Raw genomic sequence first — 57,671 nt, 5'->3', positions numbered from 1 at the left:
TTGCCATCATTACAGCCTCCTCCATGTGCATTCGTTCTAAATCATTTCAGAGCCCATAATCCGATATGCTGTTGTGTGGACACTTTTGTCATGATTAGGAGCATGCTGTACAGACTATGTTGCTCGGAAATTCCAGCCAAACGTTATTCTTTGTAATGTCTGAAAGTAGATGATACATGCAGAATTGCCTGTACTTGTTGTGTAGAGGTGATAGGTGGATGTAAAAATCAAGGTGTACCCCGTGTAAAATGCAATACACTACTCCTATATAACATTAAACACGAAACGGGCTGAGGAATCTTGCTGGAAAACTTCGACAAAAGTTTAAGTGGATATCACTCCTTCCTTTATGCCGCTGTTATTAAATATTGTATTCGCTGATGGGTCTGCAAAATCCTTTTGGAAAACTTTTGGGGATTTAATTATCGCTTAACATTCGCCCGACAACCTGCTCCTTTGAAGCAACATAGCGCTCATTGCACTCACATGTAAAGAAAAAAACGCAGAAACCAAGTTATGGTTTCTGCGCTCCAATAATTACGGATACGATGCTCTCCTGCAGCTGATCTGCATTTTCCGTTTGATACGGATCGGCATTGAAAATAATAGCATCGGCAATATAGCCTTCTGCAATCTGTCCCAATTCGTTGCCACGACCCAGAATATCAGCAGCGTTTGACGTCGCAGATTGCCACGCCTCTGCCCGGGTCAGGCCATAATCGATCAGCGTATCCAGTTCTTGCAGATTATAGCCATGCAGTGAAGGTGTTGCGTAATCGGTACCGAAACCGAAACGGACTCCTGCTCTTTTGGCATATCCGATGGCTGTAGAATGAGCTTCAGCAGCGCGCGCTGCACGATCACTGATGACAGTAGGCAACGCCAGCACGCCTTTTGGATCTGCGGCAATACGATATATCGATGTGGTCGGCACAAAGGCCGTTCGGGACTGCGCAAGCCTGCCCGCCTGATCCTCTGATAAGAACATTCCATGTTCCACGGATTCCACCCCGGCCTGAATAGACCAGTCTATCGTCACTCCACCCCAGGTATGAACCAGCACCTTTTTATGGTGAGCATGGGCATGGCGAACGATGAACGCAAACTCTTCCTCCGAGAATACAGGATCGAGCACTTGTTCCGTAGGGGCTCCCAGCCCACCTGTAGCCATAATTTTAACCCATCCCGCGCCTGTATCAAAAATTCCGTTCAGCCGTTGTTCCAGATGCTTCACACCACGGGCATCTGCCGCTCCCAGCATTTCGCTGCTGGTTTCAACTCTTAAGGGGTGTTGATAGTGCTGAGCGAGATGTCGAGCGGTGCTTGGTAACAATCCGCCTGCATCTCGCGCCGTGGTTACTCCCGTCCGGAGGGTGGCTGCAAAAGCTTGCGCCTGCATCACCTCAACCTCGTGGCTGTCACGTTTCAATTGATCCGCATGGTCAAAGTCTGTCCAGGCCAGATGTGTATGAAGATCAATAACTCCGGGACTTATCCATATATCTGTACCCGGAAGCAATGCGTTATCATTCTGCGGCACGGATTCTGTAACAGATGCAAACCGGCCATTCTGAATCGAGATATCGAACCGTTTGCCTTCAATGCCTGCTATAAAGATATGTTTGAAGCTTTGCTCTTTCGATTTTACCTGGGTCATATTCATTTCCCCCAAACGAGGCGAACAGCCTGGACTGCTTGCTCATGGTCCTCATTTAATAATGCCGCAATGGTCGCAACAGCTTCCTCCACTCCTGCCAAGGACGCATTAACTCCAAAATGATTAATTCTCAGAAGCTGACCAAAAAGTTCTCCATCCCCCGGAGCAACGATGCCAATCGGCTGATCGATATGCAACTTCTTCTCCCCGGAAATTCGAACCGTCGTAGTCAGTGTCGAATATGTTCTGTTATCTTTTTGCCAAGGCTCCAGACCCAGGACCTGAATTCCCGCTATAGCAGATAACGCAGCCTGTTCATGACGCTTGATCACCTGCTCCAAGCCTTCAGACTCAATAGCTGTCAAAGCCAAAATCAGTGCTCTGGCTTCCAGCGTTGGAATGTTGGGAGGAACGCGGACGGGTGCAGCCCCATCGCCTGGTGGCTTCAGATCAAGCAAAGACAGGATGGAGTTGCGCGGTGCATGTGCATTGGATTCGAGAAATTCCCATCCACGCGGCGAAATGCTTACTGCGCTGATGCCGTTAGGCCCGGCCAGGGCTTTTTGTGCACCCACAGCTACAAAATCAACGCCCCATTCATCGACCAGCAGAGGCTCTCCCCCAATCGCTGATACAGAGTCACTCACCGTAATCAGGTTATGGGCACGCGCAATCTTTATAATTTTTTCTGCGGGATTCGACCCGCCTGTAACCACCTCTGCTTGAACAAAGGATAGTGCGGACGGTTGATACTTTTCAATCGCAGCAGCTACCTTCTCCACAGGTACAACTTCATCAAAAGGAACTTTGACTTCAATAACCGTTGCCCCTCCACGTTCAAGCCACTGACCAAACAAACTGCCATAAGGCCCTGTTACGACATTAACTATCGTACGACCCGGTGCAGATATTCCAGCTGCCACGGCCTCTATGCCCAAGATGGCCTCACCCGGGATGATCACCGGAGGATACTTTGTATTCAAAAGGTTGGAGAGCAATTGCGTAAGTGTATCGTATTCCGACAGGGTAAGGGGTATGTTTCCTTTATATTGTTGGCTCATATAAACCTCCTATAGAACTTGATTTCGGCATCTTTGGAACTGCGGACAGCAGCTCTCGGCTGTATGCCGTTTCAGGTCGTGTGAAGAATTGATCTTTGGGACTAATCTCCACCAGCTGACCCTGCCGCATGACTGCTACCGTATCGCTAATGGCATGGATAACTCCAAGATCATGAGAAATGAACAGAAACGTAAGATTAAGTTCCCTCTTAAGTGAATTGAACAAATCGAGCACACTCCGCTGCACAGAAACATCCAGTGCACTTGTCGGCTCATCCGCAATTAGCAGACTCGGCTCTACGCTTAAAGCGCGTGCAATGGCGATCCGTTGGCGCTGACCGCCGGAGAATTCATGCGGATACTTGTCCAGTGCCCTGCTTTCCAACTGAACACGGGCCAAGAGATCTCTCGATCTTTTCTCCACCTGTGAACGGTCTACAATGCGATGAAACAACAGCGCTTCAGCAAGAATCTGCCGAATGGAATGTTTGGGATTCAGTGAAGCATCCGGATTTTGGAAAATCATCTGTATGCTTTTATACTGCTCACGACTTCTCTTCTTCTTTAATTGCTGATCTCCCAGCAAAATCTGCCCCTCATCTGGCGTAATTAACCCGGCAATGACTCTCGCAAGGGTAGATTTGCCCGAACCGGACTCACCAACAAGACCAAGCGTGGTATGCCTCTGAAGATTTAGTGTGATGTTATCCAGCGCAGTAAAGTCACCATATTGAACCGTAACATTCTGAACCTGCAAAGCTAGTTCCATAGTTATTCGCTCCCTTCTAGCTTCGGTAAAGGAAGCACCGAGTTAATAAGCATCTCGGTGTAAGGATCTTGCGGGTTTTGCAAAAGGCCAAGCGAATCCCCGTGCTCCACGATCCGCCCTTGCTTCATCACGCACAGCTTCGAGCACAGCGTCGCTGCAATCGCCAGATTATGTGTTACAAACACCATGGCGAATCCCAGTTCACGCTGCAAACGTTGGATCGTTTCTATAATTTGACGCTGCACAGTAACGTCCAGTGCCGTTGTTGGCTCATCACAGAGCAGAATGCCTGGCTTGCACGCCAGAGCCAATGCAATGACTACCCGCTGACACTGCCCACCTGACAGCTGGCTAGGGTATCGATCCTCACGCTTCAATGAGTCGGGAAGCCCCAACAGTTCAAGTAATTCCAGCGCTGCTACCCTGGAGGCCTTCCTGCTTACCTTTTGCCTGTAATAGACAACTTCCGCCAGCTGTTTAACAACGGGACAGAGCGGATCGAGCGCACCTCTCGGGTCTTGAAACACCATGGCGCTGTTCACATCACTCCGAATGGTTCCACCCGTCTGCTCCACACCGCTTGGTAACAGTCCCAGAATGGAACGAAGAGTTAGTGATTTACCGGAGCCGGATTCACCTACTAATCCCAGGCTCTCCCCTCGCCCAAGCGAGAAATGTACATCTTGAACTAATTTTTGATTTGACTTGGTTGACAGAGATAGTGCCTTGACTTCAAGAATCGGTTCAGTGGACATTATTTTTTCCTCCATACATCGGCCAATCCATCACCGACAAGCGACAAAGCAATTCCCGTGTAAACGACTGCAAATCCCGGAACTGCCGAGAGCCACCAGGCTGTCGTGATAAAGGATTGTCCATCCGAGATCATCGTGCCCCAATCCGGGGTCGGTGGTGCGATGCCAATGCCCAGGTATCCAAGTGTAACAATCGCCACCAGCAGCCCCACCATATCCGTCATGAGGACAACGATCGCCTGAGGTAATACATTGGGCAGGAGATGACGAAGGATAATCCGTATTCCCGGCAAGCCCAACGTCTGTGCGGATGCGATCCATTCCTGCTTGCGGTACGATGCACTCAGCCCCCTGACGACACGTGCAAAGACAATCCAGCCAACGAGCATAAACGTAATATAAATCCCCCGCTCACCTGCTCCACTGGCAAAAGCCACGATAATGACGATGAGATAAAAAGGGAAAGCGATAAATGTATCGGTGACCAACGATATGATCTTATCAGTCCATTTTCCGTAATACCCTGCGAGCATCCCTAGAAATACGCCCATGCAAAAAGGTACAATTTCCGCCAGCACCATAATGCTCAAATCGGTTCGCGCGGCATAAATCAGTCTAGTGAACAAATCGCGTCCCAGTTGGTCTGTGCCCAACCAATGTTCAGCAGATGGAGGTTGCAAAAAGGCACTCAAATTTTGCTCCGAAGGGTCATAAGGACTAATCCACGGTATGATTACAGTCAAGATGATCAGCACGGCAAACATCACACTTCCCACAAGAAGGGAAGGAGTTTTCAATATACGATTCATGAGACTGGTGTTTTGGCTGTCTTCATATAACTGGGGTTCTATTTGTATCGTTTTCATGGTTTTCCTTTCGTTCTGGGATCAAGCCACCTGGAAAGAAGCTCTATCAGGAGACTGATGATCACGACAGATACAGCACAGTAAAGGGCTATGCCTTGAATGACCGGGAAATCCCGTTTGGAAATGGAACTAAACAAAAGACTGCCAATTCCTTTGATACCAAATACCTGTTCAACGACCAATGTGCCGCCAATGAGATAAGAGATATTAACGCCAAGAAGAATCAGCGTCGGAAGCGCCGCATTGCGCAGGACATGTTTGAATAGAATGACCCGGCTCGGTAATCTCGCAGCCTTCAATGTAACTACAAAATCAGATTCCAGTACTTCAAGCATCTGGGCTCTCAATGAACGGACCAATGTCGGAATCTGTGAAAAAGCCACGGTTATGGCGGGAAGTGTCAAACTGTATAAGGTGCCCCACCACCCTTCCCCAACTCCACCAACGGGAAACCAGTGAAGATGAACACTCAGCAGCAGAATCAAAAGGATGCCAACCCAGAAGATTGGCATACCTAGAGTTACCGTAGGAAAAATACGTATCAAATGATCCAGCAGCTTATCCTTGTGTGTAGCGGCCAATGTAGCAAGCACGAGTGCAATGACAATTGACAATGCACATGCCATGCCAATGAGCAGCAAGGTAACGGGTGCCCGATCAGCAATCAACTCTCTAGTCGAGGTTCCGTTAATAATGGAATTGCCGGTATCCCCCTGAGTGAACAGTGTCTTCACAAACCGTATAAATTGTTCCCCCAGCGGCAGATCCAACCCGAGAGCATGGTGCATGCTCTCCACGGCCTCGGGGGTGCTGTACTCGCCAAGAATCATTTTAGCAGGATCTCCTGGTACCATTCTGATGAGAAAAAAGACTGCTGTCATCACACAAAGGATCACTGCCAACGCTCTTCCCACAGTGCTGATCAACCAGAACTTATTCATTTCTGAATACGAACGTCTTCAAAACGCACACTTCCATTAGGCAAAACAACAATGCCATCTACTGAAGAACGAACGCCAATCAGAATATCCGGATAATAAAGCGGAATGTAAGGCACTTCATCGGCAAGCGTTTGAAGCAATTGGGAGTATATTTCGGCACGGCCATCGCCGTCCGGTGTTTGTTGACCTTTATACAGAAGCTTGGTTACTTCATCATTGGTGTAATGCGTCCAGTAAGATTTGCTGAAGCCATCAGGGTCAGTCTGGAACGCAACGATTGAGTTCGCTTCCGGAGAATCGGCTTGCCCACTGTTCAGCATCGCTGCGAAATCATAAGCAAAGAATCGTTCACGGAAGGTAGCCAGTTCAATCGATTCAATCTCGATATTAATGCCAATTTGTTTTCCCGCTGCCTGAATGATTTGCGCTTCTTGCGCTCTGGTGCTGTTGCCGGAAGCTACAAGCAGTTTTGTAGTGAATCCATCAGGGAAGGCCGATTTGGCCAGTTCCGCTTTGGCTGCATTTACATCAAAATTTAATGCCTTGAGAGTATCATTCGAATTGTAAGGAATCGTTGTAGGCAGCAATGAATTAGCAGTCTGTGCGTAACCAAAGGTAAGCGCCTTAGTCAGACCGTCACGATCAAGTGCCAGAGCCAATGCCCGGCGAACATGCACATCGGAAAAATGCTTATCCAACGTATTAAAGAACAATTGCTCTGTCACCCAGCTGCCGTTGGTTACAACGGTTGTATCCGCGCCATTTTTGATTTCATCAGCATTTTGCAGAGCCAGCGACTCAATCGCATCTACTTCTCCCGCCTTCAACTGGTTGATTGCTTGGCTATCATCTTCTATCAGCTTGTAAACCAGCTTATCAACCGATGGCTTTCCTTCTTGCCAGTAGTGAGTGTTCTTCGTAAAGGTTACATCGCCTGCAGGGTCCCACTGTTCAACCACGAACGGTCCTGTACCTATCGGCTTCTTGAAAAATTCTTCCTCGGTAACTCCGCCAAAATTGTTCGGAATAATACCGTTCGAGAAGTTGGAAAGCTCAGAGATAAATGGCGTATACGGCCCTTTAAGCGTAATCACCAATGTATGGCTATCCGTTACTTTGACAGTGTCTACCTTGGCCGATATTGCCAATGGGCCACCCACCTTCAAATGCCGCTCCAGCGAGAATACGGCATCCTCAGCCGTAACATCTGTGCCGTTGGAGAACTTCAAGCCATCACGCAACACAAACGTATACGTCAAACCGTCATCACTGATGTTATGCGACTTGGCAAGCCAGTCCACAATCTCGCCCTTGTTGTCAAAAGCAACCAAAGGTTCAAATACTTTATCAATGGCAAAAGCATTGTTCGATGTAATCTGATTATGCAAATCAAACGAGGTTACGGAAGCCGGCCGACCATATACAAAAGTCCCCCCCGTTGCAGTCTCGTCCGTCTTTGAATTTTCATCCGTACCTTGGCTCGTGCCTGGCTGGGCTGCTGCATTGGGAGCAGGATCATTGGTCGATCCGGAGCAACCGCTAACGATTACCAATAATAGAACGGCTAACGCTCCTACCCATAATGACTTTCTCGTTGATGATTTAAACTGTGACATGACTGACTCTCCCCTTCCAATAAAGCTTATGTGTTTAGTATGGATTGATTATGGATTAAAGCACCCCCTCTGTCAAACAAAAAATAATGACTATTGCGAGATAAAACTATTTTATCCAATGAAGGAAATGAATCCGTATTTATAAGGCTCAGAAGCACGTGACACACCAAAAAAGCCAGAATATATTCTGGCTCTCTCTTTGTTCTTAACTTTATATGATTTTGCGGAATAGCTCCATCACTTCATCCCTGGAAGGTTGATACGGATTGCCCGGTGCACAGGCATCTTTCATGGCATTATCCGCCAGCAATTCAACATCAGGGTCTTTCACACCCAATTCTGACAGTTTCTCAGGAATGCCTACCTCCTTGGAAAGCTGACGAATGGCTTCGATCACGTACTCCGAGCACTCCTCATCCCGTTTTCCTTTTACATCCATACCGATTGCTTTGGCAATATGACGGAATTTACCTGGCACATGCTTTGCATTCAATTCCTCTACATAAGGGAGCAACATCGCGTTACATACCCCATGCGGAAGGTCATAGACTCCACCAAGTTGATGGGCCATCGCATGTACATAGCCCAAGCCTGCATTGTTAAAAGCAATCCCGCCAAGAAAACACGCATACGTCATATGCTCTCTTGCTTCCAGATCACTACCATCCCTGACCGCTCTGGGCAAATATTCAAAGATCAGCTCAACGGCAGCAGCCGCTGTAGCACTCGTCACCGTGAACCCGCCAGGCGTCACCATGGCTTCCACCGCATGGGTCAATGCATCCATGCCCGTGGCCGCTGTAAGACTGGCTGGCTTGCTCAGCATCAGTTCCGGGTCATTCACCGACAAGTCAACGAGACTGTTTCGATCCACCATCACCATTTTCACCTTACGTTCCTCATCTGTAATCACGTAGTTCATGGTCACCTCACTCGACGTGCCAGCCGTTGTGTTAATGGCAACAAGCGGCACGGACTTGTGTTTCGATTGATGCAAACCTTCATAATCACGGATATGTCCACCGTTGGTTGCTACAATGCCAATTCCTTTGGCAGCATCCTGAGGTGAACCTCCGCCTATCGATATAATGGCGTCACAGCCATGATCCTGAAATACCTGAAGTCCGTCATGTACATTCTGACAGGTGGGATTGGGCTGAACCTCATCATATACCACATAGTCTAACCCTGATTTTCTTAGTATAGACAGCACTTGTTCAGCAACGCCGGAAGAAATCAATCGACGATCAGTTACGACAAGCGCTTTGCGAATACCCATATTCTCAATCATCTTGCCTGCTTCGTGTAAACATCCTCTGCCCATCAAGTTCACGGGCGGAACATAATAAGCGTGTGTTGCCATCTGAACCAGCCTCCTGTTACCCCTGATTTACTATCTTTATTGTAACTGAATCCGTTTTCAGATATAGTGAAATAAATCACAACCGAGTTGATAAATGTTTCATTTGCACGGAATTATCTAAGAATTATCCAATAATCATGAATGCTCTTCAGTAACTTGCTTATCTGTGCTTGAATTAAAAAGGGTAACTTGATCTTGGATTCACAAGTTTCACCGCTCGAATCAAAAAACAGGGGCTATCCCTGGTCATTTTCATGACTTCGGGACAGCCCCTACAGATATTCAGTAATTTAGAAGCTCCTGAATCGGCATGTAATAGACGGGATAAGCTCTGCCTTGATCAAAACCAAGCTTACCCGCTATCGCGATGGAATCATGACGGAATTCCTCTGTCGTCCAGTGTGGAACACAATTCCGTTCCAGAACGGATTGCACATAAGCGCTTGCCATGGCCGTAGCCAGGCCCTTGCCACGGTGTATCGAATCGTAGGTGTTGATGCCTGTTTCATGGTGAATGTCACTGACAAACACTGAGATACATGTACCTACAACCTGCCCTTCATATACCGTGCATGTGCCTGCTCCGTATCGGAAGAAGTCCTCCACCGAATGCCAGAATTTCAAAATTTCCTGTTCAATGATACAGCTTTTGTCCTCCAGCATTACAGCTCGATCGATAATTTGAAGCTTATATCCCGGAGGAACGAACAAGGAGCTGGAACTGCGTTCCATCCACTGTTCATACTTCGCAAGATTGAATTGAAAAGGAACTCGCAATCCTTCTCGCAAACGCCCATTGAACATGTGATCCAGGACGGGAGACCAATCCGAGCCGGGCTCGGGGTAAACTTCAAGATTCAGCATGTCTTCGCCAGAACCTAATGCTTCACGCAATAGCTCCTGAACGAGTACCTCCCTGACAAGACTGTTGAACTGTTCATTATCCGATCTTCCGATCAGATAAAACATTTCGTTTTCGGCCCAAATCAGGGCGCTTTTCGGCGCATGAAGCTGGTCTGCATAGACACGGCCGCGTTGAAGTCCCGCAAGCACTCCACCCATAACCACATGCCCGTACGTTCCCGAGATGAAGGGCGCTAATTGCTTCCTTTGGGACGGTTGATCCAGTAAAACCAACATGGTATAACCTCGCATTCTTTGTATAGTTAGGGAAATGAATACATTCAAATCCGCCCTGCCTCAGAATGCTGTAACGTCAGGTTTTTTCCTCGTTCCCTTTCACCTCTTCGACCTTTATTTTTATTTTTCGCTTACAGTGCTTTATCGTCTACTGCGTCCAACCAGGCTTCGATATCGCCGATGACGGAGGATACGCAGCCGTCTTCAAACGGAGAATTCAAACCTGCCAGTTCTACCAATCCTGTGAAGGACAGGCTTCCTCCGGCTTTACATAATGTCAGATAGTCAGCCCATGCGGACTTCATATCCTGGTTACTGCGTTTCCAGAACTGGAATGCACAGATTTGTGCCAGTGTGTAGTCAATGTAATAGAACGGCGACGAGAAGATATGACCCTGTTTGTGCCAGAATCCGCCTTGTTCCAAATAGGCGTTATCTTTGTAATTGATGTGCGGCAGATAAGTCTTCTCAATATTGCGCCATGCCTGTTTGCGCTCCGCTGGTGTTGCATCCGGGTTTGCATAGACAAAATGCTGGAATTCATCGACTGCTACGCCATAAGGAATAAAGAGCAATCCGGAAGACAGGTGATCAAATTTGTATTTGTCCGTATCTTCCTTGAAGAACAATTCCATCCACGGCCATGTAAAGAATTCCATGCTCATGGAATGGATCTCTGCGGATTCATACGTCGGCCAGTTGTACTCAGGTACTTCGAAGTGACGACTCTCATATACCTGGAACGCGTGACCTGCTTCGTGTGTCAATACGTCGATATCGCCTGATGTACCGTTAAAGTTTGAGAAAATAAACGGCACTTTGTAATCGTTCAGGAAGGTGCAATAGCCCCCGCCCTGCTTGCCTTTTTTGCTCACCAAATCCATCAATTCATTGTCGGTCATCATCTGGAAAAACGTATCCGTTTCCGGTGACAATTCAGCGTACATTTTCTTACCATTGTCAATGATCCAGTCTGCATCCCCTTTAGGTGTCGGGTTCCCTGTCTTAAAGCTGAAGCCCTGATCATAAAAATAGAGGGTATCCACATCAATCCGGCTGCGCTGACGCTCTCTGAGCTTCGTCGCTACAGGCACGATATAATCACGGACTTGTGCTCTGAAATTGGACACCATCTCCGCGTTGTAATCCGTACGGTTCATACGGTCATAACCGAGTTCCACATATGTTGGATATCCCAGCTTCTTCGCGATCTGCGTACGCACTTTCACCAAATCGTCGTAAATGCGATCGAATTCAGCCTCATGTTCAGCCATGAACGTATATCTTGCTTCCGATGCACGTTCCCGCATGGAGCGATCCGTGGACAACTCAAAAGGATGCAACTGCGGCAATGTGCGTTCTTCACCTTCAAACGGAATTTTGGCCGAAGCAATCAGCTGGTTGTATTCCGTGGAAAGTTTGTTCTCTTTTTGAAGGTCCTCGATAATTTCAGGGCTGAATGTTTTCAGGGACAGATCCGCCAGCTGGAACAGCTGTGAACCCCATTTTTGTTCCAGTTCAGCACGAAATTTGGAGTTTACCAATGCCCGATAATAATCGGTGATGTATTCTTGAATGATTGGAGAGCTTTCATCCAGAAATTCATTTTCTTCTTTGTAAAATGTATCATTGGTATCAATCGAATGACGGATGTAGACCAATTGTGCCTGAGTCTCAAAGTCACTTCGCAAAGCGTTAATCTTGTCCATATATCCACTCTGCTCTTCAACCGTAGTCGCGGCTTCAAAACCACTCAGAAGCTCACGGAATGACGTTTTGATTTGTTCCAGATCGGGACGTGTATACGTATACTCACTAAATTTCATTTATGTACACCCTTTCCTGTTAGGCATATTTCGGGATTCCCCGAGTTGAACTAAACCCTATTATACAAAAGAGCAGCCTAAAAATCCCAACTTTACGAAAAATATTTGTCCATCGGTCAAATGCAGCTACATCACTCGTTACATATGTTACGCATGAATGTTAGGTCCAATACACAAGTAAAAGATGCTGCGTCAGCAGGAAATGGGTTTTCCTCCGAGCAGCATCTCATTAAATCAGGAATAAGCGTATAAACAGAGCCGTTACTGCACGTTCACATACCAGTTAGAGTAATTGATCTGGCCGCTGCCTTTCGTAATTTCGGTTCCATATTCAACACTGCTTACATATTTGCTGTTAGTAAAATAACTTTTGGAGATCAGATAATCAGTGAAGTTTTTGACGTTGATGCTAAAGTTGTTAGGGGATTTTGACTTTTTCAGGAACGAGTATACCCACCATTGATGCACTCCGTTGTCGGTAATCTCGCCGCGATACAGATCATAGGTTTGTCCACCAATGGATACATCCGAGAACACTTTGGAACCAATAGGACCTACACCGGAAGTCCAATCGTTCCAGATCATAATCTCCTCGGTGGGTGTGCTTGACCAGGTCGCATTGCCGATGTCATGCAGCCAGATATCATACGCATTATTATATTCCCCTGTAGTGTTGGACGCCTTAGAATAACTTACTCCGGTATTGATACTTTTGTTCGCAGACAATCGCGTTGGCAGCCCACTGCCTGGCGTGAAACCCTCAGTCCAGTGCCAGCCGCTGACAAGAGAAGGATAAGCTTTGACTCCACCGGCAGTCGTTGGCCAGTTCCAAACGTAACCCAGATCAGTATTACTGTTCACATACACGGACTGGGACCAGCCACTGACACTTGAGCTACCCCAGCTATTGTTGAATATATAATACTTGTTGTTGCTGAAATTAAGTTTGGCATACGCTGTGGAATCCGATGCTGCGCTGGCTGTAATTGGAACGGCCGCAATCAGTAATGACATGACCAGCAGCATCCATGCTTTCTTGCCTGATCTTTTTTTCATCTTCAAACCCATAATGTTAGCCTCCCGTAAATTTTATGTAAACGCTTACAGATGTAAGTGTAAAACATTTCCATGTACAAGCATACCACTTAAATCAGACATTATTTCATGCTATATTTAGACTTTTTGGCATTATATACAAATAAGCCCGCCTCGCATCCATTGCGAAGCCAGCTTATAGGCTTGTCTTTTCACATTTCTTTTCAATATACCCTAGTGTTGATCGTTGTCCATAATCTTGTAGAACCAGCCCATTCCGACCATTCCCACAACCATAATGATACCCATAATAATGATATATGTCATGAATGTAACCCCCCTGCTCCGTATTTCTTCACACTACTATCAGTTTACACGGTGAAACCCATTTTGAATTGACTGAACATTGACAAAAATACGAAATCTTCATTTCCACTCCATATATCGTGTCCTTTTTCATTGTAATTCCAACCGGTATGTCATTCATTCGATTATTCCACATCACCGGATCTGCATCCAAATGTTCACTTGCTGTCATTATCCAATCTCTCCTTTAATGCTTCGGAGCCTACTTTTTCACTCTAATTTTATAGATATATCATATCATAGCGTACGATCTACCTTGCTCTTATAGTGAACAAAGTTTCATCCGCCATCCTTACGGTGTATACTATACTTCTATGAATTGGAATTGGATTATACGCAGAAAGGTTTGAACTGAATGTCGACTCGCATACCCTATTATCGTCAGCTATTACTCGCTTTTTTACTAACTCTTATGCTGTTTATACTATCCGCCTGCGCTGATGGTGAAGCTCATGTCACGGTTAATATGGACGGTTCATCCGATCTGGCCCTGAATCTCAGCGTAACCGACTCAGCCCTGGGAATGATGGGACAAGACAATCTCATGACAATGCTCGCAAATACGTTGAAGCAGAATAATTTCCAGGCCGAAGTTTCGGACCAGGGAGATCGGACACAACTCAAAGCGACGAACCATTATGAGAAAAGTAATACCGTCTCTACCTTCAGCACGTCGGATCTGCCTGATGGAATCAAAATGGAGCAATCCACTACACCTGGATTTTTCACTTCCAAATTGCATATTGCTGCGGAAGCAGACCTGATGCAGACCATACCCGATGGTGAGGTCAAAGACCAAATTAATAAGGTCCCCGGATTTCTCAAAAACCTGCTGCTGAAAGATGTCAATTTTGATTTCAAGCTAACGCTGCCAATCAAAGCGCAGGATTCCAATGCAGATCTGGTTGAAGATCACGGAAAAACCCTAATTTGGCACGTCTCACCACTGAATACGAATAAGCTAGATTTGACCGTACAGGTCCCGAATATTCGGAACATTATAATTACGGGGGGCATTGCCTTGGTGCTGATCATTGCATTACTTATCTGGTTCATGGTCCGTCGCAGACGAACCCGACAGAGTCGGAATGTATAACTAACCACAGCGCAATAAGCTTGGAGGAGATGACTACTATTTCATTTCTGACTTGCCAAATGATGTTATGGATAGTAGAATACATCCGTACTGTGTGAACGGTTAACTTAACTATGGAAAAGCTAAAGAGGTGACAGGTTTCATGAATATCCGGGAATGCCCATTGCCTGGTATCGGGGTGAAGTACCAGTTTGATACAAAAAGCGGTAATAAGTTGGTCATTATTGTCCACGAAGACGGACGCCGTGAATTATTCTCGGTGGACCCCAATGACAACGAAGAACTTACCCTAATTGCAGAACTGGAAGATGACGAGTGCGTAACCCTTTCGGGATTAATTGGAGGATGGTCCTGACATCTGTCAGGCTACTACCAACATCCACGGAAGACCAAAATAACCTGCCCTTGAATTTCAGAGGCAGGTTATTTTTTTCGATAACTTGACACAAGCAGCCCATCAGCGCTCGTGCTGGGAGCGTATGTACGGAACCCATGTGTTTAGCACACGACTTATTTCCGTAGAGCTGAACGGTTTGCTGATAAAGTCCTGCATACCACATTTCAGACAAGCTTCACGGTCGTTCGCTCCTGCAAATGCCGTGATGGCAGCAATGACCGGAATTTCAGGGTGGGTTTGCCTAATCCGGCAGGTCGCTTCAATCCCATCCATAACAGGCATTTGGATATCCATAAAGAGAAGGTCGTATGTCTCCCTTTCCAATGCTTTCACCGCTTCTGCACCATTCTCCACGATATCACATAGACCTCCGTGCTTACGAAGCATTTCCTCCAGCAAATGGCTGTTCAATGACTGATCCTCAGCTATAAGAATTTTGATCCCCGCTGCCAGACTTGTTCGATCCAGCTGCAGGTTGTGATCAGCCACCTCTTCAATCTGATCCGTAGACTCATCTTGCCATCGTTCAAGTAACAGGGTGAAGTGGAAATCCGCCCCCTCACCTGTCTCACTCTGTACACCAATGGCGCCGCCCATCAGTTCCACCAGCTTCTTGCTGATGGCCAGCCCCAGACCTGTGCCTCCATATTTGCGATTGATAGCCGGATCGAGCTGTGAGAAAGACTGGAACAGTTGATGTTGCTTATTGAACGGAATGCCAATCCCCGTATCTTTGACCGAAACGGACAAGATCAGATGATTCTCATTGTAAAATTCCGCTGGCTTAACGTTCACGTGAACCTGAATGCTTCCCTTCTCCGTGAATTTGATGGCATTGCCTACTAGATTAATCAGAATCTGACGAATGCGTGTTTCATCGCCTCGTACGCGTTCGGGAATCTGCTCTGACATTTCACAGTATAGTTCAATATTCTTTTCGGAAGCTCTAAGCGCAAATAGTTCCATGACCCCGCCAAGAACAGATTTAATATCCACTGGCTGGCGTTCAAGATCCATTTTTCCTGCTTCAATCTTACTGAAATCCAAGATCTCATTCAGAATGTGCAGCAGTGATTCACCACTGTCGATGATGATATCGGCGAAGCCGTTCTGCTCCTCATCCAACTCTGTTTCTTTTAACAGATGGGCCATGCCCATAATTCCATTCAGAGGTGTACGAAGCTCATGACTCATAATCGCCAGGAACTCGGACTTGGCTCGGTCCGCATGTTCTGCCACTTCCTTGGCACGAATGATGTCCTTCACCGATGTCATATCGCGGAAAACCAGTACAGCTCCACGATTCTCCCCCTGCTCCATTATCGGTTTCAGTTGGAACTCCGCCAGGAAGCTGGAGCCATCCTGCTTCCAAAATACAGACTCAGATCGCGGCAGGCATCGCCCTTCACGTACAGCTTGAAGAATAGGAGTGCTATTGGACGGATAAGGTATACCCTCACTTTGCATTTGTAACATGATCTCTTCAAGTGGCTTGCCATTCATCTCAGACGGACAGAAATCCATCATCTCCGTTGCAATCGGATTGGCAAATATCAGGTTACCATTCTGATCGAGGCCAATGACTCCCTCAGACATGGCATTGAGAATCAATGCTCTTTCGTAACTGAGATTTTCAATTTCCTCTACATACCTTTTAGACTCCGTAATATCACTAGTTATTCCATAGACGCCCACGACACGATCCTCGAGCAAAATCGGAACATTAATCACACTTGTTTCAATGCGCTGTCCGTCTTTGTGAATCAACCCCACTTCATAGCTCTGTGCGATTCCTTTTACAGTCTCTTCAAAATGATACCTCGTCTTATCCAGGTCCACCGGGTCAATGAGATGATCAAAGGATGAACTAAGAAGTTCCTCCTTGGTATGGCCTGTCAATTGCTCTTGACCTGCATTGGCCTTAAGCAGGTTTCCGTCCAAATCCAATGAAGCTACTCCAAGAGGGTTACTGTCGAACAATGATTGGTACTCCTGAAGACTTAATTGCTGCTGCTTGCTCGCTGTAATATCACGGGTCACTCCGATCATTTCCTGCAGATTTCCCTGTATGTCATATACATAATGAGTGATGGTATCCGCCCATATAACAGAACCATCCTTATGCTGGAGCCGATAGCTAATTCGATCAGGTGCAAGGCCCTGGATTTGACCAGCCACGAAAGCTTCAACTAGACGCACATCGTCGGGGTGTATGCAGAACAGGCCAGGTTGACCAACAACTTCTTCTGGATCATATCCCAACATACTTTTGCTGGCTGGAGATACGTACTTGAACGTCCGCTCCGGATCGGCATGGTGTATGGCAATCAGGTCAAGCGAGGATTCGGCCAGCAATCTTGAGATTCGACTGCTCTCCTCCAACTGCTTGCGCTGTATAATCAGTCGATTCTCCGCGTCCTTCTGCTTCGAAATATCCGCTGCCTGAACAAGCAAATAAAGCGGCTCGCCGCTCACTTCATCCCTGACGATGCAGGCTCTTACCGTCGCCCAGAGAAGGGAATCATCCTTACGCTTAAGCCGTAATTCAGTTTCATACATCAGACTTAATCCATTGGTCATATCCCAGAAATGGGATCTGAACTCCTCCATCTCTAAGTCTTCCTCATAGATCATATGTACAATTGGTGAGTCAATCAATTCATCTTCACTGCATCCCAGCATTTCACAAAATGCCGGATTAAGCTGAAGCCAACGTCCGTTCACATGCGAAGCAACAGCAATGCCGATCGGTGCATGTGTATATAACTGCTCGAACAGAGAGCGATTCTCTGCAATTGGATTCGACACCACATATCCTCCTTTATGGGGAATCTGAATATATTCCGTATGAACAGATCGACCTGAACATAACTTCATCTATAAGAGTAGTACCCCAAATATCATGATTTATAAACGAGATCAACAAAAATTCCAGGCAATAATCGACATTCTTATCGTGTGTTCATGCTGTCTGTACTTGTAGACATACAAAACCGCATAAGTGTCGTCATATACTACAGAATACGCGTGCATACCCGTTTGTACAAGGCTGAACATCCAAATGATACTGGAGGTTATGATTATGATCATTGTTGCGAATCAACCGATTGAGCTGGTACGTTCGGATTGGTCTGCTTTTGCATGGCATTGGTTACAGCAACTACAGAACAGTCCAACAGTATACACATATCAATCCATGGATCATCTTCACTTTGAATGGACGTTGCGCAAGTCTCTGGTGGATGCAGCAGAAGCGCTCGATCGAAGCGGGGTCAGCTTTGCCTCGTTCGAGAAATCCAGATGTAATCCTGCCTATTGGAACCGAAATGCTGAAGGTGGCTTTGAGCTAAGATCTGAGGTAACGCCTGCGGAAGGAATCCGGGACATATGGAAGAATGGTCATTTGTATGCCTTTGAATGTGCAACAGCGACTGTAATTGTCCTTTATGGCGGAGTATTGAACAGTATTCGGGAAGATGATTTCAATTCACTGTTCCGCAACCTGCTGCTCTACGACTGGCACTATGACAGCGATCTGCGATTAACGGAGAAGAACGGCAGCGACTCTGCGCTTCCTGGAGACGTATTGTACTTCAAAAATCCGGACGTTTCCCCTGAAACACCAGAGTGGCAGGGAGAGAATACCATTATGCTTCGTGAAGACGTATATTATGGTCATGGAATCGGGATTGCAAGCGGGGAAGAAATCATTCGTTCACTGAATCAAAACCGCATTCCTGGAAGTACAGTGTCAGCCTATTTGATGGATACAGTAATTTATCCGGACTTTCTATATCTATCCCGCTACGCCAAGAACAGTAACTCGAATTCACAAACAGCCTCATCTACTCCGGTCTTGCCGGGACAGTTGTATGTACGCATCGGCGGCAGCCGTTACTTGCGAGTCTAAACAGCTTGAAGCGTGATTATCATTAGGAGTACAGAATTGCTATACCGATATTTCATGCTGAAAACCCCGTAGAGCAGCAGGTCAACTGTTGCTTCACGGGGTTATTAGAACATTAGGGAAAGCCAGCCCAATAACGACCGTATTGTCCCACTGTTCCTTGTTATTCAGCTGAATTCGTTCATCTTTGTTATCCAATGGGGTCTAACTGTACAACGACCTGTTTGCCGCTCACCTGAATACCTGTCGTTTTACTGCCATACTCAGCCAGAGATTTGCACAGCTGTTCTGCCCATTCCTTGCCTGCTGTTCCTTCCTTGGCTCCATGCACCTGGATGACGAGCTTCACCGAGTCCCCCTTCGTCAGGATACGCTCTGCCTGAGATTGCTTGGTCTCCCGATCGTGGTCTTCCATCTGCAGGTTCAGTCGGATCTCCTTCACTTTACGTTTATCCGGGGATTTTACCGCCTTCTTCTTCTCTTGCTGCTTTTCCTGTCTCGCTGCTCCAGCGCCCATCAGTTTGCATGGCGGCGGGCTGGTCATTAGAGACATACAAATCAGATCCACCTTATGCTGCTTCGCAAGTGCAAGTGCGTCACGAGTAGACATGATGCCGAGATCTTCACCGTTCAGGCCGGTCAGTTGGACTTCAGTCGCTTTAATTTTTTCATTTTTGATCATGGTACATCCTCCTCTACAACAAAAGCCTGTCCTGACCTATGACAGATCAAGAGCAGGCTTGGATGTTGTAACTGAATATTCATCATATATCTGGACGTACTGGTTATACGTCGGTTTTGTGCATCTTACAACGAGTTGAACGCTTCGGTCAGAACTGGAACAATTTGCGATTTGCGGGATACTACGCCTTTGAGCAGCGCTCTGCTATCCGACAATGTTACATTGTAAGCTTTTTCTACAGCTTTGGTGGAAGCACCATAAGCCAATGCAACGGAATCGTTGTTCAGGATGTCGGTTACGACAAATACGAACAGGTCGAGACCTTTGCTGGAAATAATTGCTTCAATCGCTGCTTCAAGCTCAGGTTGTTTCACAAGCACATCATTCACGTCAATCGCGTTCACTTGTGCAATTTCCACTTTTGCTTGGCCCATAGCGAATTCTTTCGCATCCAGGGAAATCAGTTCAGCAATCGTTTTCTGACTCAGGTCCGCGCCCGCTTTCAGCATCTCCAGACCATAGCTATCTGCATCCACACCAGCAATGGCAGCCAGTTCACGGGCTGCTGCTACATCTTGCTCTGTGCATGTTGGGGATTTGAACAACAGGGAGTCGGAAATGATTGCGGACAGCATCAGACCAGCAATCGGTGCGCTGATTTCCACACCGTTTTCTTTGTACAATTTATTCAAAATGGTTGCTGTACAACCTACAGGTTCTGCACGGAAATACAGAGGCTGGCTTGTCTCAAAGTTTGCGATCCGGTGATGATCGATAACTTCAACAACAGTCACTTCCTCAATATCGCTGACACTTTGTTGACGCTCATTGTGGTCGACCAGGATGACCTTGTTCACTTCGTTAGCTGCTGTTTTGATCAGACGTGGCGCAGCCACTTTGAATTGGTCCAGTGCAAATTGAGTTTCGCCGTTTACTTCGCCGAGACGAACAGCTTCAACGTCCTGACCCAATTTTGTTTTCAAGTCTGCATAGGCAATGGCCGAGCAGATCGTATCCGTATCGGGATTTTTGTGACCGAAGATTAATGCTTTTTCCATATTAATAGCCCTCCGTCAATTCTGATTTAGATTAATAAAATGTAATAATTCAAGCATACCCTTACTGATTATAGCGTTAATAAGGCTTAATTCCAATCCCTTTACAGCGAATTAATTACAAAATCATGTCAGGGTCTTGCCTTTATACTCCGTAAACGAATGCACAACTCTGCCGTTCCGCCAGCTTCGATCCATTGTCGGTATGTATACCAATCCACATTCTCAAGAAAGTAAAAGGTTAGAGCTTCAACGGGATTTAATTTATACTTTTGTTTAAAGAGATTTATTTGAAATTCGCCGCGTGGATTAAACCTCGGGACCCTCACGGGTCTCTCCTCTTTTCACAAAAAGAGTCTGTAGACTCCCGTCTTCGCTGATCTCCAGCAAGTTCAATCGAGCACCATAAGCACATCCGCCATCAATGCCAATCTTGTCTCCACTGGGGTCAAACCAGACACCTGGCTCGTTATGCAAATTTTTGACTGGAGTATGACCGAATACCACGGTCTCCTTGAGCGATGTTGGTCTTGAATAGAACGGCTCCCGAATCCAAATGAAGTCACGCTCTGACTGAGTCCGCCAATCCTCCACATCCGGATTAATCCCGGCATGTACAAAGATATAACCAGGAATTTCGTATACAAGGGGAAGCTGTTCCAAAAAACGAAGATGATGCTCATAGTGTGTACGGAGCCGCTGTTTGGCTTCAGTATAAACATCCCAGTCCAACTGCTCATCATCCAAAGAAACCTCAACATAGCTGGCCAGCGTCTGTAAGCCCCCATTACGAATCCAGTGTTTGTCATAGTCCTCGACATCATGGTTCAGCGCCTTGACCATCATCGCATCATGATTTCCTTTGATCACAATAATATTGTACTGCTCGTGCATCTGCATAATCTGTTCCACGACCTCTTTGCTCTTCGGTCCGCGGTCGACATAATCACCTAACAAAATCAGCTCGTCCTGCTCCGGATCGTATGCTGCCTGCTCAAGCAGAGCATTGAATTCGTCGTAACAGCCATGAATATCACTAATGACACATCTGCGAATGTGAATCTCTCCTCTCCCTGATCACGCAAGAGTATAACCGGAACCTTGCTAAGCAAGGCTCCAGCCATTTCAGAATACTAATTCCCGTTCAGTACCGATTAATCCTGCTTTATACCAAAGGCTTCCGCTATCAGGCTGAATGAACGCAAACGATCCTCGAATGAGTGAATCGCTGATGCAATAATAACTTCATCCGCTTCATAACGTTCAGCCATTGCCGTAATTTTGTCTTTTACCTGATCCGGTGTACCTACAATGGAAAAAGAACGGCGTTGACGGATCTGTTCCATCTCCATGGCCGTAAATGGATAGTTGTTCACCGTTTCCAGGGATGGGAATGAGTTCTGCTCCAGACCCCGGCCAAGCCGCAGGAAGAATAATTCATTGCTGCGAGCCAGTTCAGCGGCTGCTTCTTCAGTCTCTGCACAGAATGCCGACACCGCAATCATGGAGTGTGGTTTGTCATTCAGGATAGAAGGCTTGAAATGTCTGCGATAATGCTTCATCGCTTCCTCTCCACCCGGCGTTCCGAAAAATTGGGCAAACGCGTAAGCGGTCCCTTGTGCTGCAGCAATTCGTGCACCTTCGGAACTGGAGCCGAGAAGCCATACTTCGGGAACAGTTGGTACGGATGGTCCGGCTACTAAGGATGCAAAACGATGATCTTCCGGCAGCTGTTCATGAAAGTATCCACCCAGATCGGCAATCTGCTGCGGGAAGAATTGCACATTCGATGACTTTCCTTCATTCAGAGCCCTGCTGGCAATCGGCATGCCGCCCGGTGCTCTACCAATGCCAAGATCGATTCGGCCAGGGTGTAGTGCTTCCAGCAAACGAAAGTTCTCGGCAACTTTATATGCACTGTAATGGGGCAGCATAATGCCTCCTGAACCTACGCGAATTCGATCGGTATGTGCTGCAACGTGTGCAATCATAACTTCCGGACTGGAAAATGACAGTGCCCCGCTGCCATGATGCTCCGACATCCAGAAGCGGGAGAAGCCCAGTTCATCCGCATGTTTGGCAAGAGTTACCGTCTCCCGAAGGGTATCCTGTGCCGTCCGTCCTTCATTAATATGTCCATGTTCAAGTACACTAAGTTTCATCTATATTCATTCCTTTCGTCATCTGCGTTAGTGGCTGCATCTTCCATTGTAACATTATTGATTACAGTTTCAAAGGTTATCTCCTTTTCATTACACGTTTCGATTTACGATGAATAAACAAATAACGCCACCAGCTCGTGAGCCAGTGACGTTATAGTATTTCATACATTTAAAAATTCAATTACGGTGCACGTTTGGGTAACAGCTTCACATACTCGTCAGACAGCTTCATCAAGCTGAGCACGTGCTCATAGTCAGAACGATACGGTTCAAGATCCGTGACGGGTTCATACGTTTTTAACGAGTAGGCTGTTCCATCATCAAAGCCCGCACCCGGAATAAACATAATGTCATTGTTCACAAATGAACCTGTCGGCAAGTAATACCGGATACCGAACGCATTATGGTCCATGTTAAGCAAATCGTGTCCAAAGGCTGTGAATTTCTCTTCCTTCAAAGAGACACCCATCAAGTTCATCACCGTTGGCAAAATATCCAACTGACCACCAGGCTGTTCTATGACTTGACCTTTCGCCTGTTTCGGTGTGTGGATCAAGAGCGGGATGTTGAAACGACTAACTTTACCGTCATAGGGCACGCCCAGATTGGTCTGAATCTGCTGAGTAATCTCATCGTTTGCCGGCAGACCAAAATGGTCACCATATATAACGAGTGTTGTGTTATCCCACAACCCATTTGCCTTGAGTTCATCGATCAACTGACCTACTGCATAATCCGTATAATTGATCGCCTGCAGGTAATCACACAGTAACGTATTGGTGATAGTGGCCGGGATGGTAATTCTCGCCCGGTCCGCCGGAACCGTAAACGGCGAGTGGCTGGATGCTGTAATGAATTGAGCATAGAACGGCTGATTAGCAGCCTGATGCGCAGCCATTTTTTCCACACCTACACGATATAGCTCCTCATCCGATGGTCCAAAATCATTAAACTTATCATTCTTGAAGCTGGGTTTGTCGAAGTACCGATTGAATCCAAGCGCCGGATACATTTTGTTCCGGTTCCAGAAGGTGACGTCATTAACGTGGAACGTTTCAGATTCATATCCTTCTTTCCCAAGCAGTTTCGGAAGACTTGGCAGATCACGGTCACTATACCCTGCTGACATAGGTACAACTCCGGTTGGATAGATGGATGTGTTCGACATAAACTCAGCATCCGATGTATTTCCCTGTCCGATCTGTTGGAAAAAATGAGAGAAATAATAGCTTTCTTTGGCCAGATCATTCAGAACCGGGGTTAGTACCTGACCATTGAGAGAAGCATTAATCGGGAAGTTTTGAAATGACTCCAGTTGGAGGACAATCAAGTTGCTTCCTTTGGCCTGACCAAAATATTTGGTTTTAATAGCCGTGTCTTGACTAGACTTATCCTGATACGGATACTTGCTAACCAGTTGATTAATCTTGTCGATGGTTTCGTTAATGTTGCCATTCGCAATGGCTTCATTCTCTTTGCTCGTCAGAATCGCCGATGACACCTGGTAATTCAGAAAGCCCAGATTTTCGGCACGAACCAATTCATTATCAATGGTTTCCCCTTTGACAATGAAGCTGCCGGACAGCACGATGCAAAAAGCAGCCGTAAGGGCTACACCCAACTTGCCCCAATACCGTCTCCGGCTTCTGCCGAAATGGAGTCCACTGTCACGATAGCTGCTGTTACGAGCTGAGGCACGTCGACTGCGCAAGATAAACCATACGGGCAGAGCGAGTACGATATCCACAAAAAACAGGAAGTGCTCAGGTCGCACCAAAGGCCCGATACTGCCCCTCACTTGGGCGACTTGGCCCAGTTCGCTGAGTGCCGTATATGTGGGAACCGAACTGAAATGTACGTTATAAAGTGTCGCCGCGAACAATACCAGCGAGAACAACACATTAAAACCTGCGTACACTGAACGCTTCCACCCTTTGGGCACGATCAGATCGAGGATGCATACCACTGTCAGGGCCCCCAATGCGTCAGTAACGAAACCGATGCCAGACAGACCCTGGAAAAAGAAATACCGCAAAAGCGACAGCTTCAGCAGCATAAGAATAAATAACACGGCAAATAAAGTCCGTGATGAGGTCCGCTCATTTTTGGAATTAAACATGGTCGCTTTCAACCCTTATCTGAAATTTTTACGTTCCTTTTACAAAACGCATATTTCAGTATAACAGTTTTAGGGTTGGTATTCCATGAGGGGATATGGAAACATTACGCAATCGTCGATATATCGCCATCCTGCCTGTTTTCGTTTGGGTCCTGCTTCTGAGCAAGGAGTGCCGCCTGTGCGGCAGCGATACGGGCAAGCGGTACCTGTTCTGGCAGACAGCTCACATAATCCAGACCAATCCGGTGGCAAAAAGCAATGGAAGCCGGATCGGCTGCATTCTCGCCACAGATGCCTGCTTTTAGATGAGGTTTCCGAATTCGGCCCTGAACGAGAGCCATCTCCACCAACTGCCCCACTCCGTCGATATCCAGTACCTGAAATGGATTGCTGGGCAGTGAGCGTTGTGACTCAATAAAATGAAGGAATGGCTTCTCCGTATTATGACGACTGTAACCAAACGTCATCTGTGTCAGCTCATCGGTGCCAAACGAGAAGAAGTCCGCATGACGCGCGATGGGAGCTGCAGTCAATGCCGCTCGAGGAACTTCAATTCGTGCTCCCACTCTGTAAAGACAGTGACGCTTCTCCTCTCCAAGCACCTGGTCCGCTACATGATCCACCAGATCTCTCATGACTTGAAGTTCATTGGCATGGCCCACCAAAGGAATCATAATCTCAGGCCGCACCCATAACCCTTGGCGGATGCCCTTCACCGCTGCACGAAAAATAGCTTCAAGCTGCATATCGTAGATTTCCGGGAACACAGTTCCCAGTCGACAGTCCTGCTGTCCTAGCAACGGATATTGTTCATGCAATTCCAGCACCCTGCGAATGACACGCTCAAGCTCCTGCACTTCGGTGTTATTTTCCTCTAATTTCCTGAGAGCCAACTGCTCACGTCGTTCTTTTAACCTTTCAATATCAGGCAGCAGCTCATGCAGCGGCGGATCAAGCAATCGAATGGTTACCGGATAACCATCCATTGCTTCGAAGAGTTGTTCAAAATCAGCCTGTTGCATCGGCAACAGACGTTCCAGTCCACGTTTGCGCTCTGCTTCGCTGTCTGCCAGAATCATTTTCTGAACAAAAGGAAATCTCGAAGCAGACAACAACAGTTGTTCTGTCCGACACAATCCAATGCCCTCAGCCCCTAACGAGCGGGCCTTCACGGCGTCCTTTGGATGATCCACATTCGAAAGTATTGTAAGCCCCTTCATTTCATCTGCCCATTCAAGTAGGAGCTGTAACTCGGATGATAAATTTGAAGATGCTTTCAGCAATTCCGTCACATGCCAAGGCTGGATACGTAATATGGCATCCTCTTTGGTGATTACCTCGTCATCCACAAGATCTACAGTACTCCTCAGCGTCGCCTGTGAGGTTAACCTTGCTTCACTAATTTCCACAAGATACAAGGTCCCAGAATCCACAACAAATTGAATCTCCTGTACTTCTCTCGTGTGGGACTCCAGATAACCGCAAGCATCCTGCAAAAGACCATACAGTTCAGACTCTTCATTCCGCAGTTGATCCAGTCCTTCATTTGAACGCCGAGAAGCATCAGTTGAAATGTAATCCCCTGTCATACCTCGTTCCCCGGTACCTGGATGACGAGAATATACCGTTCCGAACCCGCTGCGGTCACCACGCTCGCCATTGACCATCACCTGTATAAGAACAGCTGCTCCTTGAGTTTCATCGGAGAAATGAGAAGGATTACGAAGAAGTTCTTGTTGGGAGTTGGGCCTTATAACACGTTGTGAATCAGAAACTGCACGCATCACTTGTTTTAACTGTAACTGCACATCCTGAGGGAACGGATGACGTCCTCTCTCTTCTATTAAACGTTTATATTCCGCGATGGTGAATTCTAGATTCGCTTCATCGAGTATCGAGATGTCTTCCAATTTTTCTTCAAATAGATCATACGGAATGTCGTACACCAGTTGACCATAATCTTGTAATAAAATTCGATAACAATTAAGGGCATACTGACGATCATTCGTTTGCTTAGCGAGCCCCTCCACCGTCACATCATTCAGTCCTACATGAAGCAAAGCATGGGATGCCGTATTACGGGAACTCGATTCACTTGACCGGACGGAAAGCAGCAGCGGTGTTAAGGAATCGCCGAAGAATTTGCCGGATTGCTGCTCAAGATGCTGAATTGCGCTGCCAATCTCTTGGGTTCCTTCAGCTGAAAGATGTGCAAGACGGGTACAGAATGCGCGACAGCCTTCCTTTGTTACAATGAATCCGGCCGGAACGGGCCAACCTGCCTGGAGCAACGCCGCAAGTTCAGCCCCTTTAATACCCATTAGCCCTTTCATCTCTGCCGTACCTTCTTCCAATAGAACTACCCGTTTCGTCATTACAGCGCTCCCATCTGCCATTACATGGCTGTGCTTAAAAGGCAATTCGTTGGCTCGAATTGTCCTTTATCTAATGGTATGTCGCAATGCGGCAGTCAAGGACATATGCTTCCTCTTTTTGTGCTTGAATTGAAGTTGTATGACAGGTGCTCATATATGGTAATATAAAGCTTGACTCAAACTAAAAAGCTACATCCAAAGGCATACCTGCTTCAACCATGATCAACTACGTATATAAGGAGTGTAAATCAATGTTTACTCAAGTCGGACAAATTATGTTGTATGTAAATGATCAGGATAAGGCTCTTCAATTTTGGACAGAAAAAGCAGGTTTCCATATCGTTAACGAAGTCAATGGGAATGGAATGCGCTGGATCGAGATTGCTCCTGTGAAGGATGCTCAAACCACCATTATCCTGCACGACAAAGAATTCGTTGCCAAAATGTCCCCTGAATTAAACCTTGGCACACCATCTCTTATGCTTTTCACAGATAACCTGGATCAACTTTACACTCACTTATCCAATAAACAAGTTACGGTTGGCGAGATTGTAACGATGCCTGGTGGAAGAGTATTCAACTTTGCAGATGATGAAAACAATTACTTTGCTGTTATGGAGAAAAACTAAATCTCCTGGATCACCTGAGTAATACCACACCAAAAAGCCCGTTCAGTAGTGAACAGGCTTTTTTCTATATATTTTGCTCATATGCAAACCTGCCTGCATACGTTGCTGTTTTCCCATGTTGTTTCGCAGTAAATTCCACGTGATTTATTGCATAATTAATTTTAATTGGTTATGCAACTCCACATATTACCCGTTTCTAACGTTAAAGATTTGAGTTAAATTACATACTATAGCGTTTTAAAGGAGGCTTCGATATGTGCGGAAGATTCACGATTACAAATCCAATCGAAGAAATTATGGACAGGTACTATGCTTCTATTGCTGAAGGATTTGAGTACAAACCTAATTACAACGCTGCGCCTATGCAATTCATCCCGACAATTATCGGTAGCAAAGACGGTAATCGATTGGGGGCGCTCCGATGGGGTCTAGTTCCTAATTGGGCCAAGGATGAAAAAATAGGCAATAAGATGATTAACGCCCGTGCAGAGACACTCACAGAGAAACCAGCCTTTAAACGCCTGATCAGTTCCAAGCGGTGTATTATCCCATGCTCGGGATTTTATGAATGGAAAAAGGATGGATCCGTAAAGCAACCAATGCGGATTTTAATGAAAGATGACTCCATCTTCTCGCTTGCTGGCCTATACGATACTTGGATTGATCCAGAAGATAACAAGCTTTCAACTTGCACTATCATTACTACGGAACCTAACAGTCTTATGGCGGACATCCACGATCGTATGCCAGTCATTCTCCGGCCGCAAGATGAAGCGGATTGGCTAAACAAGGAATCAGACAAGGAAAGCGTTCTGAGGCTTCTCAGCCCGCATGATGCCGATGAAATGATAGCATACAAGGTGGATTCTGCAGTAGGTAATGTGAGAAATAATAACGAGGAATTGATCAATGAGGTCAGTTAAGAATAAAAAGAAGCAGCGAGATTATCCCTCTGCTCCTTTTCATAATGAATTAATTGAGATATATCATTAAGCTCTAATGCTTCCATAATCTTATTCTGGTTGTCAGGCGACCACGCCTTTGATTTATTCTCAGCCATGTCAGCGATTATGTGCGATCGAAAACAAGACAACTGCCTTCGTCAATTCGCTAAATGCTGTTAAGAGCAAGAAAAAGAAAAAAATGAAATAAAAGGATTGGGAATGCAACTACCTTGGAAGTATAGTGGTTCAGGAGATTTTACATTACTCAAGTCTAATTCAGGCCATAAATCGCAATATATCATCGATCTTCTTCCCATGGGATATAACACCATAATTCATCCAGGTCATAAAATCCACCTCATATACGTGACCACTTTTTACGGCAGGCAGCCGTTTCCACTCCTCTCTCTCCAGGAGCTTCCGTTCCTCTCCGGGGTAGGCAGAATCCATATTATCAAATGTGATAAAGAGATGATCTGCCTCAAGCTGACATAGCTGCTCAAGCCCAATACCGATTCTTCTACTTTGACTCGCCCATTGCTGAACACGAACATGCGGGGTTAATCCGAGATCATGATACAGCACAGGTCCTACATAACCGTATTGATTTCCATAGAGTGTAATTTCCGATGCAGAAATACGCAAAAAAGCGACGGTTTGGCCACGCATATGACGTGTCAAACGTTTCTTGGCTTCCTGCGCCTTTTCCTCATAATCACCTATTACATCCTGCACCCGACTTACCTTTCCCAGCACATCCGCTGTGGATTTCAAAATGGAACGCCAGTCCTCACCCTCGTGCTCCATATAAAACGTCGGTGCTACTTGCTCAAACCGATCCAGATTCCAGCGTTTATACCCGTCGTTCAACATAATAAATTCAGGCACATTCGTTTCATTAAAACCTGCATCTATCCGAGTAACATCGAATTCAGGGATATCTTCCATTCCCAAATAATGCTGCCTGCCCCATGAGCGATGGGAGCACTGCAACACGGGTTTTATTCCAAGAGCCAGTACAAAATCCTCTAGATACGGTGCAAACACACGTACTTCTTGACGGTAATGGCGCCGATATACCCCTGGTGAAACACCTGCATATTGCTTGAATCGGCGGCCGAAATAATACTCGTTATTAAATCCCACATTCTGTGCAATATCATGCAAGCGATCATCGGTCATCTGTAACAGCAGTTTGGAATGCTCCAATCGTACAGCATTTACATAATCAAGCGGAAGCTTGCCTGTGATCTCCTTGAATTGTCGGGTATAACTGGATCTGGTAAGCCGGATCTCTGCTGCCAGATCGTCAACTGTTATGGGCTGATCATAGTGTTCGCGAATATAACGAATCGAGCTTTGAAGCCGAGCACGGTCATCCGGCGATTCAATCTCGGGATCATTTTGCCGAAGCAGCACTCGGAACCACTCCTGGAAACGCAGTTGCATCTCCCATTGATCCAGCCAATCATGAGCAGTCTGCCCACGCGATATCTGTTCTACCGATTTCAGACAGGAACTCCATGGACTATAATTCAGCTCAATAAGAGGCAACCGATCTGGATCTGAAATCAAGACTGGAAGCCCTTGTTGCGCCGTTTCGTCTCTTATACTCAACCTACTGGACGTATCTTCTTTTACCTCAGCTACCATCAGTTCAAGTCTGTAATATTGCAACTCACTGGAGCCTACAATCACAATGGTACGTCCTGCCGGAACAAACAGAATCATCCCTTTTTCCAGGCGAGTGTCCCTATTATCCAAAGAATCTATTGAGCCATGCCCACCCGTCACTACGAAAAGGGCGTGTGATGATGTCATGTTATATGTCTGCCTATTGGCGATATCGACTTGGCTATAATCCATGTATTTCATATGTTGAAGCATGCATAACCAGGGCTTGGGAATCAGTTGTACAATCGTGGGACACATATTCATCTTCCTTAATTGAGAATTGTTATCATTTACAACAGTGTAAACGAAAAAAGAAAGCTCTTCAACCCTGAGGGAAGAACTTTCTTATGGAAAAGGCTTATGGCGTCATTTTTTGCAAGAGATCATCAATCTTCAATGTGTTTGCCGTAATCGCACCTGATTGCCAATACGATCTTTCCATCATGTACACATGGTTGTTTTTGACTGCCGGGAGAGATTTCCACAACTTGCTATCCAGCACCTTCAAAGCTTCCTTGTTCTCTGGAGATGACCACTCTCCATTGGATGGAAATACAATAATGTGATCCGCATCAAGCTCTGGAAAAGCCTCTTCGGACAGGATTTCCTGATATTCTTCCATGTTGCCGACCAATGGATGAGGTGTTAGACCAAGCTCCGAATAAATAAATCCGGTAAATCGATTTTTCACACCGAACAATGCCAATGTATTATTGCTGATATTCAATCGGACAACCGCTACGGTCTCATCCCCAACGGCTTCCTGAAGTTTCACCTTAGCATCTGCAATCTTGGCCTCAAATGCCGCAACAACTTCTTTACCCTTGTCCGGTTTACCGACAACATCGGCAATAGTCGTCAAGATTTGATTGGAATCCTGCAAAATATCTTCAGGCAGACGATACGTCGGTGCCACCTTTGAATACATCTCGTATTTCTCCATGTCCGCTCCACCATCCACAATGATGAGATCCGGATCATACTCCAACAAAGCCTCAATGCTACCTGTAGTATCGAATTGAGGCACATCCAGATCCAGATATTCCTGCACACCCCACATCGGATTATACCACTGTACTACAGGTGTGATATCGAGAGCCTTGAGATAATCTTCCACATAGATACCAGCAATCCGCTGCGGATGCACCGGGATCGTCACATCACCGAATTCATCCTGAACGACACGTGTCTCTGCTTCTTTTTCTGTTGTTTCAGATGTACTGCCATCCGAAACCGTTGTCTCAGATGCAGGAGCCTGTTCTGCTTTTGACTCAGAATTTGCACTACAGCCCGATATTACTACAACCATGAGTAGCAGTATGATCGTCCACCCTTTGAAGCCTTTACTGAACCTTACCATGATACCCTTCACCCCTATGTAATCTGTTGTTGTATCGGTGAGAACATGTTTTATAAATAATGATTATCATTCTCACTCAATGCTTAGATGAATTGTACCCTATGCTGTGCAAAACTCACAATACACATTCGAAGCTATTTTTTTATACAAACGAAAAGAATATACAACCGTCACCCCCGCTTAACGCAGGGGTAATGTACCTTGTTGATAACGTTCAAGTAATTGCTTAACAAATAAATTCTGCATTTCATCCTGTAATAGAACAGCACCAATCAAACCAATATCATCACTGACATATCCTGCTAGTTCCGGATCGCCCGCAAGAGCAATCGTTCGTTTGAAAGCCAGTTCCCTGCAAACACGAAGCACTTCTTCTTCCACGACGTCAGAATTCTGAGCAAACCGTTCAAATGCCTGCATCCACTCATCGGCAAATTCGGAAGCATCCCGTTGATCCAGATAGGCTTCCACTTCCAGTCCTTCGAATGTCTGCTGATTAATCATCAGCCCCGCATTCAAATCAGCCAGCAATTTATCTGCATCCACTCTACTCATCTGGCTTCCCTCCTCCATTCGACGCTGTCAAATACATCTCAGGAATCACAAAACGCTTCATCACATGTTTCCCATCCGAGGTAAAATGATCCAATGCAAGAGCCTGATATTCATTCAGGACATGTTCAAATATACGAGCAATCACACTACAATCGGCCAAGGCATCATGCCTGTGAATTCCGTCTGTATTTAGCTCGTAATACCGGATCAGGAAATCGGTAGAGATAACCTCGGAGATTTCAGGATGAATATATGTAAACATCGCTTTTATATCCAACACCGGATTGGAAAACATCATCAGCCCATTCATATCACAATGTCGTTTCAATATGGGCAAATCATACTCATAACCCGCCTGCGTTACTAATACCTTATCCCCGATGAATTCCAGAAAAGCCTGGTATGCTTCTGCAAATGAGGGAGCCTGGATCATATCCTCATTTGAAATACCCGTTAACTTCGCGACCGCTTCCGGAATCGGTTTAGAGGCACATGCAAGTGAAGTGAACGATAAATCTAATGATTCTCCTTTTTTGTAGTTCATTGCACCAAATTGGGTCACACTTTCCTCTGCCGGATTAATCCCTGTGCCCTCTAGATCAAATATGCAGTACATCCTATCTTGCAAGTGAGGGACTTTTAGCTCTTCAACAGTGTACTTATCCGGCATAAACGTAATCTTCATTTGGCTCTCCCCCTTTTTCATCTAGTCCAGCCGTGTAATTCGCGTCATTTGCTGTGTTGGTGTTATCCAGCTTCGACATACAAAGTACTGGGGAAGTTGATTTACGAATGACTCTATGAAAGGAACACTCGGCGCATAGAAGAAGGAACCTCCTGGTTTTAGCGCTCTTAAAAGCTCCATATATTTCTGAGCGTATACTTCCGGTTCGCCGTCTGCCTTGAGATGATGATGTGTAAAATGGTTGGAGAATGCCAAATGGGATACTATTGTCCCCCACTGTTCTTGTTTAAAAGAAGATTCCATCCAGCCCACACGTCGCAAAAACGGCCGCTCTTCCGATTCCTCCACCTGTCTGTCCATCCCATAAGCTTCTATCTTTTTTCCACGTAAAAAATGGACCAAATTGGCCTGCGGGCCGCAGCCAAGATCAAGCACCGGCGGATGCAGGTGCTCTATATCCAAGCCGAGCCAGGATACCTGCAGATCCGCCGAATACTCCTCACAAGGCACCCAGAACAGAAGTGGATCAATTGTATATTTTTTAAACAATTCCTCGCCATTGGTCTGTATTAGAAATGTTCTTAACTGTTGATAATGCTTCTGGAAAAATTGCTGTAATACCTCTTCCTCTGCCCTCTCATTCTGCAAAAGAGACCAGATCCGCATAAATTGATCTTTATATAATTCTGCCAATTTCAACTTGTCATTGCTCGTAAACTGCATAAACTGGTTCACCTGGATAAAATGGCGGACTCCTTGCTCTGCTAGTTTAATTGTAAAATGATTCAATAATCCATCTGTAAAAATACGTTCTAATGCTTTTGCCACTTGAGCGCGATATTCCATTAGCCAGCACAACGTTCGCGGAGATGGCCCTAATGTAGACTTGCCTCCATTATAAAATAAACTTTTATTGTCATTAAAACGGATTTGTTGCTCCATAAAGGACTCTACCAACTTGAGGTTCAGTATCATCGCCTCCTAACGTCGTTAGAACGTGTTACCTAGAGAAACTACACCTGCTCTTCCCACAATCGTGTTACCTGAACCAACCTACCATCACGATCAAACTCCAGTTTGTAGATGTCCGGCATCGTTGTGTTTGCCCAGAAGTCATAACCATAGGACGGATCATAATAATTGAAAATCAGGGTCATGATGTCCCCATGGGTGCCAATCACTATTTTTTGTCCCGCATGCCTTTCCAGAATTCGCTGTATAACAGCGATTGCCCGCGCCCCAGCGACTTCACCGGATTCTCCACCTGAATAAGCAAATGCAGGATCATCATAGAGCCTTTGTTTGGCTTTCCGAAAATGTTCATGCTTCACTTCAGGACCTGACAGCTCACGCTCACGCAAATCCTCTTCGGTGACCACAATGCCACCTGACACTTCAGCCAACCCCTGAATCGTATCCACGGCCCGTCTATACGGGCTGGAATAAAACGATTGTATCTGCTCCCGGTGGAGCAGACCCGCGACGGTCGCCGCATCCCTTTTTCCTTGTTCCGTCAGACCTCGCTCGCGTTCCTGCCCTTCCATATATTCAGACTGCGCGTGCCTTACAAAATATAAAGCCGTGTTGGCTTCATTCGTCATCTGTCCGCCATTCCTTTCTTCTTTTCAATCACAATTAGGCAAGTGCTGTCTGGCAAAGGTGCAGGTTGACCCTGTTCATCCATAAATATAATTCGTTCTCCAAGCGCCTCCGTATATCCTTCCTGAAGAAAGTGCCTGAATGTAATAATCTCGGCTTGCTCACCCAGCGCTTCGCGAATACAGTGCTCATATGCCGATGGGGTAAATATGCCAAATTGCTCCTGAATCTCATGGACATATGCTTCTTCGCCCCATGTATAGGTGTACAGAAATTCCATAGCATCGTTAATATCCAGCACCGCCTCGTCCTCAGAGATCTGCTCAAATTCAATGCTGCGTCCCTGGAAATCCTGCGCATACCGCTCCAACCATCGCATCCCATCCGGTTCGAGGAAACGAATTCGACGCTTCTGCGCTTCGGGTTCAGTCATGATACCATCCCTAATCAGAATCCGGCCCCCGGGTGACAACACGTTAAATGAACTTCTCAGCGCAGCAACGACCGTATCGCTGTTAAAGCTTCGTCCGTCACGTTCAATATACGAATACAGTTCATGCAGAATGGATGAAAAAATAACCGTATCCACCGTGCCTGACTGTACGTATTGATCCAGTTGAAGAGCATCTCCCTTCAATACTTGCCAGCGATGTGCCTCCCGCTGCTTTTTGCGCTCCAACGCCTCAATGACATTCGCTGAAATATCAATGCCGATTGGTTCCAACTCAGGTCGTTCCTGCTCAATCAGATCGAGCAATATTCCACCGCCGGGACCGATATCGAGCACACGTTTGCCAACCATGTAATCCAGCAGTACTTTCTTGTAATCACCTGAGCTGTTCATGTCGGCCAGATACGTCTCTTCATTATGGAACCGATCATACGCATCCCGACGGAGTCCAAACAGGTCAAATAACAACAGCACAGCCTTTTCGTATAACGGAGACTTTTCTGCTTCAATACAAAAAGCAATTAGCTTCTCGGCCGCTGGCGAAAATTCAAATGTCACAAATACCGTATCCCTCAAATCCGGGTGCCGTTCAATCCGATGTGTCAGATGAGGGTAAGTAATCGTCTCACCTGCTTCAATCTGCTCCCACGAATATTGCTCCAAATACTTTTCAATCATTCGTTTCTTGTAAATATTCAGTTTCTTGACACCTTTGTAATCGTAATACATCGTGTTCATTAAAGGTTCGAAGCTGATATGCCTTACCACATCCAATTGTTGCTCCTGCGAAGTCGAATTTGAGCCCACTGCTTCTTCGTCGGCTACTATGCCTGTACCTGTGCTGTTCATAATCAAATCATCTACAGATAACACCATAGCTTCACTATGCAGCGTCAAAAGGAAGATCTTAACCATCTCCTGCAACGAAAAATCATGCATCGCTGACTCCACATACCATAAGGTCCGATGAGCCAGAGGAGCGAGAAGTTTCTCTATCTCAAGCTGGGCTTGAAGTTTGGCATATGCTTCATCTATCGCTTCTCCTTGACGTATAGAGGAGCTCCGTAAGCGTGACAACCGCTCCTTCACATTCCAGTCCGTATGATCCGGCTCTGTAATGATCCAGCCTACGATACGCTGCACTTCAGCCTGAACTTGATTCCAAAGCGATGGATCAACGCCAGCAATGATGCATTCATTTAATGCGATCAGGATGGCCTGCAATTCATCTGCCGTCAGCCACCCTTGCGTTATGAACGAGTGCAGTGGGGCATTTTCGGCAAAGGGGATTTCTCCTCTTATGTACTGACCAATAAGTCCGTGTGTGGCAATAAGGGCACGAATGATCTCATACCGAGGTGGGAGTGAACCATATGCTGTTTGCACAATTTGTGTACTACCACTTGGATCATCAATTGATAAATCACTCGGGGATTCCAATCGAGATGAATGTTTCTCCTCACGATGTCCTTGCTTGCCATGCAAATGTCCAATACTTCCGTACATGTCATACACCTGTGCTGAACCCACATTGTGCACGAACAGGTTAACCCCCTGTTTCTGCCATTTTCGCCGCTGTTTCGGTGATCCTGCCTTTGCCGTTTCCGACCAGACCAGCACATCCTCCAGAATTTCTCGCATCCAAAAAGAAACTTGAAGCTGCTCCAGCACCTGGAGTGTGCGTTCTACGTAATCCAGTACCGGATTCGTGCCTTCCAGCTCAGCTATAGAATGAATGCGTTCCAGGTTAATATTCGGCTGCTCTGCCGCTGCCAGCAGCTGCAGCCACAGTGGCTGCTCCCCCTCCGGGAGATGGCCTGACTTGTAAGATTGCATGGCCTTTAATGCGTTCAGCATGAATTTCTTCACCTCGTTATCCTTGTTAGTTACACTAAATATGTCATTTCAGCAGACGAATACGATCCTGCACAAGCTTAATTAACTGATCCGCTTCCACTGTAGGTAACCTCTCGTCTAGACGTGCAGCCGCGACAGGCAAAATCCAGGCATCCAGCTCCTGGCGAGATATCCCGGAAATCTGGATGTAATGTTGGATATAATGATCCAGCATTACATTGCGAGCCAATTCAAATCCCTTATGAACAGCCGGGTCTGTATCCTCCGGCAACGTACCGCTCATTAATATTACCCAGCTTCGTGCCACATCACCCGCTGGATCACCCGACATGCCTGTCATCCAGTCTATAACCCAATATTGATCTCTCATTTCATTTAACATGACATTATCGGGATGAAAATCGCCATGACAAATTTGCTTTCGCTCTGGAAGCGACGACATATAATTGATAACCTGCACCTTTTCTTCTTCCGACAATAGAAAGGTATTGCGAATGGCCCCAGTAAGAATCTGCTTTTGTGTGGGGAGTGCTCCTTCATCATCCTGTTGGGCGTGAAGGCTATGATGACAGACTGCCATTTGACGCGATAGTTCTTCGATCAACACGGGCTCCTGAATCATGAGGGATAACATCGTGTTGCCTTCAATCCGTTCAAATATAATCCCTTTACGCGATTCATCATCCATATACAATCTTGCCTGTGGCACAGGTAGGCCCTTTTGGAATACTGCCTCGGTAATTCGAAACTCATTCTGGACGGCTTCGGCAGGAAAATCCGCATGGTATAATTTCATAATCTGATTTGATGGGTACTCATAGATCTCAGCCGTTCGTCCTTGCCCAATACGTCTCATTCTTCACTCTCCCTAACATGAGTAGACTACCTATTGCAGTACGATCCCTGTTGTAACGCTACCAGTTCAGTGCTGTTTATCGCTGTTGATGTTCACCCACGGCTGCCATCAATTCATTCATGATTCGTTGTCTCCCCAGTGGAGTCCAGCTCATCACAAACCAATTGGGAATGCGCTTAACTTTTCCATCCTTCACCGCCGGAATCTGGGGCCATGCTGCCGTTCTGGTCAACTGGTCATACATTTTGTCACTACCGGCGAGAATATGATGATGATGAATTAACAAATGTTCCGTCTCCAATACAGGCATGGCCTCCGGTTGCAGCTCCATACGCCACAGTTCTGCTGGAGCCTGATTACCCGGGCGCAGACCAAGCTCGCCGTATACCAATTCATTGAGCGGATGATTCACCCTGCCCTGAATGCCAATCGTCCGGTGGCTCACTTGCATGATAGTGATCCGTTCCTGGCCCAGTATCCGGCGCAATGTCTGGCCTGTTGTCTCAGTCTGCACATCCAGACGAGTCAGCATCTCCGCAGCCTCGCGTTCCCGGTTCACCAACTCGGCAATTTTCTCAAAGTTTCCTTTCCAGTCCCACACAGAGAAATCCAGAAATACAGGCGCAGCCGTTTGTTTAAACTGCTCTCTGAACTCTGTATGATAATGATCGGCGATGATCATATCTGGATTGCACTGCTCCAATTCCAGCAGTTGGCTGTGCAATTGTTCCGCATACTGTTCATTGCTCTGTCCTGGATATTGGAATAAATCCACCACACAGACCGGCTCGATTCCAACTGATTTCAGATGGTCTCCGAATCCGAGTGAGGATGCTACAGCCACCTTTAACTTGCCTCGCTTCATATATAATGTAGGGGATACACCCACCATGCGCTGAAACATGCGACTAAAGTAAAATTCACTTCGAAACCCGACTGCAGCTGCCACTTCCTTCACTCGACTGTTCTTTGTATTCAGCATCTGTTTTGCATGGGTCATGCGCACATTGCTCAGGTACTCGACTGGTGGCAGACCTGTTTCACTTCGGAACAAACGTGAAAAAGCAACCGGCGGCATGCCACCTGCTGCTTCAGCCAGCTGTTCAATGCTTACTTTGTCCGTATAGTGCTGCTCCATATAAAGGATGCTCCGTTCAACCCGTTCATCCACTACGGTATCCAGCTGTTCCGGTTCATTCTTCATAATATTCTGGATCAATTGCTCTAACTGAATTCTCAAATTCAATGAATCCCGATTTCGTTCTTGCCGACTGTGATGATACAACTGCACGATCTGTTGGAGGATCTGTTGTGGATGATGAACGGGAATATGCCCTGGTGAGAGTGCACCGGATAAGGATAGGGAAGGCAATGTTTCATATCTACCTCTGGTCTTGGTTAGCCGAATCGGTTCAAACCATACACCATAATATTCGAACGTACTACCTTGTTCCGGGAATTCCACAATCATGCCGGGTACAAGCAAATATAACTGGAGAGGACGAACCTTCTGTAGCGCACCATCCAGTACAACAACCCCTTCGCCCTCTGTAATAAAGCATAATATGTATACAGGAACCCGAACATGTTTGGCTTGTCGGGTCATGGGAAACTTTCGTTTACGTACTGAAGATAAAAGATAGATTAGATTGGCTTCGTTCACATATGATGGCATGAAAAAATGCACCAGCCTTTCTTGCATTCTGAATCCTTTTCTTCATTATATCCCTCTGCGTCGTAACAGCAAATACATCATATACGGAGCCCCAATAATCGCCGTAATTAATCCGGCTGGAATCTCATACGGAGCGAACCATGTCCGTCCGGTGAGATCTGCGAGCATGACGATCAGTCCTCCAAGCAACGCCGCAATTGGCAAGCGAACCAGACTCCGGCTGCCTGCCAGATGTTTTGCCATGTGAGGGGCCATTAAGCCGACAAATCCAATCGTTCCTGCCATCGACACCGCAGACCCGGCGAGCCCTACGCTCATCAGAAGGAACAACACCCGCATCGTCTCCACCCGCAGACCGAGTCCAGCAGCCGACTGGACATCCAGCAGAAACATATCCAGCCATCTGGACATCCATATTAATAGAAGAAACAGAATCAGCAGCCACGGCATTAAAGGCCAAAAGTGTTCCCACGTTCGTCCGTATAGACTCCCTGCCATCCACACAGAAGCCTGGGAGACCCGGAATATTTTGCCCACCGTCAGCAAATATGTGATTAACGCACCTGCCATTGAAGAGATGCCCACACCAATCAGCAGCATGCGAACCGTGGAACTCGCCTCTCCTTTTCTCCATGACAATCCATAGATTACCGCGGCCGCGAGAAAGGCTCCAATGAATGCAATCCACGGCATATGACGCATTGGAAAAGTAGGAACCAGCACCATGACGGCAACCACCGCCGCAGCCGCACCCGAATTCAGCCCAATCACGCCAGGTGATGCCAGAGGATTCCTCGTAATGACCTGTAGGATTGTACCCGCCAATGCCAGACCGCATCCAACCAGAAAACCGGTCAGTACCCGGGGCAGCCTTAACTGATGAATGGTGAAGTGATATTCCTGATCTCCCCTGCCCATCAAGCTACGCAATACTTCTCCCGGAGGGATGGAGCGATCTCCCAACATCACATTAAGCACAAGCGCTCCCACATTCAACATCAAGAGAATCAGAATAATGGTGAATGCACGTCTCTTTATAATAGAAGAAATCATATCGATCTCTCCTTTCTTTGGGCCAGATAGATGAGGAAAGGAGCACCGAAGAAGGCTGTAACCACCCCAACAGGAATTTCCTGCCCCGGCAAGACAAATCTCGCCCCAATATCTGCTGTGAGCAGCAGTAGTGCCCCGAGAACAGCAGAGTACGGAACTACCCAGCGATAATCACTGCCTGTTATCGATCTTGCAATATGCGGAATGGCCAACCCGATAAACCCGATGGGTCCGGCAAGTGCGACGGCACTGCCAGCCAGCAGAACAATAGCGATAATACAGATGATCCTAATCATCTTCATTCGCTGTCCTAATCCTTGAGCCACTTCATCTCCTAAGCCAAAAATGTTCAATTGACTGCTTAATGCAAACGCACAGATGATGCCAATGATCAGATAAGGCAGAATTTGAATAAACAGATCAAGATCTCTGCCTGTTAATGAACCCGCCAACCAGAAACGCATCGTATCCAGGGACTGCTCATTCAGGATAAGAATGCCTTGTGTCAATGAAGCAAATAACAAATTTAATGTAGCCCCTGCCAGAACTAGTTTGACTGAAGATAAGGGTTGTCTGCCCGTGGAACTAAGAAGGAAAACCAGCACGCCTGCAACCGCCGCCCCCAACAGCGCAGACCATGCAAATAATTGTAGAGACGTCGTTCCCAGCCAAAAGGAAGCAAGCACCGCGGTAAGTGCCGCGCCATAATTAATACCGAACAGTTCAGGACCTGCGAGGGCATTGCGGCTAATCGCCTGCATCAGGCACCCGGCCACAGCCAGTGAGCTGCCAACCACTGCGGCAATAACCGCTCTTGGCAGCCTGACGGTTTGAATGATCAGGTGTTCACGCGAGCCATCAAAGGCATAGAACGTATCCACAACAGAACGCAATGGAATCTGTACGATGCCATACATGATGCTGAATAGAAACGCGAGAAGTGTCAACACGATGATGGTTGCTAAACCAGTGATTTTAAACCTGGTGTTTGTGTTCATTTTTCTACGCCTCCAACCTGCATGCTGCTTGATTTATGTACTTCAATATGTTGTATAAATCACTTGAAAAAACGAACTGTCAAAATTTTTCCTTCTATTATATAAGAACAAATATAGAGCACGAATATAACATGGAACGAGCCCTATGCAGAAAAATCAGAAAAATTGGATCGTCACATTCGACGACCCAATTTTACAGTTAAGCTATGACCACTTGGAAGCATAATTGCAATTGATAAGTGCTGAATCCCAATCCATTGCCGCTAGAAAAGGTCCAGCATGTTTTGTGTTTAGTTGGCTACATAGGTGTTCAGGTCATCCACGACCTTGTTTACAGCCTGAATGCCCAGGCCACTCATCCAGTACTCCCAGTCAACCGGGTGCACAGCTTCATTTTGGACTCCTTTCAACGTTGCCCACAATTTACTTTTCTCCAGTTTGGCGAATGCATCCGGCTCACGGTTAAACCAGAAGACTACGTCACCATCAAGATCAGCAATCTGTTCTTCCGTAATATCCTTGGAGAAGCCTGCATCCTGCTGTGCTGCGGGACGAACAATTCCGGAATCTTCCATAATCGTACCTGCAAATGTTTCTTTCAGATAGACCTGAATTTTGTCTTCACGGGGACGGAACAGCGATACTTCCTTGGCATCTTTGCCTGCAAGCGTAGATTTCAATTCCTCAATGCGCTGCTGATATGTATCCAACAGCTTCTTGCCATCTTCCAGCTTGTTTACAGCATCGGCATGAAGCTGCAGATTTTCTTTCCAGGTAACCCCAAGTGTTTCTACAAACACCGTAGGCGCGATTTGTTTTAACTGATCATGGATAGCATCATGTGTATCTTTATTACCAATGATCAAGTCCGGCTTCAGTGCATCGATAGCCTCCAGGCTTGGTTCATTCACCGATCCGATATTCTCAATGCCTTCTGTGCCTTTTAGATAAGCCGGATACGGATCGCCTGCTGCCAGGATGGAAGGTGCGCCTACAGGTTTAATGCCCAACTCGAGCAAATTATCCAAGGCCCCAATGTCCAGTACCACAATTCGACTTGCATTGGTTGGAACCTGTACCTCACCATATGCATCTTTGACGGTAGGTGTATCGCCAGTATTGGCTACGGTTTCTTCTTGCTTTGGTTCGGTTGGAGCGGTTTCCGCTGCTGTACCATTGGCTGCACCCGATCCCGAATTTCCACAACCCGCTAGCACCAGCATCAGTACTGCCAACATAGCAAAATGTATCCATGATTTCATTCCAATCCTCTTTCTCTCTACTTGCATTCCATCCAACCCCCTGATCCTATTTAATAACCTAATCAATAATGATTATCATTATTAAAACAATATCCCACAATTCCAGTTTCTGTCCATGCAATATTCTTTTGATCTCATATACTATTTTTTAATTCATCCTCATTAGACCCATATTTATCCATAATCGTGTGCTCCAGTGGATTCGGAACTTGATGAATACGCAATTCATGATCTGGAAACAAGCGCCGCTTCGTCAATTGCTCTACTCCGATCTCAGGATCAAACAAGGAATACAATTCGTACCGTTCATGAAATTCAGGGAAACACTGTTGATAGTCGGTAATAATCTTACGAACTTTGTTCCAGAAGGTCTGCTCTCTGATCTGGTAATGCTCCTGCATGAACAAAGCCAGCTCTCCAAGATTGATAAAGAAAAAGGCATCATGTATGAAATCCCGAACTTCTGTCGGTTCTTCCGTCTCCAGGAATGAATTACGGTTCACACGACGATGATATTCCGGCACCTCGACAAGCGCTGGAGAGAGCTTTGGATCGGCAAGTGCCTCTCTTGTAAATCGAATTCCATCGTGAAAATCCTTCAGCGCAACGCGTGAGGGTCTGCCTTCCCGGTGAATTAGCAGCATATTCTGTGCATGAGACTCCAGCGCAATCCCATGAGCGAATAACCAGTGAATGAGCGGTCGTACCGAAGTCAGTAACAGCTCGGACAACCATTCATCAGCACCCAACTTTTTCACCCAAGGATCAATCACCGGGCGCCCTGCATAGTCCAGTGTAGACAATGCATTAAACGGAATCGCTGATTCACCTGGTTCCAGCCGGGAATATACACTTTCCCTCCAAATGCAGGACAGTACACCATACGAGAGTGGCTTCAAAACATCCGGTATCTGATGATTGTCGTATGCAACGCCAGCAATCTCTCCCAAAAGAATGACACGCAGTTCATCCCTCAAGTAGGGATCTTGCTTGCTAATTCCCTGCAGCCAGTCGGTAATGCGAGGTCCATTCTCAACCGTATGTGGGGCGATCACCCTGCTAGTTGATGTATTGATCATACTGAGCGACAGCTTCAAATACGGTGAATGGGGACGTGATCGGTTAGCTAGCGTGCGGATCGACTGTTGAGCAGTATATCGGTCTTCGCTGCTACCAAGCGGTACGATGCTTCCGTTACGAATATCTTCTGCAAGTACAGAACTGATCGTTGTTCGCCATTGCCACGGATGGACTGGCATCAGCACATATTCTGCCGGATCAGCACCCATTTCCTGTAGTGCCGTGAGGAAGCGTTCCAACACTTGTTCGCCAAGTTGATCCTGAAGCCATTCCCTTGTAGCCGGTCCATGTTCATTCGTGCCATGACTTATCCGTGCGTTTTGCTTATGAATTCCAACCCATATCGGTTTAATACATCCGCCGAACTCGGGTCCATATTCAAGCTGATCTTCGATTCGGAAGCCGATACGGGATTTATAACTTGGATGATATGGATGACCCTCGATGATTCCACTTTCCCAGTCTTCATCGGGAAGAGCATGTAGATCAGTCTGCCGCTCAGCCCGTACATATCGCGCCAGTGTGTCATTGATCAGCGTCTGCTCCAGTTCTTTAACAAAATGTAGCAGCTTCCCTTCATCGGCGCCTATCGCTGGTCCAACTTCCAGCAAAAATAGAGAAATCGACTCCGCTTCTTGGCCGGCTGTAGTTCCAGGCAGAATAGGTTCTCTCTTTTGAATGCTGTTACTTTTCGAAGCCGGAGTCTCATCCACATAGACACGTCTTGTAATCGGTTCATGGTTCAACCGCAAACGACCAAAGGTAAGATGCCCTGTTCCCTTGCATGCGTAGATGACCCGTTCACCATTCAGCCCTGTACCCTCCATTTCCCAAACGTTGAACCCCTGCTCCTCCCTTGAGGTATATTCCATAACACCTTCGTACATCAAGGATTCAACCAACTGTCTGAATATGCGTCTGCGTGCATCGGTATAGTGGTATGAAGACAGCGCTGCGGTGTACAATTTTCTTTGTTGATTTTGCCAATGCTCCTTCTCCACTCCAAGTCTAGAACTTGCAACAACATTTTCTGGATGGCTAAAGGAGTCCTCTTTGCAAAACGGTTGCCTCTCCTGATCCTCATCATGGCTCTGATATTCAGATATTCTCGTACTTTCCATGCGCATGCTCTCCTCCCCCCTGATTAATTCTGCCGAACTGGCCTGTAGACATGCAGTGGATTACTTACCCGATGCACACAATCCCCCGGCCCTTCATGAATTCGCCGTCTGGTCAGCTGTTCCACTTCGATCTCGGGTGCAAAAACGTCAAACTGTTCGAATCGCGCCTGTAACTCCGGGAACCGCTCCTGGTAATTCAAAATTACTTCGGTAGCCATGCGCCACCATTGCTTTTCGCTCAGATCAAAGTGCTTCTCCAGAAAAAATGCCACTTCGGTCAGGTTGATAAAAAGCAACGCGTCCAACATAAAGTCCTTCACCTCAGAAGGGTCTTCTTTCTCCACAAACGAATTGCGATTCACCCGCTGATGGTTGGCAGGCGGATATTCAATTTCCGGGTATCCAAACGGGTGAGGAATGGATGGGCAGTAACGGATACCGTCATGGAAATCCTTAAGCGCAATCCGGCTGGGCCATCCTTCTTTCAGCACGATGATCATATTTTGCGCATGTGATTCCAGCGCCGCCCCATGTGCGTACAGCAGATGTATCAGCGGTACCACCGCAATATTCAGCAATTGCCGGGCCCAGCGATCCAGGCCATATTCGTTTATCCACGGTTTAATGACCGGAGTGCCCTGCTGATCGAGATGACACAGAGCATTGAATGGCAAAGCCTCTTCTCCTGCCATTAAGCGCGGATGCAGACTTTCCCGCCAGATAGACCCGAGTGATCCGTATATTTTTTGCTCCAGCATATTGGGCAGTTTCTGGTGATGGTACGATACCCCCGCAATCTCCTTCAGCACAATCAGACCAAGCTCACCCTGTAAAAACGAATCTTCTGCCACCACACGACCAAGCCAATCAGAGATACGGGCCGCATTCATGATTGTGTGCTGTGCCAGAATTCGTCCGGATGATGTATTCACCATATTCAGCGGCAGTTTGACATACGGTTTATCGCGATGACTCACATTCGTCAATGTGCGAATGGATTGTTGAGGACGGTAGGTGTCACCTGCTTGACCCAGATAGACAATCTCCCCTGTTCGGAGTTGCTCCCCACACGCCACCGATATGATTCGCTCCCACTGCCAGGGATGCACAGGAACAAATACATATTCGTCCACACTTGCATCCCCATCCGTATTCAACTTCACCTCGGCATTGGCAGCCGAGTTCAATTTCAAGTTCGCAGACGATATAACTTCCTGCAAAATCAACTTGAATGTCTGTAGCTCCTGCCCCAGCTCGTTATGGATAAACTCAGCATACGTGTCCAGTGAAGACGAAATGGATATTTGGGTTGAATCCTGTTTAATCGCAATCCAGACCAGCTTGAATTCGGGTCCGAACTCCGGTCCGTAGGCTTCATTGTCAGAGAGCGTGAATCCAACTCTGGATTTGTAACAAGGATGATACGGATGCCCTTCAATCAGGGCAGATTCCCACTCGTCATATTCCGATACCCGAGGTTCGGGCTGACCAGCACGCCATCGCACAGACAGCGTGTCCTTCAGATGGGTTTGCTGAAGCTCATCCATGAATTGCCCAAGCTGAGCTTCGGATGTGGGAATATGCGCAGCCATCTCCAGTAAAAAACGAGGAATGGAATCTGCTTCCGCTCGATCTTTCGATGTTACCCGTATAATTGGTTTATCTGACAACCGAATGCGGTCAAAGCTCTCTTTTCGTACAGCCCAAAAGGTGTATTCCACCTTCTCTCCTGTCTCCGTCTCCCCTCGCAGTGTATACTCTGCCTCCGCATAAGGCCCGATCACCGGTTCATTCAAGATTTGCTCATACAGAAACGACTCCACCAATTGCCTGAAAATACGTCGCCGCACCATTATCCACTCATCGGACCTGACCAATGCTGCTGTTAGACCGTTCATATGACACCTCCCATGATTGCACTGCCTCAAACCGTTTACGTGTTAATGCAAATAAATGTGCTGCGGATGTGGATGACTCAAAAAGTCATGATGCGAGATCGCCCAGCCATAAGCACCCGCATATTGGAACAGCAAAATGTCTCCTGCCCGAACCCCGCTTGACGTAATATCACTTGCCAAAATATCTTTCGGAGTACATAGCTGGCCTGCCACTGTAAAAGCGTTTTGCTTCACCTCGGGTCTGTCATACGGATGCGTCCAGTTCTCCACCTCAATCACCTCAAACGGATGACTGTGCTGCCAAGAAACGGGTAGGCGAAAATGATGTGTACCGCCACGCACGATGACATATGTTTTGCCGTGGTTGACTTTAACGTCCAGCACCTCGGTTGCATAATACCCACTCGATGCCGTAAGGTAACGCCCACATTCGAACAACAAAGTCGTTTCCGAAGGCAGTTCCTTTTGCAATACCGGTGCAATACCATTCACAAATGTGTTCCAGTCGAACTGTTGCTCCAGATGCGCATAGTTCACACCAATTCCACCCCCGGCATTCAAATACCGAAGCGTGAAACCATATTGCCTCGCCCAATCCCGCGCGATGGTGCAGTAATACTCAATCAGTTTCACATGCTGCTCCGCATCTAGATTGTTCGAAAGGGAGTGAAAATGAAACCCTTCCACCTGAATATGTGGCAAGTGTCGGAGCTGGTTCATGACTTGTGGCAGCATGACCTCGTCGATTCCGAACTGGGTCGGACGACCGCCCATCGCCAGTGTCGCCTGAGGCAGTGGACCTTTCAGGTTAATCCGCAGCAATACGGATACCCGAACGTCATTTTGACTCGCAATCTCGTTCAGCTTGTTTATCTCATGTATACTTTCCACATGAATAAGCTGCACTTTATGATCTATCGCTCCCCGAAGCTCTGCTTCTGTCTTGCCTGGTCCACCAAACAGAATCGGAATATCCGCTGAGACTTGTCTCACCTTCACGATCTCGCCCAAAGATGCCACTTCAAAGCCATGAACTACAGAGGCCAGCGCTCGAAGCACCTCTTCTTCCGAGTTGGCTTTGATGGCATAGAACAGCTGACTAGATTCCGGCATGGATTGTACACGCTGATGCACATGAGCGACGAGTGCTGTTACATCCCGGATGTAGGCACATACCGGTTCGGTCTGTTGTTCTTTCAGTGCCAATAAATGCTCACGGACTCTTGCAACCTGAGGCATACGCCCTGTATTCAGCTCTATAGCCATAAACGTGTGCCCTTTCCTTGTTCAACGGCTCTTGCATACATCTCTGCCGCACTGGAAATATCCTCAATCGCCATCCCCATCGGGTTCAGCACAATAATCTCATCCTCATGTTCGCGTCCTGGCTTTTCCCCTATCAGGATCTCGCCGAGTTCAGCGTGAAGCTGCTCACGGGAGAATTTGCCCTCCAGCACCAGCTGATTAATAATCTTTTTCTCCCGGTTGGATTGATCCCAATCGTCCACGACTACTTTGTCTGCCTGCGTAAATACATCCTTGTGCAAATCCATAATCGAGATGTTGCTAACAAATGTACCTTTGGCAATCCATTCATACGGAATATGCGGCGATGAGGCTACCGTAGCTGTTACGAGTACTTCCGCTTGTCGTACCGCTTGTTCTGACGAATCTTCCACCCGTACTTCAACCTGATCAAAACGCGAACCAATTTCATCGGCAAGCTGGCGGGCCGTATCGGCATTCAGGTCATACAAATGGATGGTCCGAATGGAGTCAAATTGTTCAAGCAGCGAGGTGATCTGCATTCTGGCGATCACCCCGCAGCCAATCACGCTCACTGTGCGGAAACCTTCTCTGGCTAAATACCTTGCCCCGATAGCTGTAACTGCCGCCGTACGCATCCCGCTGATCACGCTGCCTTCCATCACCGCCACCGGATAGTTGCTTTCCGGATCATTGAGGATAATAAGAGCGCTTGCACGTTCCTTATGACGCTTGGCCGGATTATCATGTTTGCTCCCAATCCACTTGAGACCACTGATCGCTACATCGCCACCCACATACGCAGGCATCGCAATAATGCGATCGGCAATATGACCGCTCTCCTCGTTAACCCGCAGATAAGGCTTCAACGGTTGCACGATATCCCGCTTGGCATGAAGCTCCAGTGCACGGGTTACTGCTTTGACATATGGCTCTGAATACAGCCCTCCCAGATCTATAATATCCTGTTTACTCATATACAAAAGGCTATGATCCTGAACGGTACTCATATCTGATCTCTCCTCCGAGATAATTTTTTATATACTCTTGATCGTTTGGCTTGGCGGCAATTGATTAACCCATTGCTCGTCATACACACTGTCCAGATAACGTTCTCCACGATCTGCGAAAACAGTAACCACCTTGGCTGAAGGCCGCAAGGTTGGAACCAGTTTTTCCAGTGCAGCAACCAGTGATCCGGACGAACCTCCTGCAAAAATGCCTTCCCGTTCCAGCAGCTTCTGGCAGCCCAGCACAGATTCCCGATCGTCCACATGAATAACTTGGTCAATCTCGTTCGGGCTGAATAACTCAGGGACACGGTTGGCGCCGATACCCGGCAATTCACGCTGACGTGATGGTGTGCCAAAAATGATCGAGCCAACTGCATCAACGGCTACGATTAGCGCATGCGGATTTGCCTCTTTCACACGGCGGGATATGCCCAGAATACTTCCAGTCGTACTCACTGCACACACTAGTACGTCTATCTGTCCATCCATCTGCTCCACAATCTCCTGACCTGCACCATGATAGTGAGCTTGCCAGTTCAAAGGGTTGGCATACTGGTTGATCCAGTAACCTGCCGGGTCCTGACTGGCTAACTCCTTGACCCTGCGAATACGGGATTGCAAATAACTTCCGTGTTCGTCCGGTTCAGTCACCATGTCAACCTGTGCCCCGAGGTAGGTTATCATTCTCAGATTCGTTGATGTGATTTTTGGATCAACCACACAGGTGAATTTCAGGCCATATCGTTTGGCGGTTAATGCGAGACCGATTCCCAAGTTTCCTGAAGTGCTCTCGATAAGATGCGTATCCGGTTTGATCGTTCCGTCTCGCAGACCCTGCTCGATAATGTATCTTGCAGGTCGATCTTTCATGCTGCCGCCGGGGTTCATCATTTCCAGCTTGGCATACACCGATGCTCCTGAAGATCCGAACAGGGAATTCAAGCGAACCAGTGGTGTTTGACCAATACAATCGATAATGGAATCCGCAACTTTAAGCGAGCGATCCTTGATTTGCAGGGTACTTTGTTCCATGTGTTTACACCAGCTTTCTGGGCATATTGTTGTCCAAAATCGCTTTATTGATAATGATTATCATTTTCACATTTGGACACAGGGCCTATTATGCATATCCTTTTTTTTCCTGTCAACACTAAAATTTTTGGAAAGTTTTTGAAAAAAATAAGATTGACATTGAGAATCATTCTTGATAATCTGATCAGCAATTGGTTTCAAATTGCCAAAATCAAGGTGGTGAAGTGGACACATGATGTCTCAAATGGCATGGAAACAGAGCGTCCGCATTTTGTGGGGTGGGCGCTTTCTTTCCAGTGCCGGGCTGACTGGAATCAGCCCTTTTATACCGTACTACATGGAGCATCTGAACGCGGGAACGCCGGAAGAAGTGCTGATGTGGACAGGTCTGTCCGTATCTGCACCTGCTCTATCCTACGCACTGCTAACCCCTTTTTGGGGTAAGATCGGAGATCGTTGGAGTCGAAAATGGATGGTTGTCAGAGCGCTGGTCGGACTGGCCCTTAGCATGTTTCTGATGGGCATTGCCCAGACGCCCTTTCAATTCTTTTTGTTCCGTCTCTGCCAGGGGGCTTTCGGTGGCATATCTGATGCGAGCAGTGCGTTTGTGGGAACCCATGCCCCTGACCAAAAGCAGGGTTCTGCGCTCGGACAGTTGGAGCGGGCATCGGCAGCAGGTCTGCTCGTGGGACCACTGCTAGGAAGCATATGTGTAAACACATGGGGAAGTCGTCCGCTATTGTTCATTACGGCCTCGTTGACGTTGAGTTTTGCTGTGCTTGCCGCAATCGTATTAACGGGGGCGACGACGCATCGGACTCGTACGGCCAAGAACAATACTCAAGTATCTCCTGTGGAACAGCACCAGCCTTCGGTCGCTATGTTGAACAACCATAGCAAAAACAAAAACAAGAGCGGAATTATCCATGCCTTCGTTTCGCTGATTACACATCCGATTGCCCGAAGACTCGTTATCGCAGGCATCATTTTCAAGCTCGCAGATTTTGCAACATTTACGATGTTTACTCCGTTTATTCGTGAAATCGTCCCTTCCTCAGGTGCAGCTGCACTTACCGTCGGGGTTCTGCTCGCGATGTCTTCGGTTGGTGAATTGGTTGGCGCATCGTGGTGGGGTAAGCGAAACGATCGTTACTTACCCGAACGCAATCTCCGGCTGGCTGGTTTGTTATGCGGCTTGTGCCTGCTTGCACATACACTTCCACTCGGGGTGGCCTGGCTGCTGGTTGTACGTTTTCTGCAAGGATTCTTCTACAGCGCCCTATTGCAGACGGTCATGCTCAACGTGCTCAAATCCTCCACCGATCAGGATCGGGGCGTGCGCATCGGAGCTACCAACAGCATGTTAATGGCTGGTCAGATTGCCGGTCCGTCCATTGGGGTTCTAATCGGAGGTATCTGGGGAATTCCAGCTGTATTTCTTGTCATGGGGACAGTCATGCTCGCCGCTTCGCTTGCTGTACGCCGCCCAGCGGTTCATGAGCCAAAAGCTCCCGTACAACTGCCACTCCAATAATTTGTGAAAGGATGATAATCAATCATGACCAAGGATAACGTCACCATCGATCCATTCCAGCAGACTGTTCATCCCTCTTTAGTATCGCCGAGCGGAATTGCCCGTCAGGAGATGCTAAGCCGTATATTGAACGCCTATCTTCGAGAAACCGAACAGCATGATCCTTATGTTCGAATTGCCACGCGGCCAGACCTTTCGCTTGTTATTGAGCTTCCGCGTACTGGTCAGAGGATATATGGAAATCTGCTTCATCGTTCCGCCGCTGGACATCATGTCTATGGCGACAAGTTTCACATTGCAGAATCAGACGAGGCACAGCCCGATGGTTGGAGAGAGGTTTCTTTTGAACAAATAACGACGCTGTTGCTCGATGAAATATCATCTGTAGAACCCAATCTTGAAGCCCGAATGTTGAAAAGAGTAGAGCTGGAGCAGATGGTTTACAACAGTTTGGAGCATATGACCTCTTATCTGGAGCATGCCCTAAGTACAACCTCTCCTGTAACATTGGATTTTCGCTATCTGGAACAGGCACTACTATGTGGTCATCCATTTCATCCAACTCCGAAAAGTCTGGAGGGCTTCAGTTCTTCGGATTCGCATGCCTATTCGCCAGAATTTGGCGTTAGCTTTCCTCTCAGTTGTTTTGCCGCAGCACCTGAACTTGTGTTCGAGGATTGGCTGGATACCGTGGATTATGGCAGTGAAGCACCCTGGGTTCCTGCAGAAATGGCCGAGGCCGCCTGGAAGTACCTCTCTCTGGCAAGCAAACAGTATGTCCTCCTCCCTTGTCATCCTTGGCAGGCTGCCTATTTGCGGACACTTGAACCTGTAAAGTCCTTATTACAACAAGGCACTTTGATTGATCTGGGCTCTACAGGGCCCTACGTGTACCCAACCTCATCGGTGCGCACGGTCTGGAATCCGAAGGAAGGTTGTTTCTACAAGCTGTCTCTTAATATTCGAATTACAAATTTTATTCGCGAGAACAATGAAGAGCAGTTGCTGCGCACACTGGATGCATCCAGAATTGTACTGCAGATTCAGGATCGCTGGACGTCAGAGAAATTTCAAATTTTGCTGGAAAAAGGCTACCGTAGCTTGAAGGTTCCAGAGATACCTTCGTCTACTCAGGATGCGCTGATCTCGGGATTCTCCATGATCCTGCGTGAAGCACCAGAGTCTTGCCGCTCTGCTTCAGGGGCGCCTTATGTTGTGGCCTCTCTCATGGAGGTACTTCCGGGAGAAGCCGAACCGCTGTTGTTCCGGGCTGTCCGGGAAAGTCTCCAATCATCTTCGTCGCCGGATCGTGTAAATGATACGAGGGTGCAGACAGACTGGTATGAATGGCTTCGTCAATATCTGGAGTTGTCCATGGTTCCACTTGTGGAACTGTATGCCGAGACAGGCATTAGTCTGGAAGCTCATGTACAGAATTCCATGCTGCGTCTTGAAGACGGCATGCCTGCCACATTTATGGTTAGGGATCTGGAGGGCATCAGTGTCAATCGAGCCTTAGCGGAACAGCACGGTTGGATCTATCAGGTAGTCAACGCCAACAGTCCTGTCCTGTATACGGAGGAAGAATCACGGCATCGATTGAAATATTATTTCTTTGTCAATCACCTCAGTCATGTGGTGCAGCGTCTGGCATACTATACTGGTCAACAGGAGCAGCCATACTGGAGGGTGGTGAGAAATACGTTAGAGGAGCTTCGGAAAAAGACAGCCGAGTCCTCGCACATCAACGACGTCATTCGTGATCTGTTGACCACCAAGACCTTACCGGCCAAAGCCAATCTGCTCAGCCGGTTCCATCAGCGTGGTGAGACGCCGCTATACGTCAACATTCCCAATCCAATGAGGTAAGGAGGTTCCTTTTATCTGCTCCAATTCATTCAGCAGTCTATTAAGTACCTCCCAGCCTCCAATATTTGCACACCAAAAAACGGCCCTGGAGAACAACACAACGTGTTCTTCCAGGAACCGTTTCTTTCTTTCTTTCTTTCAAATCATTTTCCGATTCATTTCTTATCTTATTTCAAACTATTCTATTCGAACTCATCGCCTCTTACTTTGGCAAAGACCATCATATCTACTAACGTACCTGTACTGTCACGCCGCATCTTGCGCAGTACACCTTCAAGCGTATAACCTGCGCGCTCAGCCACTTTGGCACTTCGCACATTGCGGGCATCACAGCGGATTTCCAGCCGATTCGCTTCCAGATAAGATATTGCGAACTGCTCTATACCTCTGACTGCTTCCGTCATGAGACCCTCACCGGCACGAGAAGTTCTAATCCAGTAACCGATCTCGAAACAACGGGCATTCCAGTCGATTCGATGCAGTCCACTGCTGCCCACGAATTCATCCGTAAATCGGTCACGTAAATGAAGCATCATGTCGGTACGCTCCAGAAATTGCAGTCTGGCTTTGCGAGCATTCGCTTCCGATTCCTCCAGTGAAGGTATGTTCTCGGCAAAAGGTAGCCACAAACGTAATTGCTCCACACTTTCACGAATGGCCTCATTCACTGCCGCTCCATCTCCCCACCTCGGGGCACGAATAGTCAAACGTGGTGTTTCGAAACTTTCTGGAAAAGACAGCATTAACGGATTAATCGAAGCGGGATTGGTCATGAACTCTACTCCTCCACCTGGAATATCGAGTCAATGATCAGCGGCAAGTTATCCCTTACGGATACAGCACCAAAAACGGAACGGGCGTGTACTCCCTGTTCTCCGAACACATCCAGCATGAGATCCGAGAACCCGTTTAACACTTTATGGTGCTCCTCGTACGAGGCAGTGGCATTGATGAACCCCTGCACTTTAACCACCCGTTTCACCCGATCCAGCGAACCAAGCACTTCCTGAACGACAGCCAACACCTCGATGGCAGCATTTCGGGCAAATTCATATCCCTGCTCCGTCGTAAACTGCTCCCCGAGTTTACCACGCTCTCGCGTATCCGGCCCTTTACCGGACACATACATGATTCCATTTACAATCACCGCATTGGTATACTTTGCTGCCGGCGTACTTGCTTGGGGCAATACAATGCCCAATTTGTCCAATCTGGTCTGTATCATCGGCTTCTCCTTTATGTACAAAAATGTCTTTACAAGCTATCAATCTTTCAAATTATTCCTAATTTAGTTAAATCTCAATATACGCCGGTTGCTCCTGAACCGCAAGATGTAAAATGGGCTGAATAGATATTTTCCTACTATATAAGTAATTAATTACATTCCAGATTTCGATCAGCATTAAATACTCCAAACTAGAACACAGGGTACAGTTTACGATGTTAGATTTTTAATTGAAAGATTAAATGAATTAACAAATATATAATTCCTTAAATATTGAAAACGTTATATTGTAATTTCAAATCATTTCTTTTACGATAGAAGCAATAACTCTCAAAATCAATGGGATTGAATATAAGGAGGAATCTTCATGAGTGCACCATTGTTTCGTGATCCCATCTTTGATGGAGCTGCTGATCCGGTCGTTGTATGGAATCGTTCCGAGCAAACCTGGTGGATGATCTATACCAATCGCAGAGCCACAGCCGGAGGGCCAAAGTTCGCCTGGGTGCATGGCACGGATTTGGGCGTAGCTTCTTCAGCTGACGGTGGACAGTCTTGGACTTATCGCGGTACGTTAACCGGGTTGGAGCATGAATGGGGACATAATACGTTCTGGGCTCCAGAAATTTTCTGGCATGAAGGCACGTATCACATGTATGTCAGTTACATTCAAGGGGTGCCCCATGACTGGGCGGACCATGATCGGCACATTTTGCATTACACCAGTACGGATCTGATATGTTGGACTTTTCACGGCAAACTGGAGCTTAGCTCGGATCGTGTGATTGATGCGTGTATTTACCCGCTGCCGAACGGAAAATTCCGGATGTGGTACAAGGATGAAGCTAATTCGTCCCATACGTATGCAGCAGATAGCCCGGATCTCTATCAATGGGATGTGATTGGACCGGTTATTGCAGGACGTGCGCATGAAGGGCCGAACGTATTTCGTTTCGGTGATTCGTATTGGATGATTGTTGACGAATGGAGAGGACAGGCCGTTTACAAATCGGATGACCTGGAGAATTGGGAATGGAACAGTCTGATTCTCGATCAGCCAGGAAATCGTGAGGATGATGGTGTAATCGGTTTGCATGCAGATGTCGTCGTACAGGATGATGAAGCCTATATCTTTTATTTTACCCACCCGGACCGGATCGAAGGTATCGATCATGCCAGCGAACCCGCACGTCGTTCCTCCATTCAGGCCGCACGTCTCGATGTCATTGATGGTGTGTTGGTCTGTCCACGGGATGAAGTGTTACAGATGAAGTTGCGACCGGAGAACGATACAAGTCAAATTTCGGTTTGAGCTGCGTTGTTCCTAAAGTGAGATTTAAACACAGTTATACAACGTCATAATAAAGGACCTGAACCTATGTCTGCGCACGCAGGATTGCTCAGGTTCTTTTTTTACATGTTCGACTTCGGATCGCGTGTCGTCAAGAATTCCCTTCCTGTATTTACCTATAGGTTTAAGTGTCGTTACTTGTTATTATGTAGAACTCCATTTTCAAAATGGGAAAATACTAAATACATAAACAAGGACGTATTTATGAGTACAAAAACACGACATATTATTCTGATTTTATTCACTATCATTCTGATTATTGCATCCATCTTTTTTCATAAGTATCGTGAACTCAAACATCGTATCGAGTCTTCTGCCGACTCAGCTTACCGCAGTGTTATTCTGGAAAGTATACATTATAAAAAAGAGCTGGATCGATACATCAAAAGCAACAAAACAACAGATGAAACAAACCTGAGCATCTATACGAACAATATTAAGAACGCTTTCGAATATTATGGGCTCATTACTAATATGGTCGATGGAACAGCCCAAAGGTTATATACTGAACGAAGTGACCTTTTCCATCAGTACTGGCATGTGGTCCCTCCAGCCTATGCGAAGCTTTCATTGAAAGAATTACAAAAGGTAAGTGATAAAACAAACATCATTATTAAGGGACTCCAACGTTTGAAATAAACCCACCCTATTTCAGCACTCTCGTCGAACCTACTTCTCTAAACTCCTGTCGATATGTCCTCGGTGACACCTGAACCGTACGCTTGAACATCTTCCCGAAATGTGAAAAATTGCTGAATCCCGCTCGCAGAGCGATCTCGGTTATGGAATCCTCGCTTTCACGCAGCAACCGCTGTGCCTCCTTCACCCGAAGCAGATTGAGGTAATCGCTGAACGTGAAACCTGTGGTCTGTTTGAACAGACGGCTAAGGTAATGGGGACTAATTCGAAATAATTCAGCAACCTCCGGCAGCGCTAAATCCTGATGATAGTTATCGTTGAGATAACGCACCACTGCCTGTGCCTTGGGATGCAGAACCGGCTCACTATCGGCCGAGTGCACGGTGCCCAAATGTTTATTGCGGTAAGCAAACAACAGGAGTTCAACGGATCGGTGACGCAGCAGCAGGCTGCTTCCAGCTCTGTTATGGACCATCTCATCAATCATTTCACTGACCATTCGTTCCGCTGTTTCACTTACCTGTGAAGGAAGCCTCAGAATGGGAATATTCCAGCCGAATGGCTCCTTAAGGCCCTCTGCCAGCTCAGGTAAAATGGCCAATTCGGTGAACAGTTCTGGCTTGATATACAGAACAATTCGATCATGATCTGGCCTTCCACTCTCCATCGTTTTATGAACGGTATTACGGTTAATGAATACGAAATCTCCGGCTTGGACCCGGTAAGTTCGATCCTTGATGAAGTATATGCGCTCACCCGATAGCAGGTAGTACAGCTCATAATGGTCATGCAGATGGTCATCCGTCATGGAAAAATATCCAATGCGACGATCATATTCGATATTCAAATATCCGGTG

General features: G+C 46.8%; 48 protein-coding genes (2 of these 48 cut by a window edge). 9 read left to right on the top strand and 39 right to left on the bottom strand.

Translation table 11 applies throughout. The features are described from left to right. The 12 genes from A6049_RS04060 to A6049_RS04005 form a co-directional block, all read right to left on the bottom strand. Window positions 1–7 carry the 5' end (the start) of a glucose-1-phosphate adenylyltransferase gene (locus tag A6049_RS04060; RefSeq protein WP_063563383.1) on the bottom strand. The gene continues 1,163 nt to the left of window position 1, outside the view, so 7 of the gene's 1,170 nt are visible here — the first part of the coding sequence; its start codon is at window positions 5–7; its stop codon lies off the left edge, out of view. Window positions 8–514: 507 nt separating this feature from the next. Continuing rightward, window positions 515–1,657, bottom strand: coding sequence for an amidohydrolase family protein (locus A6049_RS04055; RefSeq protein ID WP_063563382.1), 1,143 nt, complete (start codon window positions 1,655–1,657; stop codon window positions 515–517). A gap of 2 nt (window positions 1,658–1,659) precedes the next feature. Next, window positions 1,660–2,718: a pyridoxal-phosphate-dependent aminotransferase family protein gene (locus A6049_RS04050; RefSeq protein ID WP_063563381.1), complete on the bottom strand. Its 1,059-nt coding sequence runs from the start codon at window positions 2,716–2,718 to the stop codon at window positions 1,660–1,662. Beyond that, window positions 2,702–3,487, bottom strand: a complete 786-nt coding sequence (locus tag A6049_RS04045) for an ABC transporter ATP-binding protein (RefSeq protein ID WP_063563380.1) — start codon at window positions 3,485–3,487, stop codon at window positions 2,702–2,704. The genes A6049_RS04050 and A6049_RS04045 overlap by 17 nt, the downstream gene beginning before the upstream one ends. Window positions 3,488–3,489: 2 nt before the next feature. Beyond that, the gene (locus A6049_RS04040) at window positions 3,490–4,242 is read right to left on the bottom strand and encodes an ABC transporter ATP-binding protein (protein ID WP_063563379.1); all 753 of its coding nucleotides are present in this window, start codon (window positions 4,240–4,242) and stop codon (window positions 3,490–3,492) included. Next, a complete protein-coding gene (locus tag A6049_RS04035; RefSeq protein WP_090805739.1) occupies window positions 4,242–5,108 on the bottom strand; it encodes an ABC transporter permease in 867 nt (288 codons plus the stop codon). The genes A6049_RS04040 and A6049_RS04035 overlap by 1 nt, the downstream gene beginning before the upstream one ends. Next, window positions 5,105–6,049 carry an ABC transporter permease gene (locus tag A6049_RS04030; RefSeq protein WP_231952554.1) on the bottom strand — a complete coding sequence of 315 codons (945 nt, stop codon included), beginning with the start codon at window positions 6,047–6,049 and terminating at the stop codon, window positions 5,105–5,107. Before A6049_RS04030 ends, A6049_RS04035 begins: the two co-directional genes overlap by 4 nt. Then, window positions 6,046–7,665 (bottom strand): ABC transporter substrate-binding protein, encoded by a 1,620-nt coding sequence (locus tag A6049_RS04025; RefSeq protein WP_063563377.1) that lies wholly within the window; start codon window positions 7,663–7,665, stop codon window positions 6,046–6,048. The genes A6049_RS04030 and A6049_RS04025 overlap by 4 nt, the downstream gene beginning before the upstream one ends. Window positions 7,666–7,876: 211 nt before the next feature. Next, window positions 7,877–9,028, bottom strand: a complete 1,152-nt coding sequence (locus tag A6049_RS04020) for an iron-containing alcohol dehydrogenase (RefSeq protein ID WP_063563376.1) — start codon at window positions 9,026–9,028, stop codon at window positions 7,877–7,879. A 282-nt stretch (window positions 9,029–9,310) separates the two neighbouring features. Then, a complete protein-coding gene (locus A6049_RS04015) occupies window positions 9,311–10,168 on the bottom strand; it encodes a GNAT family N-acetyltransferase (protein WP_063563375.1) in 858 nt (285 codons plus the stop codon). A gap of 131 nt (window positions 10,169–10,299) precedes the next feature. Beyond that, on the bottom strand, window positions 10,300–11,994 hold the full coding sequence (locus tag A6049_RS04010) for a M3 family oligoendopeptidase (protein ID WP_063563374.1): 1,695 nt from the start codon (window positions 11,992–11,994) through the stop codon (window positions 10,300–10,302). 261 nt (window positions 11,995–12,255) lie between these two features. Next, the gene (locus A6049_RS04005) at window positions 12,256–13,062 is read right to left on the bottom strand and encodes a glycoside hydrolase family 12 protein (protein WP_231952556.1); all 807 of its coding nucleotides are present in this window, start codon (window positions 13,060–13,062) and stop codon (window positions 12,256–12,258) included. A gap of 688 nt (window positions 13,063–13,750) precedes the next feature. Between A6049_RS04005 and A6049_RS03995 the strand changes: the two genes are divergently transcribed. Next, window positions 13,751–14,491, top strand: coding sequence for a hypothetical protein (locus A6049_RS03995; RefSeq protein ID WP_145921895.1), 741 nt, complete (start codon window positions 13,751–13,753; stop codon window positions 14,489–14,491). A gap of 142 nt (window positions 14,492–14,633) precedes the next feature. After that, window positions 14,634–14,846: a cation:proton antiporter regulatory subunit gene (locus tag A6049_RS03990; RefSeq protein WP_053779896.1), complete on the top strand. Its 213-nt coding sequence runs from the start codon at window positions 14,634–14,636 to the stop codon at window positions 14,844–14,846. A gap of 102 nt (window positions 14,847–14,948) precedes the next feature. Here A6049_RS03990 and A6049_RS03985 read toward each other — a convergent pair whose 3' ends face one another. After that, the gene (locus A6049_RS03985) at window positions 14,949–17,696 is read right to left on the bottom strand and encodes a hybrid sensor histidine kinase/response regulator (RefSeq protein ID WP_161490543.1); all 2,748 of its coding nucleotides are present in this window, start codon (window positions 17,694–17,696) and stop codon (window positions 14,949–14,951) included. A 274-nt stretch (window positions 17,697–17,970) separates the two neighbouring features. Between A6049_RS03985 and A6049_RS03980 the strand changes: the two genes are divergently transcribed. After that, entirely contained in the window at window positions 17,971–18,798 is an 828-nt protein-coding gene (locus A6049_RS03980; RefSeq protein WP_095205954.1) for a protein-glutamine gamma-glutamyltransferase, read from the top strand. Between the two features lie 187 nt (window positions 18,799–18,985). On the opposite strand, the gene infC is transcribed toward A6049_RS03980, so the two are convergent. The 6 genes from infC to A6049_RS03950 all read right to left on the bottom strand — a co-directional run bounded on the left by infC (window position 18,986) and on the right by A6049_RS03950 (window position 27,188). Further along, window positions 18,986–19,477: a translation initiation factor IF-3 gene (gene infC / locus A6049_RS03975; RefSeq protein ID WP_063563371.1), complete on the bottom strand. Its 492-nt coding sequence runs from the start codon at window positions 19,475–19,477 to the stop codon at window positions 18,986–18,988. 125 nt (window positions 19,478–19,602) lie between these two features. Further along, window positions 19,603–20,535, bottom strand: coding sequence for a manganese-dependent inorganic pyrophosphatase (locus A6049_RS03970; protein ID WP_063563370.1), 933 nt, complete (start codon window positions 20,533–20,535; stop codon window positions 19,603–19,605). A gap of 306 nt (window positions 20,536–20,841) precedes the next feature. Beyond that, window positions 20,842–21,573, bottom strand: a complete 732-nt coding sequence (locus A6049_RS03965; protein WP_342671809.1) for a metallophosphoesterase family protein — start codon at window positions 21,571–21,573, stop codon at window positions 20,842–20,844. Between the two features lie 113 nt (window positions 21,574–21,686). Beyond that, window positions 21,687–22,694, bottom strand: a complete 1,008-nt coding sequence (locus A6049_RS03960) for an LLM class flavin-dependent oxidoreductase (protein ID WP_063563368.1) — start codon at window positions 22,692–22,694, stop codon at window positions 21,687–21,689. A gap of 181 nt (window positions 22,695–22,875) precedes the next feature. Continuing rightward, a complete protein-coding gene (locus A6049_RS03955; protein ID WP_063563367.1) occupies window positions 22,876–24,813 on the bottom strand; it encodes an LTA synthase family protein in 1,938 nt (645 codons plus the stop codon). A gap of 104 nt (window positions 24,814–24,917) precedes the next feature. Further along, on the bottom strand, window positions 24,918–27,188 hold the full coding sequence (locus A6049_RS03950; protein ID WP_063563366.1) for a putative PEP-binding protein: 2,271 nt from the start codon (window positions 27,186–27,188) through the stop codon (window positions 24,918–24,920). A gap of 251 nt (window positions 27,189–27,439) precedes the next feature. On the opposite strand from A6049_RS03950, the gene A6049_RS03945 reads away from it, so the two are divergent. Both A6049_RS03945 and A6049_RS03940 read left to right on the top strand, forming a co-directional pair. Next, on the top strand, window positions 27,440–27,817 hold the full coding sequence (locus A6049_RS03945; protein WP_053779906.1) for a VOC family protein: 378 nt from the start codon (window positions 27,440–27,442) through the stop codon (window positions 27,815–27,817). A 254-nt stretch (window positions 27,818–28,071) separates the two neighbouring features. Continuing rightward, a complete protein-coding gene (locus tag A6049_RS03940) occupies window positions 28,072–28,740 on the top strand; it encodes an SOS response-associated peptidase (RefSeq protein ID WP_063563365.1) in 669 nt (222 codons plus the stop codon). A gap of 297 nt (window positions 28,741–29,037) precedes the next feature. Here the strand turns inward: A6049_RS03940 and A6049_RS03935 are convergent, their stop codons facing one another. The 17 genes from A6049_RS03935 to sbnA all read right to left on the bottom strand — a co-directional run bounded on the left by A6049_RS03935 (window position 29,038) and on the right by sbnA (window position 50,196). After that, complete coding sequence (locus tag A6049_RS03935) at window positions 29,038–30,582, bottom strand: AraC family transcriptional regulator (protein WP_240321301.1); 1,545 nt, start codon at window positions 30,580–30,582, stop codon at window positions 29,038–29,040. A 211-nt stretch (window positions 30,583–30,793) separates the two neighbouring features. Then, window positions 30,794–31,795, bottom strand: coding sequence for an ABC transporter substrate-binding protein (locus A6049_RS03930; RefSeq protein ID WP_063563364.1), 1,002 nt, complete (start codon window positions 31,793–31,795; stop codon window positions 30,794–30,796). A 180-nt stretch (window positions 31,796–31,975) separates the two neighbouring features. Continuing rightward, window positions 31,976–32,350, bottom strand: coding sequence for a hypothetical protein (locus A6049_RS03925; protein WP_063563363.1), 375 nt, complete (start codon window positions 32,348–32,350; stop codon window positions 31,976–31,978). Further along, entirely contained in the window at window positions 32,343–33,035 is a 693-nt protein-coding gene (locus tag A6049_RS03920) for a 3'-5' exonuclease (RefSeq protein WP_063563362.1), read from the bottom strand. Before A6049_RS03920 ends, A6049_RS03925 begins: the two co-directional genes overlap by 8 nt. 21 nt (window positions 33,036–33,056) lie before the next feature. Further along, entirely contained in the window at window positions 33,057–34,010 is a 954-nt protein-coding gene (locus tag A6049_RS03915) for a class I SAM-dependent methyltransferase (RefSeq protein WP_095205952.1), read from the bottom strand. A 38-nt stretch (window positions 34,011–34,048) separates the two neighbouring features. Beyond that, window positions 34,049–34,636 carry a histidine phosphatase family protein gene (locus tag A6049_RS03910; RefSeq protein ID WP_063563361.1) on the bottom strand — a complete coding sequence of 196 codons (588 nt, stop codon included), beginning with the start codon at window positions 34,634–34,636 and terminating at the stop codon, window positions 34,049–34,051. Then, entirely contained in the window at window positions 34,633–36,942 is a 2,310-nt protein-coding gene (locus tag A6049_RS03905) for a class I SAM-dependent methyltransferase (protein WP_063563360.1), read from the bottom strand. The genes A6049_RS03910 and A6049_RS03905 overlap by 4 nt, the downstream gene beginning before the upstream one ends. Window positions 36,943–36,985: 43 nt before the next feature. After that, window positions 36,986–37,798, bottom strand: a complete 813-nt coding sequence (locus A6049_RS03900; protein ID WP_063563359.1) for a phosphotransferase family protein — start codon at window positions 37,796–37,798, stop codon at window positions 36,986–36,988. Window positions 37,799–37,874: 76 nt separating this feature from the next. Continuing rightward, entirely contained in the window at window positions 37,875–39,473 is a 1,599-nt protein-coding gene (locus A6049_RS03895) for a helix-turn-helix domain-containing protein (RefSeq protein WP_161490542.1), read from the bottom strand. A 45-nt stretch (window positions 39,474–39,518) separates the two neighbouring features. Next, window positions 39,519–40,526 (bottom strand): FecCD family ABC transporter permease, encoded by a 1,008-nt coding sequence (locus tag A6049_RS03890; RefSeq protein ID WP_063563357.1) that lies wholly within the window; start codon window positions 40,524–40,526, stop codon window positions 39,519–39,521. Beyond that, on the bottom strand, window positions 40,523–41,524 hold the full coding sequence (locus A6049_RS03885; RefSeq protein WP_063563356.1) for a FecCD family ABC transporter permease: 1,002 nt from the start codon (window positions 41,522–41,524) through the stop codon (window positions 40,523–40,525). The genes A6049_RS03890 and A6049_RS03885 overlap by 4 nt, the downstream gene beginning before the upstream one ends. Window positions 41,525–41,814: 290 nt before the next feature. After that, complete coding sequence (locus A6049_RS03880; protein ID WP_063563608.1) at window positions 41,815–42,786, bottom strand: ABC transporter substrate-binding protein; 972 nt, start codon at window positions 42,784–42,786, stop codon at window positions 41,815–41,817. Between the two features lie 134 nt (window positions 42,787–42,920). Continuing rightward, window positions 42,921–44,987 (bottom strand): IucA/IucC family protein, encoded by a 2,067-nt coding sequence (locus A6049_RS03875; protein WP_161490541.1) that lies wholly within the window; start codon window positions 44,985–44,987, stop codon window positions 42,921–42,923. A gap of 23 nt (window positions 44,988–45,010) precedes the next feature. After that, entirely contained in the window at window positions 45,011–46,885 is a 1,875-nt protein-coding gene (locus tag A6049_RS03870; protein ID WP_063563355.1) for an IucA/IucC family protein, read from the bottom strand. A 42-nt stretch (window positions 46,886–46,927) separates the two neighbouring features. Next, window positions 46,928–48,151: a type III PLP-dependent enzyme gene (locus A6049_RS03865; protein ID WP_063563354.1), complete on the bottom strand. Its 1,224-nt coding sequence runs from the start codon at window positions 48,149–48,151 to the stop codon at window positions 46,928–46,930. Further along, window positions 48,142–49,161: a 2,3-diaminopropionate biosynthesis protein SbnB gene (gene sbnB / locus A6049_RS03860; RefSeq protein WP_063563353.1), complete on the bottom strand. Its 1,020-nt coding sequence runs from the start codon at window positions 49,159–49,161 to the stop codon at window positions 48,142–48,144. Before sbnB ends, A6049_RS03865 begins: the two co-directional genes overlap by 10 nt. 27 nt (window positions 49,162–49,188) lie before the next feature. Beyond that, on the bottom strand, window positions 49,189–50,196 hold the full coding sequence (sbnA, locus tag A6049_RS03855; RefSeq protein ID WP_090805673.1) for a 2,3-diaminopropionate biosynthesis protein SbnA: 1,008 nt from the start codon (window positions 50,194–50,196) through the stop codon (window positions 49,189–49,191). A gap of 232 nt (window positions 50,197–50,428) precedes the next feature. Here sbnA and A6049_RS03850 point away from each other — a divergent pair, with 232 nt between their 5' ends. After that, window positions 50,429–51,730, top strand: a complete 1,302-nt coding sequence (locus tag A6049_RS03850) for an MFS transporter (protein WP_063563352.1) — start codon at window positions 50,429–50,431, stop codon at window positions 51,728–51,730. Between the two features lie 24 nt (window positions 51,731–51,754). After that, window positions 51,755–53,599 (top strand): IucA/IucC family protein, encoded by a 1,845-nt coding sequence (locus A6049_RS03845; protein ID WP_063563351.1) that lies wholly within the window; start codon window positions 51,755–51,757, stop codon window positions 53,597–53,599. A gap of 182 nt (window positions 53,600–53,781) precedes the next feature. Here the strand turns inward: A6049_RS03845 and A6049_RS03840 are convergent, their stop codons facing one another. After that, window positions 53,782–54,372 (bottom strand): GNAT family N-acetyltransferase, encoded by a 591-nt coding sequence (locus tag A6049_RS03840; RefSeq protein ID WP_177031097.1) that lies wholly within the window; start codon window positions 54,370–54,372, stop codon window positions 53,782–53,784. Between the two features lie 5 nt (window positions 54,373–54,377). Continuing rightward, window positions 54,378–54,824 (bottom strand): RidA family protein, encoded by a 447-nt coding sequence (locus tag A6049_RS03835; RefSeq protein ID WP_063563350.1) that lies wholly within the window; start codon window positions 54,822–54,824, stop codon window positions 54,378–54,380. A gap of 367 nt (window positions 54,825–55,191) precedes the next feature. Between A6049_RS03835 and A6049_RS03830 the strand changes: the two genes are divergently transcribed. Together A6049_RS03830 and A6049_RS03825 are read left to right on the top strand one after the other, a co-directional pair. Further along, window positions 55,192–56,136, top strand: coding sequence for a glycoside hydrolase family protein (locus A6049_RS03830; RefSeq protein ID WP_063563349.1), 945 nt, complete (start codon window positions 55,192–55,194; stop codon window positions 56,134–56,136). 243 nt (window positions 56,137–56,379) lie between these two features. Next, complete coding sequence (locus tag A6049_RS03825) at window positions 56,380–56,814, top strand: hypothetical protein (protein ID WP_063563348.1); 435 nt, start codon at window positions 56,380–56,382, stop codon at window positions 56,812–56,814. Between the two features lie 7 nt (window positions 56,815–56,821). Here A6049_RS03825 and A6049_RS03820 read toward each other — a convergent pair whose 3' ends face one another. Then, on the bottom strand, window positions 56,822–57,671 hold the 3' portion of the coding sequence (locus A6049_RS03820) for an AraC family transcriptional regulator (protein ID WP_063563347.1). Its footprint extends 35 nt past the window's final position; only the last 850 of its 885 coding nucleotides appear in the window; its start codon lies beyond the right edge, outside the window; the stop codon is at window positions 56,822–56,824.

Origin of the sequence: Paenibacillus sp. O199 (assembly GCF_001636635.1) — a bacterium.
Lineage (GTDB): Bacteria > Bacillota > Bacilli > Paenibacillales > Paenibacillaceae > Paenibacillus > Paenibacillus marchantiae.
Note: the sequence above shows the minus strand (reverse complement) of the source record. Positions and strands in the feature narration are given on the sequence as shown.

Excerpts from the sequence above, each read along its gene's own strand:
- A6049_RS04055 (WP_063563382.1), bottom strand. The coding sequence starts at position 1,657 with ATGACCCAGGTAAAATCGAAAGAGCAAAGCTTCAAACATATCTTTATA.
- A6049_RS04050 (WP_063563381.1), bottom strand. The coding sequence starts at position 2,718 with ATGAGCCAACAATATAAAGGAAACATACCCCTTACCCTGTCGGAATAC.
- A6049_RS04045 (WP_063563380.1), bottom strand. The coding sequence starts at position 3,487 with ATGGAACTAGCTTTGCAGGTTCAGAATGTTACGGTTCAATATGGTGAC.
- A6049_RS04040 (WP_063563379.1), bottom strand. The coding sequence starts at position 4,242 with ATGTCCACTGAACCGATTCTTGAAGTCAAGGCACTATCTCTGTCAACC.
- A6049_RS04035 (WP_090805739.1), bottom strand. The coding sequence starts at position 5,108 with ATGAAAACGATACAAATAGAACCCCAGTTATATGAAGACAGCCAAAAC.
- A6049_RS04030 (WP_231952554.1), bottom strand. The coding sequence starts at position 6,049 with ATGAATAAGTTCTGGTTGATCAGCACTGTGGGAAGAGCGTTGGCAGTG.
- A6049_RS04025 (WP_063563377.1), bottom strand. The coding sequence starts at position 7,665 with ATGTCACAGTTTAAATCATCAACGAGAAAGTCATTATGGGTAGGAGCG.
- A6049_RS04020 (WP_063563376.1), bottom strand. The coding sequence starts at position 9,028 with ATGGCAACACACGCTTATTATGTTCCGCCCGTGAACTTGATGGGCAGA.
- A6049_RS04015 (WP_063563375.1), bottom strand. The coding sequence starts at position 10,168 with ATGTTGGTTTTACTGGATCAACCGTCCCAAAGGAAGCAATTAGCGCCC.
- A6049_RS04010 (WP_063563374.1), bottom strand. The coding sequence starts at position 11,994 with ATGAAATTTAGTGAGTATACGTATACACGTCCCGATCTGGAACAAATC.
- A6049_RS04005 (WP_231952556.1), bottom strand. The coding sequence starts at position 13,062 with ATGGGTTTGAAGATGAAAAAAAGATCAGGCAAGAAAGCATGGATGCTG.
- A6049_RS03995 (WP_145921895.1), top strand. The coding sequence starts at position 13,751 with ATGTCGACTCGCATACCCTATTATCGTCAGCTATTACTCGCTTTTTTA.
- A6049_RS03990 (WP_053779896.1), top strand. The coding sequence starts at position 14,634 with ATGAATATCCGGGAATGCCCATTGCCTGGTATCGGGGTGAAGTACCAG.
- A6049_RS03980 (WP_095205954.1), top strand. The coding sequence starts at position 17,971 with ATGATCATTGTTGCGAATCAACCGATTGAGCTGGTACGTTCGGATTGG.
- infC (WP_063563371.1), bottom strand. The coding sequence starts at position 19,477 with ATGATCAAAAATGAAAAAATTAAAGCGACTGAAGTCCAACTGACCGGC.
- A6049_RS03970 (WP_063563370.1), bottom strand. The coding sequence starts at position 20,535 with ATGGAAAAAGCATTAATCTTCGGTCACAAAAATCCCGATACGGATACG.
- A6049_RS03960 (WP_063563368.1), bottom strand. The coding sequence starts at position 22,694 with ATGAAACTTAGTGTACTTGAACATGGACATATTAATGAAGGACGGACG.
- A6049_RS03955 (WP_063563367.1), bottom strand. The coding sequence starts at position 24,813 with ATGTTTAATTCCAAAAATGAGCGGACCTCATCACGGACTTTATTTGCC.
- A6049_RS03950 (WP_063563366.1), bottom strand. The coding sequence starts at position 27,188 with ATGACGAAACGGGTAGTTCTATTGGAAGAAGGTACGGCAGAGATGAAA.
- A6049_RS03945 (WP_053779906.1), top strand. The coding sequence starts at position 27,440 with ATGTTTACTCAAGTCGGACAAATTATGTTGTATGTAAATGATCAGGAT.
- A6049_RS03940 (WP_063563365.1), top strand. The coding sequence starts at position 28,072 with ATGTGCGGAAGATTCACGATTACAAATCCAATCGAAGAAATTATGGAC.
- A6049_RS03935 (WP_240321301.1), bottom strand. The coding sequence starts at position 30,582 with ATGACATCATCACACGCCCTTTTCGTAGTGACGGGTGGGCATGGCTCA.
- A6049_RS03930 (WP_063563364.1), bottom strand. The coding sequence starts at position 31,795 with ATGGTAAGGTTCAGTAAAGGCTTCAAAGGGTGGACGATCATACTGCTA.
- A6049_RS03925 (WP_063563363.1), bottom strand. The coding sequence starts at position 32,350 with ATGAGTAGAGTGGATGCAGATAAATTGCTGGCTGATTTGAATGCGGGG.
- A6049_RS03920 (WP_063563362.1), bottom strand. The coding sequence starts at position 33,035 with ATGAAGATTACGTTTATGCCGGATAAGTACACTGTTGAAGAGCTAAAA.
- A6049_RS03915 (WP_095205952.1), bottom strand. The coding sequence starts at position 34,010 with ATGATACTGAACCTCAAGTTGGTAGAGTCCTTTATGGAGCAACAAATC.
- A6049_RS03910 (WP_063563361.1), bottom strand. The coding sequence starts at position 34,636 with ATGACGAATGAAGCCAACACGGCTTTATATTTTGTAAGGCACGCGCAG.
- A6049_RS03905 (WP_063563360.1), bottom strand. The coding sequence starts at position 36,942 with ATGCTGAACGCATTAAAGGCCATGCAATCTTACAAGTCAGGCCATCTC.
- A6049_RS03900 (WP_063563359.1), bottom strand. The coding sequence starts at position 37,798 with ATGAGACGTATTGGGCAAGGACGAACGGCTGAGATCTATGAGTACCCA.
- A6049_RS03895 (WP_161490542.1), bottom strand. The coding sequence starts at position 39,473 with ATGCCATCATATGTGAACGAAGCCAATCTAATCTATCTTTTATCTTCA.
- A6049_RS03890 (WP_063563357.1), bottom strand. The coding sequence starts at position 40,526 with ATGATTTCTTCTATTATAAAGAGACGTGCATTCACCATTATTCTGATT.
- A6049_RS03885 (WP_063563356.1), bottom strand. The coding sequence starts at position 41,524 with ATGAACACAAACACCAGGTTTAAAATCACTGGTTTAGCAACCATCATC.
- A6049_RS03880 (WP_063563608.1), bottom strand. The coding sequence starts at position 42,786 with ATGAAATCATGGATACATTTTGCTATGTTGGCAGTACTGATGCTGGTG.
- A6049_RS03875 (WP_161490541.1), bottom strand. The coding sequence starts at position 44,987 with ATGGAAAGTACGAGAATATCTGAATATCAGAGCCATGATGAGGATCAG.
- A6049_RS03870 (WP_063563355.1), bottom strand. The coding sequence starts at position 46,885 with ATGAACGGTCTAACAGCAGCATTGGTCAGGTCCGATGAGTGGATAATG.
- A6049_RS03865 (WP_063563354.1), bottom strand. The coding sequence starts at position 48,151 with ATGGCTATAGAGCTGAATACAGGGCGTATGCCTCAGGTTGCAAGAGTC.
- sbnB (WP_063563353.1), bottom strand. The coding sequence starts at position 49,161 with ATGAGTACCGTTCAGGATCATAGCCTTTTGTATATGAGTAAACAGGAT.
- sbnA (WP_090805673.1), bottom strand. The coding sequence starts at position 50,196 with ATGGAACAAAGTACCCTGCAAATCAAGGATCGCTCGCTTAAAGTTGCG.
- A6049_RS03850 (WP_063563352.1), top strand. The coding sequence starts at position 50,429 with ATGATGTCTCAAATGGCATGGAAACAGAGCGTCCGCATTTTGTGGGGT.
- A6049_RS03845 (WP_063563351.1), top strand. The coding sequence starts at position 51,755 with ATGACCAAGGATAACGTCACCATCGATCCATTCCAGCAGACTGTTCAT.
- A6049_RS03840 (WP_177031097.1), bottom strand. The coding sequence starts at position 54,372 with ATGACCAATCCCGCTTCGATTAATCCGTTAATGCTGTCTTTTCCAGAA.
- A6049_RS03835 (WP_063563350.1), bottom strand. The coding sequence starts at position 54,824 with ATGATACAGACCAGATTGGACAAATTGGGCATTGTATTGCCCCAAGCA.
- A6049_RS03830 (WP_063563349.1), top strand. The coding sequence starts at position 55,192 with ATGAGTGCACCATTGTTTCGTGATCCCATCTTTGATGGAGCTGCTGAT.
- A6049_RS03825 (WP_063563348.1), top strand. The coding sequence starts at position 56,380 with ATGAGTACAAAAACACGACATATTATTCTGATTTTATTCACTATCATT.